The sequence below is a fragment of the Rhizobacter sp. Root1238 genome, from assembly GCF_001425825.1.
Lineage (GTDB): Bacteria > Pseudomonadota > Gammaproteobacteria > Burkholderiales > Burkholderiaceae_C > Rhizobacter.
The window spans coordinates 279,543-336,827 of record NZ_LMDM01000048.1 but is presented as its reverse complement, the minus strand read 5'-3'; the positions used below and the strand labels follow the sequence as shown (position 1 = coordinate 336,827).

At 71.5% G+C, this 57,285-nt stretch carries 45 protein-coding genes; 29 read left to right on the top strand and 16 right to left on the bottom strand.

The genetic code is table 11. The features are described from left to right. Positions 1-85: 85 nt before the first annotated feature. From glgC to ASC98_RS31400, 5 genes are all read left to right on the top strand, one after another. Positions 86-1,354, top strand: a complete 1,269-nt coding sequence (gene glgC, locus ASC98_RS26920; RefSeq protein WP_056808659.1) for a glucose-1-phosphate adenylyltransferase — start codon at positions 86-88, stop codon at positions 1,352-1,354. A gap of 7 nt (positions 1,355-1,361) precedes the next feature. After that, entirely contained in the window at positions 1,362-2,813 is a 1,452-nt protein-coding gene (gene glgA, locus ASC98_RS26915) for a glycogen synthase GlgA (RefSeq protein WP_056808661.1), read from the top strand. A gap of 114 nt (positions 2,814-2,927) precedes the next feature. Then, entirely contained in the window at positions 2,928-3,176 is a 249-nt protein-coding gene (locus ASC98_RS26910; RefSeq protein WP_082542310.1) for a hypothetical protein, read from the top strand. A gap of 107 nt (positions 3,177-3,283) precedes the next feature. Next, the gene (locus ASC98_RS26905) at positions 3,284-4,261 is read left to right on the top strand and encodes an aliphatic sulfonate ABC transporter substrate-binding protein (RefSeq protein WP_056808665.1); all 978 of its coding nucleotides are present in this window, start codon (positions 3,284-3,286) and stop codon (positions 4,259-4,261) included. A gap of 131 nt (positions 4,262-4,392) precedes the next feature. Further along, entirely contained in the window at positions 4,393-5,559 is a 1,167-nt protein-coding gene (locus ASC98_RS31400; protein ID WP_157598262.1) for a hypothetical protein, read from the top strand. A 1-nt stretch (position 5,560) separates the two neighbouring features. On the opposite strand, the gene ASC98_RS26895 is transcribed toward ASC98_RS31400, so the two are convergent. Further along, positions 5,561-6,670: a low specificity L-threonine aldolase gene (locus tag ASC98_RS26895; protein ID WP_056808669.1), complete on the bottom strand. Its 1,110-nt coding sequence runs from the start codon at positions 6,668-6,670 to the stop codon at positions 5,561-5,563. A 68-nt stretch (positions 6,671-6,738) separates the two neighbouring features. Between ASC98_RS26895 and ASC98_RS26890 the strand changes: the two genes are divergently transcribed. Further along, positions 6,739-8,214 (top strand): Fic family protein, encoded by a 1,476-nt coding sequence (locus ASC98_RS26890; protein ID WP_056808671.1) that lies wholly within the window; start codon positions 6,739-6,741, stop codon positions 8,212-8,214. A 193-nt stretch (positions 8,215-8,407) separates the two neighbouring features. Then, positions 8,408-10,249, top strand: a complete 1,842-nt coding sequence (locus ASC98_RS31395; RefSeq protein ID WP_056820586.1) for an RICIN domain-containing protein — start codon at positions 8,408-8,410, stop codon at positions 10,247-10,249. 25 nt (positions 10,250-10,274) lie between these two features. Here the strand turns inward: ASC98_RS31395 and ASC98_RS26880 are convergent, their stop codons facing one another. Continuing rightward, a complete protein-coding gene (locus ASC98_RS26880; RefSeq protein WP_056820583.1) occupies positions 10,275-14,504 on the bottom strand; it encodes a chemotaxis protein CheB in 4,230 nt (1,409 codons plus the stop codon). A gap of 123 nt (positions 14,505-14,627) precedes the next feature. On the opposite strand from ASC98_RS26880, the gene ASC98_RS26875 reads away from it, so the two are divergent. Next, positions 14,628-15,695: a chemotaxis protein CheB gene (locus ASC98_RS26875; protein WP_082542277.1), complete on the top strand. Its 1,068-nt coding sequence runs from the start codon at positions 14,628-14,630 to the stop codon at positions 15,693-15,695. A gap of 12 nt (positions 15,696-15,707) precedes the next feature. Here ASC98_RS26875 and ASC98_RS26870 read toward each other — a convergent pair whose 3' ends face one another. Together ASC98_RS26870 and ASC98_RS26865 are read right to left on the bottom strand one after the other, a co-directional pair. Continuing rightward, positions 15,708-17,075: a sigma-54 dependent transcriptional regulator gene (locus ASC98_RS26870; protein ID WP_056808677.1), complete on the bottom strand. Its 1,368-nt coding sequence runs from the start codon at positions 17,073-17,075 to the stop codon at positions 15,708-15,710. Between the two features lie 28 nt (positions 17,076-17,103). Continuing rightward, positions 17,104-20,088 carry an ATP-binding protein gene (locus tag ASC98_RS26865; protein ID WP_056808679.1) on the bottom strand — a complete coding sequence of 995 codons (2,985 nt, stop codon included), beginning with the start codon at positions 20,086-20,088 and terminating at the stop codon, positions 17,104-17,106. A gap of 210 nt (positions 20,089-20,298) precedes the next feature. Between ASC98_RS26865 and rpoN the strand changes: the two genes are divergently transcribed. The 4 genes from rpoN to ASC98_RS26845 all read left to right on the top strand — a co-directional run bounded on the left by rpoN (position 20,299) and on the right by ASC98_RS26845 (position 27,254). After that, a complete protein-coding gene (gene rpoN / locus ASC98_RS26860; RefSeq protein ID WP_056808681.1) occupies positions 20,299-21,828 on the top strand; it encodes an RNA polymerase factor sigma-54 in 1,530 nt (509 codons plus the stop codon). 12 nt (positions 21,829-21,840) lie between these two features. Further along, entirely contained in the window at positions 21,841-24,630 is a 2,790-nt protein-coding gene (locus ASC98_RS26855; RefSeq protein ID WP_056808682.1) for an ABC transporter transmembrane domain-containing protein, read from the top strand. 72 nt (positions 24,631-24,702) lie between these two features. Then, positions 24,703-25,458, top strand: coding sequence for an SDR family oxidoreductase (locus ASC98_RS26850; RefSeq protein WP_056808683.1), 756 nt, complete (start codon positions 24,703-24,705; stop codon positions 25,456-25,458). Between the two features lie 14 nt (positions 25,459-25,472). Further along, a complete protein-coding gene (locus ASC98_RS26845; RefSeq protein WP_056809203.1) occupies positions 25,473-27,254 on the top strand; it encodes a carbamoyltransferase C-terminal domain-containing protein in 1,782 nt (593 codons plus the stop codon). On the opposite strand, the gene ASC98_RS26840 is transcribed toward ASC98_RS26845, so the two are convergent. The 6 genes from ASC98_RS26840 to ASC98_RS32200 all read right to left on the bottom strand — a co-directional run bounded on the left by ASC98_RS26840 (position 27,197) and on the right by ASC98_RS32200 (position 33,762). Further along, a complete protein-coding gene (locus ASC98_RS26840; protein ID WP_056808684.1) occupies positions 27,197-28,216 on the bottom strand; it encodes a UDP-glucuronic acid decarboxylase family protein in 1,020 nt (339 codons plus the stop codon). The genes ASC98_RS26845 and ASC98_RS26840 overlap by 58 nt on opposite strands. Then, positions 28,213-29,421 carry a glycosyltransferase gene (locus ASC98_RS26835; RefSeq protein ID WP_057480095.1) on the bottom strand — a complete coding sequence of 403 codons (1,209 nt, stop codon included), beginning with the start codon at positions 29,419-29,421 and terminating at the stop codon, positions 28,213-28,215. Before ASC98_RS26835 ends, ASC98_RS26840 begins: the two co-directional genes overlap by 4 nt. A 4-nt stretch (positions 29,422-29,425) precedes the next feature. Next, complete coding sequence (locus ASC98_RS26830; protein ID WP_056808686.1) at positions 29,426-30,355, bottom strand: amidohydrolase family protein; 930 nt, start codon at positions 30,353-30,355, stop codon at positions 29,426-29,428. A gap of 8 nt (positions 30,356-30,363) precedes the next feature. Then, a complete protein-coding gene (locus ASC98_RS26825; RefSeq protein ID WP_056808687.1) occupies positions 30,364-31,539 on the bottom strand; it encodes a glycosyltransferase in 1,176 nt (391 codons plus the stop codon). Then, a complete protein-coding gene (locus ASC98_RS26820; RefSeq protein ID WP_056808688.1) occupies positions 31,527-32,771 on the bottom strand; it encodes a hypothetical protein in 1,245 nt (414 codons plus the stop codon). The genes ASC98_RS26825 and ASC98_RS26820 overlap by 13 nt, the downstream gene beginning before the upstream one ends. Positions 32,772-32,841: 70 nt before the next feature. After that, a complete protein-coding gene (locus ASC98_RS32200) occupies positions 32,842-33,762 on the bottom strand; it encodes a hypothetical protein (RefSeq protein ID WP_056808689.1) in 921 nt (306 codons plus the stop codon). 206 nt (positions 33,763-33,968) lie between these two features. Here ASC98_RS32200 and ASC98_RS26810 point away from each other — a divergent pair, with 206 nt between their 5' ends. Then, positions 33,969-35,279: a glycosyltransferase family 1 protein gene (locus ASC98_RS26810; RefSeq protein ID WP_082542311.1), complete on the top strand. Its 1,311-nt coding sequence runs from the start codon at positions 33,969-33,971 to the stop codon at positions 35,277-35,279. Continuing rightward, on the top strand, positions 35,276-36,658 hold the full coding sequence (locus ASC98_RS26805; protein ID WP_162249352.1) for a UDP-glucose/GDP-mannose dehydrogenase family protein: 1,383 nt from the start codon (positions 35,276-35,278) through the stop codon (positions 36,656-36,658). Before ASC98_RS26810 ends, ASC98_RS26805 begins: the two co-directional genes overlap by 4 nt. Here the strand turns inward: ASC98_RS26805 and ASC98_RS26800 are convergent. Next, entirely contained in the window at positions 36,616-36,876 is a 261-nt protein-coding gene (locus ASC98_RS26800; protein WP_056808690.1) for a DUF378 domain-containing protein, read from the bottom strand. The two genes, ASC98_RS26805 and ASC98_RS26800, sit on opposite strands and share 43 nt — an antisense overlap. A gap of 199 nt (positions 36,877-37,075) precedes the next feature. On the opposite strand from ASC98_RS26800, the gene ASC98_RS26795 reads away from it, so the two are divergent. After that, a complete protein-coding gene (locus tag ASC98_RS26795) occupies positions 37,076-37,669 on the top strand; it encodes an outer membrane beta-barrel protein (protein WP_056808691.1) in 594 nt (197 codons plus the stop codon). 33 nt (positions 37,670-37,702) lie between these two features. On the opposite strand, the gene ASC98_RS26790 is transcribed toward ASC98_RS26795, so the two are convergent. After that, positions 37,703-38,878, bottom strand: coding sequence for a zinc-dependent alcohol dehydrogenase (locus ASC98_RS26790; RefSeq protein ID WP_056808692.1), 1,176 nt, complete (start codon positions 38,876-38,878; stop codon positions 37,703-37,705). Positions 38,879-39,017: 139 nt separating this feature from the next. On the opposite strand from ASC98_RS26790, the gene ASC98_RS26785 reads away from it, so the two are divergent. The 8 genes from ASC98_RS26785 (at position 39,018) to ASC98_RS26750 (ending at position 46,178) form a co-directional block, all read left to right on the top strand. After that, a complete protein-coding gene (locus ASC98_RS26785; protein WP_056808693.1) occupies positions 39,018-39,560 on the top strand; it encodes a hypothetical protein in 543 nt (180 codons plus the stop codon). Beyond that, entirely contained in the window at positions 39,560-40,561 is a 1,002-nt protein-coding gene (locus tag ASC98_RS26780) for a glycosyltransferase family 2 protein (protein ID WP_056808694.1), read from the top strand. Before ASC98_RS26785 ends, ASC98_RS26780 begins: the two co-directional genes overlap by 1 nt. A gap of 7 nt (positions 40,562-40,568) precedes the next feature. Beyond that, a complete protein-coding gene (locus ASC98_RS26775) occupies positions 40,569-41,537 on the top strand; it encodes a glycosyltransferase (RefSeq protein WP_056808695.1) in 969 nt (322 codons plus the stop codon). Positions 41,538-41,549: 12 nt separating this feature from the next. Further along, complete coding sequence (locus ASC98_RS26770) at positions 41,550-42,155, top strand: HAD-IIIA family hydrolase (RefSeq protein ID WP_056808696.1); 606 nt, start codon at positions 41,550-41,552, stop codon at positions 42,153-42,155. Then, entirely contained in the window at positions 42,152-43,303 is a 1,152-nt protein-coding gene (locus ASC98_RS26765; RefSeq protein WP_235581405.1) for a glycosyltransferase family 9 protein, read from the top strand. The genes ASC98_RS26770 and ASC98_RS26765 overlap by 4 nt, the downstream gene beginning before the upstream one ends. Next, positions 43,285-44,382 (top strand): glycosyltransferase family 9 protein, encoded by a 1,098-nt coding sequence (locus ASC98_RS26760; protein ID WP_235581404.1) that lies wholly within the window; start codon positions 43,285-43,287, stop codon positions 44,380-44,382. The genes ASC98_RS26765 and ASC98_RS26760 overlap by 19 nt, the downstream gene beginning before the upstream one ends. Before the next feature lie 117 nt (positions 44,383-44,499). Next, a complete protein-coding gene (locus ASC98_RS26755) occupies positions 44,500-44,802 on the top strand; it encodes a helix-turn-helix domain-containing protein (RefSeq protein WP_056808697.1) in 303 nt (100 codons plus the stop codon). Then, complete coding sequence (locus ASC98_RS26750; protein ID WP_056808698.1) at positions 44,799-46,178, top strand: type II toxin-antitoxin system HipA family toxin; 1,380 nt, start codon at positions 44,799-44,801, stop codon at positions 46,176-46,178. The genes ASC98_RS26755 and ASC98_RS26750 overlap by 4 nt, the downstream gene beginning before the upstream one ends. A 6-nt stretch (positions 46,179-46,184) precedes the next feature. Here ASC98_RS26750 and ASC98_RS26745 read toward each other — a convergent pair whose 3' ends face one another. The 4 genes from ASC98_RS26745 to ASC98_RS26730 form a co-directional block, all read right to left on the bottom strand. Beyond that, complete coding sequence (locus tag ASC98_RS26745; RefSeq protein WP_056808699.1) at positions 46,185-47,552, bottom strand: MATE family efflux transporter; 1,368 nt, start codon at positions 47,550-47,552, stop codon at positions 46,185-46,187. A 394-nt stretch (positions 47,553-47,946) separates the two neighbouring features. Next, complete coding sequence (locus tag ASC98_RS26740) at positions 47,947-49,395, bottom strand: ATP-binding protein (RefSeq protein WP_056808700.1); 1,449 nt, start codon at positions 49,393-49,395, stop codon at positions 47,947-47,949. Then, positions 49,388-50,119, bottom strand: a complete 732-nt coding sequence (locus ASC98_RS26735; protein WP_056820578.1) for a response regulator — start codon at positions 50,117-50,119, stop codon at positions 49,388-49,390. Before ASC98_RS26735 ends, ASC98_RS26740 begins: the two co-directional genes overlap by 8 nt. Positions 50,120-50,129: 10 nt before the next feature. Then, positions 50,130-51,359, bottom strand: coding sequence for an ABC transporter substrate-binding protein (locus ASC98_RS26730; RefSeq protein ID WP_162249353.1), 1,230 nt, complete (start codon positions 51,357-51,359; stop codon positions 50,130-50,132). Positions 51,360-51,665: 306 nt separating this feature from the next. Here ASC98_RS26730 and ASC98_RS26725 point away from each other — a divergent pair, with 306 nt between their 5' ends. The 6 genes from ASC98_RS26725 (at position 51,666) to ASC98_RS26700 (ending at position 57,247) form a co-directional block, all read left to right on the top strand. After that, entirely contained in the window at positions 51,666-52,913 is a 1,248-nt protein-coding gene (locus ASC98_RS26725; RefSeq protein ID WP_056808702.1) for an ABC transporter substrate-binding protein, read from the top strand. A 4-nt stretch (positions 52,914-52,917) separates the two neighbouring features. Beyond that, on the top strand, positions 52,918-53,832 hold the full coding sequence (locus ASC98_RS26720; protein WP_056808703.1) for a carbohydrate ABC transporter permease: 915 nt from the start codon (positions 52,918-52,920) through the stop codon (positions 53,830-53,832). Then, positions 53,829-54,692, top strand: a complete 864-nt coding sequence (locus tag ASC98_RS26715; protein WP_056808704.1) for a carbohydrate ABC transporter permease — start codon at positions 53,829-53,831, stop codon at positions 54,690-54,692. Before ASC98_RS26720 ends, ASC98_RS26715 begins: the two co-directional genes overlap by 4 nt. A 4-nt stretch (positions 54,693-54,696) precedes the next feature. Next, positions 54,697-55,854 (top strand): ABC transporter ATP-binding protein, encoded by a 1,158-nt coding sequence (locus tag ASC98_RS26710; protein ID WP_056808705.1) that lies wholly within the window; start codon positions 54,697-54,699, stop codon positions 55,852-55,854. Positions 55,855-55,964: 110 nt separating this feature from the next. Then, positions 55,965-56,867 carry an SHOCT domain-containing protein gene (locus ASC98_RS26705; protein WP_157598265.1) on the top strand — a complete coding sequence of 301 codons (903 nt, stop codon included), beginning with the start codon at positions 55,965-55,967 and terminating at the stop codon, positions 56,865-56,867. Between the two features lie 119 nt (positions 56,868-56,986). Then, a complete protein-coding gene (locus tag ASC98_RS26700) occupies positions 56,987-57,247 on the top strand; it encodes a hypothetical protein (protein ID WP_082542315.1) in 261 nt (86 codons plus the stop codon). Positions 57,248-57,285 lie beyond the last annotated feature (38 nt).

Genomic DNA, 57,285 nt, shown 5'->3' with positions numbered 1-57,285 from the left:
GGCATGCGCAAGCGCGGGGGCAGTGCTTCAATGCGGTGCGGGCCGTGCACAATCGGTGCGCGCCGCGACCCCTCCTGGAGACATCATGCAACCCATCGATCTTGCGTTGAGCCTCGACCTGCCCAAGCGCGCCGTCGCGCTGGTGCTGGCGGGCGGCCGCGGCAGCCGGCTGAAGAACCTGACCGACCGCCGCGCCAAGCCGGCCGTCTACTTCGGCGGCAAGTTCCGCATCATCGATTTCGCGCTGTCGAACTGCCTGAACTCCGGCATCCGCCGCATCGGCGTGATCACGCAGTACAAGTCGCACAGCCTGTTGCGCCACCTGCAGCGCGGCTGGGCCTTCCTGAAGAGCGAGATGAACGAGTTCGTCGACCTGCTGCCGGCGCAGCAGCGCAACGACGACGAGAGCTGGTACCGCGGCACCGCCGACGCCGTCTACCAGAACCAGGACATCCTCGCGAGCTACGGCGCCGACTACGTGGTGGTGCTGGCCGGCGACCACATCTACAAGATGAACTACGCGCTGATGCTGGCCGACCACGTCGCCAAGGGCCGCGAGTGCACGGTCGGCTGCATCGCGGTGCCGCGCCACGAGGCGGTGGCCTTCGGCGTGATGGCGGTCGATCGCGACAACCACATCACCGAATTCGTCGAGAAGCCGGCCGACCCGCCGCCGATGCCGGGCCGCCCCGACATGGCGCTCGCCAGCATGGGCATCTACATCTTCAATGCGCGCTACCTCTACAAGGAGCTCGAGCGCGACATGAACGACGCCGATTCGAGCCACGACTTCGGCAAGGACATCATCCCGCGCGCGGTGCGCAACGGCCAGGCCTCGGCGCACCCGTTCGAGCTGAGCTGCGTCAGCACGCGCCATGGCGAGGCACCGTACTGGCGCGACGTCGGCACCATCGATGCGTACTGGGATGCCAACATCGACCTGACCGCCACCGACCCGCTGCTGAACCTGTACGACAAGCGCTGGCCGATCTGGACCTACCAGGAGCAGCTGCCCCCGGCCAAGTTCGTGCACAACCAGGACGAGCGCCGCGGCATGGCGGTCGAGTCGCTGGTGTCGGGCGGCTGCATCGTCTCGGGCTCGGTCACGCGCACGGTGCTGTTCTCGAGCGTGCGGGTGCATTCGCATGCGGTCGTCAACTGGTCGGTGCTGCTGCCGGGCGCGCAGATCGGCCGCGGCGCGCGGCTCACGCGGGTGGTGGTCGACCGCGCCTGCGTGATCCCCGACGGCATGGTGATCGGCGAGGATGCCGAACTCGATGCCGAGCGCTTCCACCGTTCCGAGAACGGCATCACCCTCGTCACACGCGACATGCTCGCCAAACTGACCGCTTGATCACTGCATGAAAGTACTCCAGGTCGCTGCTGAAATCTTCCCGCTGGTCAAGACCGGCGGCCTGGCCGACGTGGCCGGCGCGTTGCCGCAGGCGCTCGCGCGCGCCGGGGCCGACGTGCGGCTGGTGCTGCCCGGCCTGCCGGCCATCGCCGACGCGGTGCTGCGGCAGCAGACCGTCTGCGAGATCGGCGCCGCGTTCGGCGCCGCGCGCGTGCGGCTGACGCTCGGCACGATGCCGGTCAGCGGGCTGCCGGTCTACGTGGTCGACGCGCCGTACCTGTACCGGCGCGGCGGCAGCCCGTACCAGGCGCCCGACGGCAACGAATGGCCCGACAACGCGCAGCGTTTCGCGTTGCTTGGGTGGGTCGCGGCCCACATCGCCGCCGGCGAGTTCGATCCCGGCTGGGTGCCCGACGTGCTGCACACCCACGACTGGCATGCCGCGATGGCCTGCGCCTATGCGCACGCCCATGCGCCGACGCGCGCGGCACGCGTCTTCACGGTGCACAACCTGGCCTACCAGGGGCTGTTCCCGGCCGGCGACTTCAACCTGCTCGGGCTGCCGGCGCGCTACATGGCGGCGTCGGGCGTCGAGTACCACAGCCAGCTGTCGTTCATGAAGGCCGGGCTGAAGTTCGCCGACCGCGTGACCACCGTCAGCCCGACCTATGCGCGCGAGATCGCGACGCACGAATACGGCTGCGGGCTCGACGGCGTGATCCGCGGCCGCGGCGGCGATGTCTGCGGCATCCTGAACGGCGTCGACCCGGAGGTCTGGAACCCGGCCACCGATGCCGGCATCGAGAAGCGCTACCAGGCCGACTCGCTGGTCGGCAAGGCGGTCTGCAAGCATGCGCTGCAGACCGAGCTGGGGCTGGAGCGGCGCGCCGATGCACCGCTGTTCGGCGTCGTCAGCCGGCTCACGTCGCAGAAGGGGCTGGACCTGGTGCTGGCGGCGCTGCCGGGCATTCTCCAGCGGGGCGGGCAGTTCGCGCTGCAAGGCAACGGCGACCGCGCGCTCGAAGCCGCGTTCGAGGGCGCCGCCCGCGCCCATCCGGCGCAGGTGGCGGTGCGCACGGTGTACGACGAGGCGCTCGCGCACCGCATCATCGCCGGCAGCGACGCGCTGCTGATGCCGTCGCGCTTCGAGCCCTGCGGGCTGACGCAGCTGTACGCATTGCGCTACGGCACGCTGCCGGTGGTGCGGCGCGTCGGCGGGCTGGTCGACACGGTGGTCGACACCACCGACGAGACGATCCGCACCGACCGCGCGACCGGCTTCTCGTTCGAGCCGGCCAGCTCGATGGCGCTGGAGGTCACCGTCGACCGGCTGCTGCACGCCTACGGCCAGCCGGCGCTGTGGCAGCAGCTGATGCGCCGCGCGATGGCGCAGGAGTTCTCGTGGGACGTGGCCGCCGCGTCGTACATGCGCCTCTACGCGCAATGCCGGGAGAAGTAGGGGCCCGACCCGCCGGCCCCCCCGTTCGGGGGCGCCAATCTTGTCGATGGAAATTGCACGGGAACGGGTTCAAAGTTCGCCCCTTGCGGCAACGGAGCCGGCGTGGAGCAGAGCATGCATTTCCAGGAGCAGACGGTCGGCGACTTCAAGATCTACGCCGGCGCCATCGAAGCGGCGCACGGCGGCTACGTGGCCGCGGTGGTGGTGAAACAGGTGCACGGCAGCGGAGCGCCGTGCGAGGTGTTCCGCGACGAATCGATGTGCGACGGCCGCTGCTGGACCGACCCCGAATCGGCGCTGCACTACGCGATGACGGCCGGGCGCTCGGTGATCCGCGACCGCAGCCGGGTCGAAAGCACCTGAGGCGCCTGAAGAAGGCCGAGGCCGCATAAGGATCTGCGCATTGCGTCGTTGCCGGCGCACGGGGCGGCGCTTAGCGTCGCGGGCTCCGCCACCCCCGAGAGCCTTCGATGCAGTCCCCCGATTTTCCGGACGCCGGTCCGTCCCACCCACGCCGCCGCTTCATCGCGGCCGCCCTGGCGGCGAGCGTCGTGCCGGCCACCCGCGCGGCCGACACCGAGACGCTGCGCATCGGCTTCCAGAAGTCGTCCACGCTGATGATCTTCCTGAAGTCGCGCGGCACGCTGGAGCAGGCGCTGGCGCCGCTGAAGGTCCGCGTCACCTGGCATGAGTTCAGCTCGGGGCTGCCGCTGCTGGAGGCGCTGAACGTCGGCGCGATCGAGCTGAGCGCCGACGTGGCCGATGCGGTGCCGCCGTTCGCGCTGGCGGCCGGCGCGAAGCTCACCTACTGCGCGATCGAGACGCCGTCGCCCCAGGCCCAGGCGATCGTCGTGCCGAAGGATTCGCCGGTCACGAGCGTCGCGCAGCTGAAAGGCCGCAAGCTCGCGTTCGCGAAGGGCGCCGGCGCGCACTACATGTTGCTGGAGGCGCTCGGCCAGGCGGGGCTGTCGATCAACGACATCGAGCCGGCCTACCTGAGCCCGGCCGATGCGCGCGCCGCGTTCGAGAACGGCAGCGTGGCCGCCTGGGTGATCTGGGACCCGTTCCTGGCCGCGGTGCAGCGCCAGTCCGGCGCGCGCATCCTGCTCGACGGCGGTGCGCTGTCGAGCTACCGGCGCTTCTACCTGGCCGGTACGCCGTATGCGCAGCGGCGCCCGGACGTGCTCAATGCGGTGTTCGCCGAACTGCAGCGCGCCGGCGACTGGATCAAGAAGAACCCCGGCCCGGCCGCCGAATGGCACGCGCCGGTGATCGGCCTGGATGCCGCGACGGTGGCCGCGGCCAACCTGCGGCGCAGCTACCGCGTGCAGGCGGTCGACGCCGACGCGCTGGCCGAGCAGCAGCGCATCGCCGACGCCTTCACGCAGGCGAAGGTCCTGCCGCGCCGGGTCGTGATCGCCGAATCGCCGGTGTGGCGACCCTCCTGACGCGCCGGCGAAAGGTGTGACGCCCGGCGTCGGCCTTGCAACGCGATGTGTGCGGATCGTGCCGGATAAGGGCCCGAAACGGACCTGCGCACCGGCGCGCCGCGTGGTCCCCGGCTTGCTTGCCGCGGGGCATGCCTTCTCATCGTCATTCCATCGGAACCTCGGTCGGGCTGTTGAGCCTGTTGATGCTGGCCGCCTGCGGCAGCGGCGGCGACAGCACCGAGGTCAGCCAGAACCCGCCGACCGGCAATGCGCCGAGCCCGGCGCCTGCGCCGTCTCCTGCACCTTCACCGGCGCCATCGCCTGCACCTTCTCCCGCACCGGCTCCCGCACCTGCGCCGTCGCCTGCACCTGCACCCGCACCCGCACCCGCACCCGCACCCGCACCCGCACCCGCACCCGCGAGCGCCACCGCCTTCGGTGCGATCGACACCAGCAACCGGGCCGAGGTGCTCGCGCGTTACCAGGACGGCTTCGTCGCGCTGCGCAAGACCTCCTTCAGCTGGACCGGCAATGTCGCCGGTTGCACGGCCGGCGACACGCCGCTGGCGTACAAGAACGCGGTCGTCAAGCTCGTCAACTACTACCGCGCGATGGCCGGCCTGCCGGGCGACGTGACGCTGTCGCTGGCCAAATCGGCCCAGGCCCAGCAGGCCGCGCTGATGTTCGACGCCAACGGCCAGCTCAGCCACACGCCGCCGACCACTTGGAAGTGCTACACCGCCGACGGCGCCACCGCGGCCGGCAAATCGAACATCGCGCGGGGCACCAACCTCAACAGCGCGAACGCCAGCAGCTCGGGCATCGGCTCGATCCCGCTGTACGTGATGGACGGCGACGTCGCGTCGCTCGGCCACCGGCGCTGGGTCTTCAGCCTGGTGCTCGGCGAGGTCGGCACCGGCGACACGCCGCAGGGCAACGCGCTGTGGGTGCTGGGGAACACGCATGCGGCGCCGAGCGTGCCGAACGGCATGCCGTGGCCGCCGCGCGGCTACGTGCCGTGGGACAGCAGCATCGCCGAGCCGACGATGCGCTGGTCGTTCTCGTACCCCGGTGCCGATTTCTCGGCCGCCACCGTGACGATGACCGACGACGCCGGTACGGCCGTGCCGGTGACCGGCGTGGCCGAGCTCGACAAGGGCTATGCCGAGAACACGGTGGCCTGGTCGATCGGCGGCAGCGGGCAACCCTGGTCGCGCGCGCCGGCCGACACGAAGCTCGGCGTGACGGTGTCGAACGTCAAGATCGGCGGCGTCGCGAAGAGCTTCAGCTACAGCGTGACCTTCATCAAGCCCTGATTCAGGTTCGCAGCGCCGCGGCGAGCTTCGCGAACAACGGAAGCACCGCCGCGTCGTCGGCCTGCAGCAGCCGGTCGCCGACGTAAAGCTCGGTCGCGCTCCAGCCTGGCACCTCGGTCGCCCGCACGTGGCCGAAGAGCCAGCAGCGGTCCTGCGCGGCGAGCGTGTCGCGCGCTTCGAGCACCGCGTCGGGCGGCGCGTCGAAGAACAGGTGCAGCAGGTTGGTCTGCGGCACGCGCGGGTTCACGCGCAGCCCGGGAATGGCATTCAGCCCGGCGGCCAGCGCGACCGCGCGCCGGTACAGCGCCGGCATCAGCGCCAGGCGCTCGTCGAAGCGCATCGCGGCCGACACCAGCATCGGGCTCAGGTGGTAGAGCGTGCCGCCCAGGCGCCGGCGCCACAGCCTGGCCTGCGCGATGAAGTCGTCGCTGCCGGCCAGCATGGCGCCCGAGACGCCGCCGATGCCCTTGTAGAGCGACACGTAGACCGACGCGAAGCCGGCCGCGATCTCGGCCGGGCTGCGCTGGTAGTACGCCGCGCATTCCCACAGCCGCGCGCCGTCGAGGTGCAGCGGCAGCGCGCGCCGTTGCGCCGCGGCGTGCAGTGCGAGCAGCTCGTCCCACGCGGGCAGCTGGCCGCCGGCCTCGCGGATCGGCAGCTCGACGATCGCGCAGGCGAGCGGCTGGCGCACCGCGTCGAGGTCGGACGCGCGCATCGGCCGCAGCCGGTCGCCGACCGGCACCGCGTGGCACTGCAGCAGCGCGCTGAAGGCTTCTTCCTCGTGCAAGGCGAGGTGCGAGGTCGGGTGCAGGCCGAAGCGCGGCAGCCGTGCCGCTTCGGTGTGGATGCGCAGCGCAGCCAGTTGCGCCATCACGCCGCTGGGCATGAAGACCGCCGCCGGCTTGCCGAGCAGCGCGGCGATCTTGCGTTCGAAATCGGCCGCCAGCGCGCCGTTGCCGTAGTGGTCGTGCTCGACGCCGTGGGCCTCGCACCAGGCGGCCATGCGGGCGAACTCCTCGGCCGGCGTCGGCGCGGCGAAGTCGGGGACGACCAGCGTGCAGCTGCGGCGCAGCTGCTGGCGTTGTTCGAGGGTCAGCGGTGTGGAGGGCATGGACGTTTTGTAAAAAAAATGGGCAGAAGTCCCTAGAATCCAAAAAAACTTCGAAGCGGACAAGAAAAATGAGGCCTGTCGGGTACGAGCACCTGCGCCAGTCGCTGTCGCTTGCGGCGCTTCCGCCCGCGAAGCCGGCCTGGCTGAAGCCGGTCACGCGCATCGAACCGGGCGAGACCTTCCTGTCCATTCCTCGCAGTGTTGCACCCGAGACGACGCAGCCGCTGGCGCACCTGCTGTTCGCGCTGAAGCACGAGGGCGTCAACCTGCAGATTCTCGCGCAGGCCCTGCCGCGCGTGGATCCGGCGGCGCTGATGAACCAGCTCAGGCAGTCGCCGAGCGGCGCCTACATCCGCCTGGCCTGTTGCCTGTGGGAGCGCTTCACCGGGCAGATGCTGTCCGACCTGCCGGCGATCGGAGGCCAGACGGTGCCGGTGTTCGATCCGGCGCGCTACCTCACCGGCCCCGAGCGGCGCGATCCCCGCTGGCGGGTTGCCTTCAACGGCCTCGGGTCGCTGCGCTACTGCGCGACCGTCGAGCGCACACCCCGGCTCGACAAGGCGATGGCCTCCGGCGTGCTCGAGCGAACGCGCGAGTTCATCGACTCGCTCGGTGCCGGCATGACCGACCGCGCGCTGCGATGGGCCTACCTGCACGAAACCGAGGATTCGTTCGCGATCGAGCGCGAGGCGCCGAGCGAAGACAAGGCGCGCCGCTTCATCGCGCTGCTGCACCAGGCGCACGACGGCCCCGCGTTGAGCGAGGACCATCTGGTCGAGCTGCAGAACGCGGCCGTGAGCGGCCTGCACGTGAAGGCGGTGCAATTCCGCCGGGAGCAGAACTGGCTGCGCGGCCCGGCGCGCGGTGCCGCCGGCGTGACCTACGTGCCACCGCCGCCCGATCTGGTGCCCGAGATGATGGACGAGTGGATGGCCTTCGCGAACGCTGCGCCGACGCTGATCGATCCGATCGTCGCCGCGGCGATCGTCTCGTTCGGCTTCGTGTTCATCCACCCGTTCATGGACGGCAACGGCCGCTTGTCGCGCTTCCTGTTTCACCAGGCGCTGTGCCGCTCCGGGCGCCTTTCGAAAGGCGCGCTGCTGCCGGTGTCGGTGGCGATGAAGCGGCATGAAGACGACTACCTCGCGGTGCTGCAACGCTATTCGCGGCCGGTGCGCGAGTTCTGGGGCGTGCGCTGGATCGACGAAGGTCAGTACGACCTGCAGTTCCGAGGCGACGAGTCGCTGTACCGCTACTGGGATGCGACGGCCTGCGTCGAGTTCGGCTACCGCATGGCCGAACAGGCACTGGAGGTCGAGCTGCGCCAGGAGACCGAGTTCCTCGCGCGCTACGACGCCATCGTGCGGACGGTCGGCGAGCGCTTCGACCTGCGCGGCAGCGACCTCGCGACGCTGGTGCTGAGCGCGCTGGACAACGGCGGGAAGGTGTCGAATCACCGGCGCAAGCAGTTCCAGAACCGCGTGCCCGAGGGGGTGTTCGATGCGGTCCAGGAAGCGGCCGGCCGCTTCGCTGCGCCGAGCTGAAAGCGTTTCCAGTCTCTGCGCCTGTTTTCGTAACACGGCGCAATCGCCGCGACGCCTCGGGACATCGTCCGCCAGCTGGGAAGGCGCGGCTCCCCTCGACGTCAGCAGGTTTCGGCTTGTTGCAATGACCCGGTCCGCGGTCTCGCCGTGCAACTCCAGAATCCGCCTGCATTCACAGGGGGAGAGCGCTTTCATGACAACGCACAGCACGGCACGCACGGCGGGCCACCGGATTTCATTGCTGCCGCTGGCGATCGCCGCGGCGGCGCTCGTCGCGGCCTGCGGCAGCGGGGATGACGGCGCGTCGCCGGCCAAGGCCGATGCCGCCGCGCAAGGCGCCGACCGCGAAGCCGCCGCCGGCGTCTCCACCGCGACGCTGCCGGTTGGCCGCTACGTGATCGTCAATGCGCTCAGCGGCAAGTGCGTCGACGTCGCCGCGGCCAGCACCGCCGACGGCGGCAACATCCAGCAGGCCACTTGCAACGCGAACATGGCGCAGGCATTCGATGTCTCGCAGCCGTCGGCCGGCGTCTACAAGCTGGTCAACGTCGGCAGCGGCAAGGCGGTCGATGTCGCGTCGGCCGGCACCGCCGACGGCGTCAACGTCCAGCAGTGGACCGACAACGGCACCAACGCGCAGCGCTTCCGCATCGAGCGCGTGCAGGGCAACCGCTACGTGCTGGCCAACGTCAACAGCGGCAAGTGCGTCGACGTTGCCAGCGCGTCGCTGAACGACGGCGCCAACATCCAGCAATGGGGCTGCAACGGCAGCGGCGCGCAGCAGTACCACTTCTACCCGCTGGGCACGGCCGGCCGCGGCACGCTGCCGGTCGGGCAGTACACGATCAGCTCGAATCACTCGCACCTGTGCGTCGACATCCAGGGCGGCAGCACGGCCGCCGGTGCGCCGGCGGTGCAGGCCACCTGCAGCAGCGCGCAGACGCAGAAGTTCGACGTGCTGCCGGAGCAGGGCGGCGCCTACCGCTTCTCGAACGCGCAGACCCACCAGTCGCTCGACATCGCCGGCGTCTCGACCGCCAGCGGCGCGCTGCTGACGCAGTGGACCGACACCGCCGGCGACAACCAGCGCTTCATCGTCAACGCGACGCCCGACGGCTACCAGGTCGTCGCGCGCCACAGCGGCAAGTGCCTGGACGTCGCCGAGTGGAGCACCGCGTCGGGCGGCAAGCTGCAGCAGTGGGACTGCACCGGCACGCAGGCCAACCAGCGCTGGGCCTTCTCGGCCGGCAGCGGCGACACCACCACGCCGAACCAGCCGCCCACGCAGCCGCCGGCCGGCTGGCGCCTGGTCTGGCAGGACGAGTTCAACGGCAGCACGATCGACGGCAACAAGTGGGGCTTCGAGGTCAACGGCGGCGGCGGCGGCAACAACGAACTGCAGTACTACACCGCGCGGCCCGAGAACGCCTCCGTCGCCAACGGCGTGCTGAGCATCAAGGCGCTGAAGGAGCGCTTCTGCTCGACCGACGGCTGCCGCGACTACACGTCGGCGCGGCTGCGCACGCTGAACAAGGGCGACTGGCTGTACGGCCGCATGGAAGCGCGCATCAAGCTGCCGGGCGGGCAGGGCCTGTGGCCGGCGTTCTGGATGCTGCCGTCCGACTCGGTCTACGGCGGCTGGGCGGCCAGCGGCGAGATCGACATCATGGAAGCGGTGAATGCCGGCGCCGCCGGCGGCAACACCGTCTACGGCACGCTGCACTACGGCGGCAGCTGGCCGAACAACACCAACTCGGGCAAGCCCTTCGTGCCGGCGACCAGCATCCTGAACGACTTCCACGTCTACGCGGTCGAGTGGGAAGCGGGCGTCATCCGCCACTATGTCGACGGCACGCTGTACAACACGCAGACGCAGTGGTGGTCGAGCGGCGGCGCGTTCCCGGCGCCGTTCGACAAGCGCTTCCACCTGCTGCTGAACGTCGCGGTCGGCGGCAACTGGCCGGGCGCGCCGAACGGCGCGACGACCTTCCCGCAGCGCATGGACGTCGACTACGTGCGGGTCTACCAGCGCTGACCGGTCGGCGCGGCGCCGGCGCCATTCACTCCGCCGGCCGCCAGCGCGCGATCAGTTCCTTCAGTCGGCCGATGTCGATCGGCTTCACCAGGTGCGCATCGAAGCCGGCCGCCGACGAGGCCTGCCGGTCGGACTCGCCGCCCCAGCCGGTGGACGCGATCAGCAGCATCGTGCGGCCCCAGTCCTCGCCGCGCACGCGCCGCGCCACCTCGAAACCGTCCAGTCCGGGCATCGCGATGTCGAGCAGTGCCACGTCGGGGCGCTGCTCGGTGATCAGCGCCAACGCGTCGGCGCCGTTGGCCGCCGAGGCCACGTCGTGGCCGTCGGTCTGCAGCAGCGTCGCGAGCGACCAGGGAGCGTCCTCGTTGTCGTCGGCGATCACCACGCGCCGCGGCACCGTGACCTCGCCCTCGTCGTAGAGCGGCGAGATGTCCTCGTCGACCGCGATGTCGTCGCCGGTCGGCGCCAGCGGCAACCGCACGGTGAACTCGCTGCCGTGGCCGGGGCCGGCGCTGCGCGCCGTGACCGTGCCGCCGTGCATCTGCACGATGCTGCGCACCAGCGACAGGCCGATGCCCATGCTGTGCGCACTGCGGGTCTGCACCTCGCTCTGCCAGAACATGTCGAACATCGACACCGTCGCCTTCTCGTCGAGGCCGCGGCCGTTGTCGGTGACGGTCAGCACCAGCTCCGTGCCGTCGGTGCGGGCGACCAGTGCGATGCGGCCGCCGTCCTCGGTGTACTTGGCCGCGTTGATCAGCAGGTTCGACAGCACCTGGCTCAGGCGCGACGGGTCTGCGTTCAGCACCACCGGGCGGGCCGGCAGCTCGACCGTCAACGCGTGCCGGCGGTTCTCGATCTCGCTGTGGGCCGTCTCGACCGCCGCGTCGACGATGCCGCGCAACGCGACGCGCCGCTGCGACATCGCGAAGCGCCCGAGCCGCAGCCGCGACAGGTCGAGCAGGTCGTCCAGCAGGTCGCGCATGCTGCCGACCTGCTGGCGCAGGATGCGGATCGCGCGCGATTGCGGGTCGCCGCGCGGCGGCGCAACCGCCAGCGTCTCCGACGCGCCGGCGATCGACGCCAGCGGGTTGCGCAGTTCGTGCGACAGCACCGCGAGGAAGCGGTCCTTCGCGGCATCCGCGGCTTCCAGTTCGAGCCGCGCCTTCTCCTTCTCCTCGAGCGCCTGCAGCAACTCCATGCGGCCCTGCGCCAGTGCGTCGGTGGACGCCCGTTCGGCGGTCTGGTCGCGCAGCACCTTCACCAGGCCGATCGCGTTGCCGGCCTCGTCGTGCATCGGCGTCATCACGCCGCTGGCCCAGAAGCGTTCGCCGTCCTTGCGCTGGTGGGTGCGCTCGTCGCGCGCGCGGCCCTCGCTCAGCGCGGTGGCGGCCTCGTGCTCCGGCGCCCCCGTCGCGCGGTCTTCCTCGGTGAAGATCACGTCGCAGCTCTGGCCGAGGATCTCTTCCTCCGAGAAGCCCAGCAGCCGCTGGGCACCGGCGTTCCACGAGGTCACGCGGCGCTGCAGGTCCATCGAGAAGATGGCGTACTCGACCGCGCTGTCCACCACCAGGCGCAGCCGTTCCTCGGTCGCGCTCAGCGCCGTCTCGCCGCGCTTGCGCTCGGTCACGTCGACCAGCGTCAGCACGATGCCGGCGATGCGGTCGTCCAGCGTGCGGTACGGCAGCATGCGCACCAGGTACCAGTGCTGGCGCGTGTCGTCGACCTCGCGCTCGATCGGGATCAGCCCCTGCAGCACGCGCCGCGCGTCGGTGTCGAGCGTCGGGTAGTTCAGGTGGTTGGTCAGGTGCGCCAGCGGGCGGCCGACGTCGGTCGGGATCAGGTTGAACAGCTCGACGGCCGACGGCGTGTAGCGGGTGATGCGCAGGTCGCGGTCGAGGAACACGGTGGCGATGGCCGTCGCGTCCATCAGGTTCTGCATGTCGCTGTTGGCATGGCCGAGCTCGTCGACCTTGGCCTTCAGCTCGTGGTTGACGGTGGTCAGTTCCTCGTTGATCGACTGCAGTTCCTCGCGGCTGGTCTCGAGCTCCTCGCTGGCCGAGCGCAACTCCTCGTTCATCGCCTGCAGTTCTTCGTTGCTGGCCTTCAGCTCCTCGGTCGAGGCCTCGTACTGCTCGACGGTGTCGCGCAGGTGGGCCTTCAGCCGCACCAGTTCGCGGTCGAGGTGGTGCGACAACGGGTCGGGCTCGACCGGCACCGGCGGGCGCTGCGCCGGCTCGACGATCTCGTCGAGCGGTACCGTGTCGAGCAGCACCAGCATCATGCCGGGGACCACCTGGGTCATCGGCTGCACGCCGATGCGCACCGCGACCTCCACGCCGTCGAGGTCGACCGTCAGCGCCGGCACGGTGCTGCGCTCGTTGCCGAGCGCCGCCTTGTACAGCGCGGCCCGCAGCTCGACGCGCAGTGCCGGGTGGATGGCGCGCAGCAGGTTGCGGCTCGGTTCGCCGCCGGCGAACTGCAACAGCCGACCGGCGCTGTCCGACAGGTGGACGATCTCGTGCTGCGCGTCGATCAGGATCGACGGTGCGGCCAGCATCTCGATCATCTTGAAATGCAGCTCGGCCCACGAGATCGAGCGGCCGTTCGCATCGGCCGGCGGGCGTTCGACGTGCGGTTCGCGCGGGAACGCGCCGCCGGTCGGGATCACCGGGCCGCCGCGCGCCGCGCTCTGCAGCTCCAGCGCCCGGGCGATGGTGCCGGCCCCGCTCGGCACCGGCATGGTTGCGCGCGACACCGGCCGCGGCGCATGGATGCGGTGCTTCTTGTCGAGCGTGAAGAAGTACGGGCTGTCGTCTTCCACCGTCTCCGAGGCACCGAGGAACAGCCGGCCTTCGGGCAGCAGCGCGAAGTGCGCGGTCTCGAACACCCGGTGCTGCGCTTCGCGGTTCAGGTAGATCAGCAGGTTGCGGCACGACATCAGGCTGAGCCGCGAGAACGGCGAATCCTTCAGCAGGTCGTGCGCCGCGAACAGCACCATCTCGCGCAGTTCGCGCCGCACGCGGTAGCCGCGGTGCTCCTTCGTGAAGAAGGTCCGCAGCCGCTCTTCCGACACGTCGGCCGAGATCGACAGCGGGTAGACGCCGTCGCGCGCGACGCGGATCGCCTCTTCGTCGAGGTCGGTCGCGAAGATCTGGATCGCCGGCGGCGAGCTGAGCCTGCGGGCCTGCTCGGCCAGCAGGATCGCGATCGAGTAGGCCTCTTCGCCGGTCGCGCAGGCCGCCACCCAGACGCGCACCGAGTCGTTCGGCGTCTTGTGCTGGAACAGGTGCGGGATGTGCATCTCCAGCGCCGTGAAGCAGTCGGCGTCGCGGAAGAAGTTGGTGACGCTGATCAGCAGGTCCTGCAGCAGCGCGCCGGCTTCGCCGGGCAGCGTGCGCAGGCAGCGCATGTAGTCCGCCAGTTCGTGCACGCCATTGACCATCATTCGCCGCGCGATGCGGCGCAGGATGGTCGCGCGCTTGTAGTTCGAGAAATCGCGGCCGGTGCGGGTGCGCAGAAAGCTCAGCACGTCGCGCAGCTCGGCCTCGCCGTTCAGGTTCGGCGCGTTCGGCAAGGCCGCCTCGCCCTGTTCGGGCGGCAGGTGCAGCTGCGATGCGAGCCGGGCGTAGTCGAGCACCCGTTGCGCGATGTCGGCGACCGGCAGCACCCAGTCGACCATGCCGGTCGCGATCGCCGCGAGCGGCATGCCCGGGTGCTCGGCTTCGTCGGGGTCCTGCGCGATGGCCAGCCCGCCGCGCTCCTTGATGCGCTTGATGCCGATCGCGCCGTCGCTGTCGGCGCCCGACAGCACCACTGCGACCGCCTGCGGGCCGTGCGTGTCGGCCAGCGTGCGGAAGAACAGGTCGACCGCGATCGACCCGCTGCGCTCCACCGGCAGCTTGCCCGGCTGCAGCGTCTCGTCGACCATGCGCAGTGCGTTGCGCGGCGCGATCACGTAGACGGTGTCGGCCTCGATCTGCACCGTCTCGCGCACCTGCACCACGCGCAGCGAGGTGTGGCGCTGCAGCAGCTCGGCCAGCGTGCTCTCGTGCTCGGGCGACAGGTGCAGGATCACGACGAACGCGGCGCCCGGGTTGGGCGGCACGGTGCGGAAGAACGCCGTCAGCGCCGGAATGCCGCCGGCCGAACCGCCCAGGCCGATCACCGGCAACCGGTCGTCTCCCGGCGCAATGCCGTCCGAGAGTTCCGTGCCCGCTTCCTCTTCGGCGTGGTCCGGCCCGAGGTCTTGCATGTGATGTCCCTTGTGCTGCATCCGCGACTCGACGCGAATCGATGATGCTACGTCAGCCGGACGTCAAAACGACCGGTGGCGACCCGCAAAAAGAGGAGGAGCGCCGTTTGCCCCGGCTCCGGCATGACGCCACCCTCCCGCATCGTGTTGATCGGCGCTTCGGCGGGTGGGGTCGCCGCGCTGACCGAACTGACCGCCGGGCTGCCGAAGGACTTTCCGGCCGCGGTGCTGGTGGTGCTGCACATCGGCGTGCACCGCAGCACCCTGGCGGAGCTGCTGTCGCTGCGCTGCCCGCTCGACGTGGCCTTCGGCCGGCACGGCGAGGCGCCGCGGGCCGGCACGGTCCGGGTGGCGCCGTCGGACGAGCACATGGTGCTGGTCGGCGGACGCATCGAGTTGACCCGCAGTGCGAAGGAGAACCACACGCGGCCGGCGATCGACCCGCTGTTCAGGTCGGCGGCCCTCGAATTCGGCCCGGCGGCGATCGGCGTGGTGCTGACCGGCACGCTGGACGACGGCACGGCCGGGCTGCAGGCCATCAAGGCGATGGGCGGCACCGCCGTCGTGCAGGACCCGGCCGATGCGGTCGAACCCGGCATGCCGGCCAGCGCGCTGCGCCATGTGCCGGTGGACCACTGCGTGCCGCTGGCGGCGATGGCGCCGCTGCTGACGGCGCTGGCCGGCGCGCCGGTCAATGTTGCCGCTGCGTTGACCGGGAATGGCACGAACCACGGCAGGACGAAGGAGTACGCCGCGATGTCGCCCACCCAGCAACGCCTCGTGCATGAGCAGGCGCTCATGCTGGGCACCGGCAATTTCACCGAGCACCTGCGGGCGGTCGGGCAGCCGTCGATGTTCACCTGCCCGGAGTGCCATGGCGGGCTGTGGGAGCTGCGCGACGTCGTGCCGCGGCGCCTGCGCTGCCACACCGGCCACGCGTTCACCGAACGCAGCCTGCAGCTGGCCTTGTCGGAAAGCGTCGACGAAGCCCTGTGGGCGGCGCTGCGTGCATTGCAGGAGAAGGAGGCGCTGCTCGCGCAGGGCGCGAACGAACAACGCGGAAGCGACCCGGCCGAGAGCGCGCGGCTGGCCAGCGCTGCGTTGAGCGCCCAACGCCAGGCCGCCACGCTGCGCAAGCTGCTGCAGCAGCCGGCGCGGCCGCCCCCGGCGCCCCCGCCGCCGCCGGAATGAGCGGCGCCGGCCTCACTTGTCCTTCGGCCCCTCGGCGCCGTATTCCTTCAACCGGTTGTACAGCGTCTTCAGGCTGACCCCCAGCACCGCCGCCGCGCGTTCCTTGTGGTGCTTGAAGTGCCGCACCGTCTCGAGGATCAGCTGGCGCTCGGCCTCGGCCAGCGAGGTGCCGAGCGGGATGCACAGGTGGTTGTCGTCGCGCACCGTCGCCGCACCGGCCGGCACGGCGTCCACCGGCAGCCATTCGTCGGTGATGGTCGCGCCGTCGGCCATCACGTAGCTGCGCTGCACCACGTTGCGCAGCTCGCGCACGTTGCCCGGCCAGCCGTACTGCGCCAGCTTGCGCAGCGCCGCCGCGCTGAAGCGCCGCGTCTCGCCCTCCTGCGCGCTGATGGTCGCGGCGAAATGCTCGGCCAGCAGCGCGATGTCGGCGCCGCGCTCGCGCAGCGGCGGCAGCGCCAGCGGGAACACGTTCAGCCGGTAGTACAGGTCCTCGCGCAGCCGGCCGCTCTTCACCGCCTGCTCGGGCTGGCGGTTGGTGGCCGCGACGATGCGCACGTCGGCATCCTGCAGCGTGCTGGAACCGACGCGCAGGAAGGTGCCGGTCTCCAGCACCCGCAGCAGCTTCACCTGCAGCTCCAGCGGCATCTCGGTGATCTCGTCGAGGAACAGCGTGCCGGCATGCGCCCGCTCGAAGAAGCCCAGGTGCTGGCGCTCGGCGCCGGTGAAGCTGCCCTTTTCGTGGCCGAAGATCTCGCTTTCCATCAGTTGCGGCGAGATCGCGCCGCAGTTGATCGCGAGGAAGGGCGCGTGGCGGCGCCGGCTCAGGTCGTGCAGCGTGCGCGCGACCAGTTCCTTGCCGGTGCCGCTCTCGCCGGTGATCAGCACGCTGACCGAGGTGCCGGTGACGCGCGAGATCTGCTCGTAGACCCGCTGCATCGGCTCCGAACGCCCCCACAGCAGCCCGAAGCGGCCGCTGCGCTGCCATTCGTTCGACACGCCGGCCAGCTCGGCGCTCAGCGCGGCCGGCGGCATCGCCCGCGACAGCACGCCTTCGAGCTGGCGGGCGCTGACCGGCTTCACCAGGTAGTCGGCGGCGCCGAGCCGCAACGCCTGGATCGAGGTCTCCAGCGTCGCGTGGCCGGTGATCAGCACCACCTGGGCGCTGGCGATCGCCGACGGCGGCTCGAACAGCGCCAGGCCCTGGCCGTCGGGCAGCTGCAGGTCGAGCAGCACCAGCTCGGGCGGGGCCATCGCCAGCTGGCGGCGTGCCTCGCGCAGCGTGTGGGCCACGCCGACGGTGAAGCCGGCCTTCTCGACCAGCGCCGCCATCATGTGGGCGGCATCGGCATCGTCTTCGACGATCAACACTCGGCTCATTCGTTGCGTCCCTTTCTGGAGTTTCGCGTCAGGTTTCGCTCAGCTGCCGGCGCAGCTGCTCGCCATGCACCGGCTTCACGAGGTGGGCGTCGAAGCCCGCCTTCAGCGAGCGCCGCACGTCGTCCTCGCGACCATAGCCGGTCAGCGCGACCATGCGGCCCGGGTAGCCCCTCGCCCGCGCATGGCGGGCGATCTGCAGGCCGTCGAGCGTCGGCAGGCCGATGTCGACGATGACGAGGTCGGGCCGCTGGGCCAGCAGCGCGGCCAGCCCGGCGCCGCCGTCGCTTTCCGACAGCACCTCGTGGCCGTCGACGCTCAGCAGGTTGCTGAGCGCGGCCAGCGCGTCGGGGTTGTCCTCGATCACCAGCACGCGGCGCGCAGCGACCGGCGGGCGCCACGCGGGTGCGCCGGAGGGCGGCGCCGGCACGCCGCGCAGCCGCACCTCGAAGCAGCTGCCGTCGGCGCCGGTGTCGACGCCGATCGTGCCGCCATGCAGCTCGACCAGGCGCTTGGCCACCGTCAGCCCGAGGCCGAGCCCGCCGTCGCGCCGGTCGCTGCGGCGCTCGCCCTGCGCGAACAGGTCGAAGATGCGCGGCAGCAGTTCGGGCGCGATGCCGGGGCCGTTGTCGCAGACCCGCAGCACCGCCTCGCCGCTGTCGCTCGCCAGCCCGATCCGCACCGTGGTGCCGCGCGGCGTGTAGGTCAGCGCGTTGGCGACCAGTTGCGAGACCACCTGCTCGATGCGCACCGGGTCGACCTCGGCCCAGGCGTCGTCCAGCGCCAGTTCGAACCGGTGGCCGCTGGCGGCCGCAGCGGCCTGCAGCGGCGCCAGCGCCGATTGCACCAGCGGCGCCAGCTCGCAGACCTGCCGCACCAGCGTCATCTGGCCGGACATCAGCCGGGTGGTGTCCAGCATCTCGGCCATCAGCCGCGTCAGGTGGCGGGTCTGGCGCCCGATGATCTCGCAGGCGCTCGCGACCAGCGCCGGCGCCGGCCGGCCGGCCAGCACTTCGGCCGCCGACGAGATCGCGCCGAGCGGGTTGCGCAGTTCGTGGCCCAGCATCGCGAGCAGCTCGTCCTTCGCCCGGCTGACCGCCTCGGCCTTCTCGCGCGCCTGCTGCTCGTGCGCCATCAGCGCGACGTTGGCCTGCTCGACGCGGCGCCGGTCGCTGACGTCGATGCTGACGCCCAGCAGGTGGCAGGCGCGGCCGTCGTCGGCGTAGCTGATCGCGACGCGGGTCGAGATCCAGCGCTCGCGGCCGTCCGGCAGCGTGACGCGGTATTCCAGGTTCTCGCTCGCGCGGCGTGCCGCGAAGGCCCGCAGCAGCAGCAGCTCCATCCCGTGCCGGTCGTCGTCGTGCACCAGGGCCAGCATCTCGGCCAGCGCGCTGGCGGACACCGTGCCGTCGCGGCCGAGCAGCCGGGCCTGGCCGGGCGTCCAGGTCAGCAGGTCCTGCGCCACGTGGTACTCGAAGAAGCCGATCTCGCCGACCTCCTGCGCCAGCACCACCAGCCGCTGGCTCTCGCGCAGGCGCCCGTTGGCCTGAAGCAGCTCGTGCTCGGTGCGCACCTGTTCGCTGATGTCGACCAGCGCGCCGATCGCACCGCGCGGGCGGCCGTCGTCGTCGCGTAGCGGCATCGCACTCGCGATCACGCGCTGGCGCGGCCGGTCGCGCAGCTGCACCTCCAGCTCGGCCGTCTCGACCGGCTCGCCGGTGCGCGCCGCGACGCACAGCGGCCAGTCGCAGCGCGCCAGCGGCTGGCCGTCGCGCAGCATCTGCCAGCCGTTGTCGTCGGACTGCCCGGCCCGCGGGGCCGGGCCGAACAGCCGGTCCATCGCGGCGTTGTGCGTGACGAGCCGGCAGTCGACATCGTGCGCGAACGCCAGCCCGACCGGCGTGCAGGTGAACAGCGTCTCGAACTCCTCGGCGCGCCGCTCCAGCTCGGCGCGCGCGGCGTCGTCGCGCTCGCGCGCCTCGCGCATCGCCCGGCCGAGCGCCTCGATCTCGCGCACCTGCGGGCCGGGCGCCGGGTCGACGTCGAGCCCGGCGGCCAGCCGCTGCAGCGGGCGCGTGATGCGCCGCGCCATCAGCAGCGCGATCGACCAGCCGAGCAGCAGGCAGGCCGCGACCGTCGCGAGCGCGGTGCCGACCGCGGCACGCTGCGCCTGCTCCAACGGGATCGCTGCGTTCGACACCATCACGCGCCAGCCGCTGCCGGCGACCTGCCGCTGCGCGACGTAGGCCTCGCCGATCTCCTGCTGCGGCAGCCGCACGACCTCGGGCTCGATGTCGCCGCGGCACATCGGGCGGGCGACGAAGCGCTCCGGCGCCTCGCTGCGGGCGATGGCCCGGCCCTGGCCGTCGCACAGCGTGCTGATGCCGGCGTCCAGCGGCACCGCATGCACGAGCAGCGACTGCCAGGTGCGCACCGGGATCCAGACGCCGAGCACCTGGCGCGGTGCATCGTGCGCCGACGGGTCCGGCCGCATCGCCGGCAGCGGCACCATCACCGCGGTGGCGTACTGCCGGCTGACCGGATCGGTGACGAGGTCGGAGACGACCGCGCCGAGCCCGGGGCCGACGCGCTGCAGGTCCGGAATGCGCAGCCGCCCGTGCCGGCCGGGCGACGCGGTGTCCAGCCGCAGCGTGCCGTCGGCGTCGGCGATGAAGGCGCCTTGCCACGCGGCGCGCAGCTGGCCGGCCGCGGCCAGCCCGCGCTCGAAGGCGACCAGGTCGCGGTTGCGCAGGCTGTCGGACAGCGCGAGGATGTTCAGCGCGTCGATCGACGATTCGAGTTCGCGCTCGACCGCCTTCGACAGCGCGGTCGACGCCGCCGCGAGCCGCGCCTGCCGCCGCGCCTCGTCGCTGCGCAGCTCGTCGAGGATCTGCCACGACATCAGCGCGGCGATCGGCACCGCCGCCAGCAGCAGCACCAGCAGCAGCATGCTGCGCAGCGACAGCCGCAGCGTGTCGAGGCGGCGGCGCAGGGCCGGCACGGGCAGCAGCGTCATCGCGGCGGCCCGTCCGGTTGCGGCACGCCGATTGCAGCAAAAAGTGCTGGAAGCGGAAACCGGCGTGCGGGTGTCGCGGCGGCGGCGGCGACGGCCGAAGCCGCCTTCCCCGCAGGCAGCGCAACAAAAACAGTCTCGATTCCGGTGGGCGGCATGGGCCTTGCCTTTTCAGTGCATCTGAAACTCACACGAGACCGGAGGCTGCGTCCCATGTCTGCGTTGATATTGCGTGCCGACCAGCGGCAGCATCAAGCTCTTTCACCCCGTCTCCAGCAAGCGGTGCGCCTGCTGCAGCTGTCGTCGATGGAGTTTGCGCAGGAAGTGCGCCAGGCGCTCGACAGCAACCCCTTCCTCGAAACGGCCGAGGACGATGGCCCGGCCTTGTCGGATGAGGTGCCGCTGTCGGCGGCGTTGCCGTCGCCGGCCGTCGGCGACGTGCTCGCGGCGGGCGACCGCGATGCCGCGGAAGGCATCGATCCGGACGGCGGCCTGCCCGCCGTCGGCGGGCCGGATGCGGCCGAGGAGCACGACGACTGGCACCTGTCGGGCAGCGCCGGCGCCAGCGGCGATTCCCCACGTCCCGAGGATGGTGAATCGTCGCCGATGAACCGCGTCGCCGCGCCGACCTCGCTGGCCGATGTGCTGCACGGCCAGTTGAACGTGCTGCCGCTGCCGCCGCGCGACCTGGTGCTGGCCAAGGCCATCGTCGATTCGCTCGACGACGACGGCTACCTGCGGCTCGACGACCTGGACGAACTGGTCGCGGTGACCGCGCTCGACCCGCCGGCCTCGCCGGACGAGCTGCAGATCGCGCTGCGCCGCGTGCAGTCGCTCGAACCGGCCGGCGTCGGTGCGCGCAACGTGGTCGAGTGCCTGTCGCTGCAGCTCGACGGCATTGCCTGCCCGCAGCAGCGCGCGCTGGCGCGGCTCATCATCAGCGAGCGGCTCGACGCGCTGGCCGGCAAGGACGTGGTGTCGCTCGCGCGCCTCCTCGACCGGCCGCTGCCGCTGGTGGCCGACACCTGTGCCGCGATCCGCCGGCTCGATCCGCGGCCCGGCTGGCGGCTCGGCCATGCCGACATCCGCTACGTGACGCCGGACGTCATCGTGCGGCGCGGCCAGTCGCGCTGGCTGGTGCTGCTGAATCCCGCGGTGGTGCCGCGCGTGCGGCTGCACCGGGTGTATGCCGAGCTGTTCTCGCGCCAGCGCGACGAATCGCACCCGCAGATGGCCGAGCAGCTGCGCGAGGCGCGCTGGACGCTGCGCAACGTCGAGCAGCGCTTCGCGACCATCCTCGGCGTCGCGCAGGCGATCGTGAAGCGCCAGCACCTGTTCTTCGACTACGGCCCGGCCGCGATGAAGCCGCTCGGGCTGCGCGAGATCGCCGACGAGGTCGGGGTGCACGAGTCGACCGTGTCGCGGGTGACGAGCAACAAGTACATGGCGACGCCGAGCGGCGTGTTCGAGCTGAAGTACTTCTTCTCGCGTGCGATGACGGCCGGCGACGGCGGGCAGGCCTACTCCGGCACGGCGGTGCGCGGGCTGATCAAGGAGATGCTGGAGCACGAGGAAGCGGGGCAGCGGCTGTCGGATGCCGAGATCACCCGGCGGCTCGCGCGGCAGGGGCTGGTGGTCGCGCGGCGCACCGTCACGAAGTACCGGCACCAGCTGCGGGTCGACTCGGTCGGGCGGCGGCGCGCCGACGAGATGGAGGCGGCGCGCGACGGCGCGGCCGCCTGAGCGGCCGCGGCGATGGCGGCCAGCTTCGACCGGCGCCGCGTGTTTGCCGGCCTGTGGGCGGCGGCCTGGCAGTACCGCGGCCGCGCGGCGCTGGCGCTCGGGCTGCTGGTCCTCGCGAAGGCCGCCGGCGTCGTGGTGCCGCTGGTGCTGAAGGCGATCGTCGACCAGTTCAGCCGGCCGGACGGGCTGGCCGAACCGGCGAGCACGCCGGTGGCCGCGGCCGCGGCGTCGGCCGCCGCGTCGGCGGGCCTGCCGGCCACCGGCCCGCCGATGGTGCTGGTGGTGCCGGTCTTCCTGCTGCTCGGCTATGCGCTGCTGCGCTTCCTCGGCACGCTGTTCACCGAGCTGCGCGACCTGGTGTTCGCGCCGGTCACGCAGCGCACCGTCACCGCGGTGTCCGAGCGCAGCTTCGCGCACCTGATGTCGCTGAGCCCGCGCTTCCATGTGCAGCGCAACACCGGGCAGCTGATCCGCGAGGTCGAGCGCGGCACCAGCGGCGTCGGCTTCCTGCTCGGCGCCGGGCTGTTCACCGTGGTGCCGACGCTGGCCGAGTTCGTCGCGGTGCTGGGCGTGCTGGCCTTCAACTACAGCGGGTGGTTCACGCTGATCATCGTCGCGACCTTCGTCGTCTACGCGGCGCTGACCACGCTGCTGACGCAGCAGCGCGAGCTGCGCCAGCGCCGCGTCAACGAGATGGATTCGCGCGCCAGCGGCCGGCTGGTCGACAGCCTGCTGAACTACGAGACCGTCAAGAGCCATGCGCGCGAAGGCTACGAGCGCGAGCGCTATGCCGCGATCTGCGCGCAGTGGGTGGCCGGCACCATCACCAACCAGCGCACGCTGTCGGCGCTGCACATCGGGCAGAGCGCGGTGATCGCCGCCGGCGTCGCCGCGGTGATGCTGCTGGCCGGCCAGCAGACGGTGCGCGGGCTGATGACGGTCGGCGACCTGGTGCTGCTGAACGCCTACGTGATCCAGGTCTGCCTGCCGCTGAACGCGCTCGGCTTCGTGTTCCGCGAGGCGAGCGATGCGCTGGTCAACACCGAGAAGCTGTTCGCGCTGCTCGACGAGAAGCCCGACATCGAGGACCGCATCGGCAGCAGCGCGCTGCAGCTGCGCGGCGGGGCGATCAGCTTCGAGCATGTCGACTTCTCGTACGAGGCCGGCCGCCAGGTGCTGAGCGACGTCAACCTGGTGCTGCCGGCCGGCAGCACGGTGGCGGTGGTCGGCGGCAGCGGCTCCGGCAAGTCGACGCTCGCGCGGCTGCTGCTGCGGCTGTACGAGGTGAACGGCGGGCGGATCTCGATCGACGGCCAGGACCTGCGCGCGCTGACGCTCCGGTCGCTGCGCGAGGCGATCGGCGTGGTGCCGCAGGACACCGTGCTGTTCAACGACACCATTGCCTACAACATCGCCTACGGCCGGCAGGGCGCCGGCATCGCCGAGGTGGTCGAGGCGGCCAAGGCGGCGCAGGTGCACGAGTTCATCCTGTCGCTGCCGCAGCAGTACGACACCGTGGTCGGCGAGCGCGGCATGAAGCTGTCGGGCGGCGAGAAGCAGCGCATCGCGATCGCGCGCGCCTTCCTGAAGAACCCGCCGATCATGATCTTCGACGAGGCGACGTCGGCGCTCGACACGCGGGCCGAGCGGGCGATCCAGGGCGAGCTCGACCGCATCGCGCAGGGCCGCACCACGCTGGTCATCGCGCACCGGCTGTCGACCGTCGTGAATGCCGACGAGATCGTCGTGCTCGACAAGGGCCGCATCGTCGAGCGCGGCCGCCACGACGCGCTGCTGGCGCGCGACGGGCTGTATGCGCAGCTGTGGAACCTGCAGCGCCAGCAGCAGGAGTTCGAACGGCTCGAACGGCAGATGGCGCGCCAGCCGGTCAACCTGGTGGCGCTGGTGGCGAACGCGATCGACGGGCTGCGCACCGCCATCGATGCGCGCCAGGTGCGGCTCTACACCGACATCGACATCGACAACGCCAGCATCACCGGCGACCCGAGCACGCTGGCCCAGGTGCTGCGCGAGCTCGGCATGTGGGCGGTGCAGGCGACGCCGCCCGGCGGGCGCATCGAGCTGAAGCTGGAGCGGCGCGAAGGCAGTGCCTGCCTGAGCGTGACCGACGGCCGCCATGCGGTCGGCCACGGGCTGCCGGCCGCCGCCAACGACGAATTGCCGCTGCCGCACGGCACCGACACGCCGCTCGACCCGATGCAGCTGCGCTCGACCATCGAGCGCCAGGGCGGCAGCTTCTCGATCGACCCGCCGGGCGCGCTGAACGGCATGCGCTACCGGGTCGAGCTGCCGCTGCGCGCGATCGTCGCCGATGCGGTGCCGACGCAGCCGGTGGTGCCGCTGGCGCCGCAGCCGCTGGCCGGGCTGCGGGTGATGGTGATCGACGACAGCGCCGATGCGCGCGAGTCGCTCGGCATGGTGCTGGAGGTGGAGGGCGCCGACGTGCTGCTGTTCGACAGCGGCAGCGCGGTGCTCGACTGGCTGGGGCGCCACCCGGCCAGCCTGTGGCCGGCCGCGATGGTCTGCGACATCGTGCTCGGCGACGAGGACGGCTATGCGGTGATGCGCAGCGTGCGCCACCTCGAGGACCAGCGCCGCGTGCCGCTGGAGCAGCGCATGCCCGCGATCGCGCTGACCGGCCTCGCGCAGCCCGACGACCGGGTGCGCGCGCTGATGGCCGGCTTCCAGGTGCACCTGGTGAAGCCGGTCGAGCCGCGCGAGCTGGTGGTGGCGCTGTACACGCTGGCCGGCCGGGGCGGGCCGGCGCAGGCCGCGGCGTAGGACGCCCGCCGGGTCGGCAGCAGCGGCACGCCATGTGCCCCGTCGGGGCAGCGGCATTTTCAAGGAGAGCCCATGACGTCTTCCGTTTCCATCCCTTCGTTGCACGGCCAGGTGGTCGTGATCACCGGCGGTTCGCGCGGCCTCGGGGCGGCCATCGCCCAGGTGCTGGGCGAGGCCGGCATGCGGCCGGTCATCGCCGACCTGGCGATCGAACGCGCGCAGGACCGCGTCGCGGTGCTGGCCGATGCCGGCATCGAGGCGGTCGCGATGCCGCTGGACGTCGGCGACGACGCGCAGGTGCACGCGATGCTGTCGCAGGTGCGCGAGCGCTTCGGCCGGCTCGACGCGGTGATCAACAACGCCGCGATCGACATCACCGTGCCGATCGCCGAACTGGCCGCCGACGACTGGGAGCGCGTGCTGCGCACCAACCTGACCGGCCCGTTCCTGGTCGCCAAGCATGCGGCGGCCATCATGGGCCCGAAGACCGCGAGCGGCGGCGGCGGGCACATCGTCAACATCGCGTCGACCGCCTCGAAGCGGGCGTGGCCGAACGCCGCCGCGTACCACGCGACCAAGTGGGGGTTGCTCGGGCTGTCGCATGCGCTGCATGCCGAGCTGCGGCCGCAGGGCATCAAGGTGTCGGCGGTGGTGGCCGGCGGCATGCGCACGCCGTTCCTGCTGGACCGCTTCCCGGACATCGACCCCGGCGTGCTGCAGGACCCGCTGAACGTCGCCAACGCGGTGCGCTTCGTGCTGAGCCAGCCGGACGAGACGGTGGTGCCGGAAGTGACCGTGCTGCCGATGCGCGAAACCTCGTGGCCGTGAACGGAGGCGCACCGATGATCACGCTCGGCCTGAATGCCGCCTTCCACGACTCCGCCGCCGCGCTGGTGGTCGACGGCATCGTCGTCGCCGCCGCCGAAGAGGAACGCTTCACCCGCATCAAGCACGGCAAGCGGCCGGTGCCGTTCTCGGCCTGGGAGCTGCCGTACCACGCGATCGACTTCTGCCTGCGCCAGTCCGGCGTCACGCTGCGCGACGTCGACCACGTGGCCTACAGCTACGACCCGGAGCATTTCCTCGGCGACCGTCCCGCCGACCGGTTGACGCTGCCGATGCAGCCGTCGCTGGCGCCAAGCGGCGAGTGGGAGAACCCCTGGGACCCGCTGTTCGCCGCGTACATCGTCAACGCGCCGCGCCAGCTCGCCGACGGCGCGCCGCACCACCTGCGCCGGCGGCTCGCCGGCGTGCGCGCCGACGACGCGCCGTACCGCTGGCACTTCGTCAACCACCATGTGTGCCACCAGGCGAGCGCGTTCCTCGCGGCGCCGTTCGCGCGCTGCGCGGTGATGACGCTGGACGGCCGCGGCGAGCATGCGACCACCACTTACGGCCGCCACCGCGACAGCCGCTACGAGCCGCTCGGCGAGGTGCTGATGCCGAGCTCGCTCGGCATGCTCTACGAGCAGGTCACCACGCACCTGGGCTTCCTGCATTCGAGCGACGAGTACAAGGTGATGGCGCTGGCCGCGCTCGGCACGCCGCGCTACGCCGGCGCGCTGCGCGAGCATGTGCACATCGGCCGCAACGGCGTCTATGCGGTGGCGCCGATCGACCTGCACGCGCTGGTCGGCCCGAAGCGCGAAGCCGGCAGCGAGCTCGCCGAGCGCGACCTCGACCTCGCCGCGTCGCTGCAGGACGTGCTCGAAGACACCGTGCTCGCGCTGGCCGGCTGGCTGCGCGAGGCGAGCGGCGAGCGGCAGCTGGCGATGGCCGGCGGCGTCGCGCTGAACTGCGTGATGAACACGCGGCTGCGCGACAGCGGCATCTTCGATTCGGTGTGGGTGCAGCCGGCCGCCGGCGATGCCGGCACCGCGCTCGGCGCCGCGCTGTGGACCGATGCGCGCGAGCGCCGCGGGCTGGCGCCGGAGCAGTCCGACGACCCCGCACTGCAACAGATCAACACGATGGCGCCGCGGCGCTGGCAGATGGACCACGTCTACCTCGGCCCGGGCTACGAGGACGACGAGATCGAGGCGCTGCTGACCTGGGCCAAGCTGCCGTACCGTCGCAGCGACGCGCTGGCCGAGGAGGTGGCGCGGCTGCTGGCCGACAACCGCATCGTCGGCTGGTTCCAGGGGCGCATGGAGTTCGGCCCGCGCTCGCTCGGGGCGCGTTCGATCCTCGCGTCGCCGATCACGCCGCAGATGCAGGCGCGGCTGAACGAGCTGAAGGACCGCGAGGATTTCCGGCCGGTCGCTCCGGCCATTCCGGTCGAGGACCTGCCGCAGTGGTTCGCGCCCGCCGAGGCGAACGGCGGGCGTTCGCCGTTCATGCTGTTCACCTACGACGTGCTGCCGCGCCAGCGCGACCGCATCCCGTCGGCCTGCCACACCGACCGCACCGCGCGCGTGCAGACGGTGGACCGCGACACCAACCCGCGCTTCCATGCGCTGCTGAAGGCCTTCGGCGAGCTGACCGGCGTGCCGGTGCTGGTCAACACCTCGTTCAACGTGCGCGGCGAGCCGATCGTCTGCACGCCGCGCGCGGCGATCGAGGCCTTCTACAGCACCTCGCTCGATGCGTTGGCCATCGGGTCGTTCATCGTCGAGAAGGGCTGAACGCCGTCGAGGTCGGGCAGGCGCCGGAAGTAGCCGATCGTCTCGCGCAGCCCGTCCTCCAGCGACACCTGCGGCGACCACAGCAGGTGGTGGCGGGCGCGGGCGATGTCGGGCCGGCGCCGCTTCGGGTCGTCGGGCGGCAGCGGCCGCCGCTCGATCGCCGAGCGGCTGCCGGTCAGCCGCAGCACCTGCTCGGCCAGTTCCAGCACGCTGTACTCGACCGGGTTGCCGAGGTTGATCGGCCCCTCGATCGCGCTGTCCATCATGCGCAGCAGGCCTTCGACGGTGTCGTCGACGTAGCAGAAGCTGCGCGTCTGGCGGCCGTCGCCATACACCGTCAGCGGCTCGCCGCGCAGCGCCTGCACGACGAAGTTGCTGACCACGCGCCCGTCGCCCGGCCGCAGCCGGGGCCCGTAGCTGTTGAACAGCCGCACGATGCGCACCTCGGTGCCGTGCTCGCGGTGCCAGGCCATGCACATCGTCTCGGCGACGCGCTTGCCTTCGTCGTAGCACGCGCGCGGGCCGAGCGGGTTGACGTGGCCGCGGTAGGTCTCGGCCTGCGGGTGTTCCTCGGGGTCGCCGTAGACCTCGCTGGTCGAGGCCTGCAGCAGGCGCGCGCCATGGCGCCGCGCGGCCTCCAGCGCATGCCACAGGCCGAGCGTGCTGGTCAGCGTGGTCTGCACCGGGTGCTGCTGGTAGTACGCCGGGCTGGCCGGGCACGCGAGGTTGTAGATGCGGCGCAGCGGCGGCAGGTCGGCGGGCCACGGCTGCGTGACGTCGTGCTGCCGCAGGCTGAAGCGGTCGCGCTGCGGCGAGTCCGCCAGGTGCGCCAGGTGCGACGCATGGCCGGTCGAGAAATCGTCCAGCACCAGCACCGATTCGCCGCGCGCCAGCAGGCGGTCGCACAGGTGGCTGCCGAGGAAGCCGGCACCGCCGGTCACGAGGGCGAGCGGCGCGGTCATGGCGCCACCTTCGCGGCGAGCGCGTGGCGCAGGCCCGGGCCGCGCGCGCCCGAGCCGAGCTGCGCGAGCAGCGCGGCGGTGCGCTGCACGCTGTCGGCCAGCCCGAAGCGGGCCACGACGCGCTCGCGGGCCCGCGCGCCCATGCGGGCCGCGAGGCCGGGCGTCTGGAACAGCTGCGCCAGGTGGTACGCCACGCCCTCGGCGTCGCGCGGCCCGGTCAACCAGCCGGTGCTGCCGCTCTCGACCAGGTCCGGCACGCCGCCGACCTGGCTCGCGACCACCGGCAGCCCGCAGGCCATCGCCTCCATCAGCGCGAGCGGCATCCCTTCGGACTGCGAGGTGTTGACGACGGCGTCGAGCTGGTGCCAGACCGCCGGCATGTCGTCGCGCACGCCGGCCAGCAGCACCGCATCGCCGAGGCCGTGGCGCTCGATCGCCTGCTGCACCGACGGGCGCAGCGGCCCGTCGCCGACCAGCGCGAAGCGGGCCCGCGGCAGCGTCGTGCGCAGCAGCAACGCGGCGCGCAGGAACACCTCGGGGCCTTTCTCGGGCGAGAGCCTGCCGACGAAGCCGATCAGCGGGTCGCCATCGGCGAGCGCGAAATGCCGGCGCAGGTCGCCGTCGGCGTCGTGCCGGCCGTCGCGCGGGCGGAATGCCTGCGTGTCGACACCGTTCGGGATGCAGCTGAGCTGCGCCGCGTCCACGCCGACGCCGAGCGCATGCAGGTAGCTGTGCCGGCACACGACGCTCAGGTGCGAACCGACGAGCCGGTGCAGCTCCAGGTCCATCGGCGTCGCATGGCGGCCGTGCACCGTCGCGACGACCGGCTTGCCGCACATCTTGCCGACCAGCGCCGCCAGCAGGTGGGCGTTCGGCATGTGGGCGTGCAGCACGTCGATCGACGCGGCCCGCACGAACGCGCTGGTCGTCAGGATCGACCCCCACGACGGGTCCTCCGGCATCGCCGCGGTCAGCACGTCGATGTCGAGCGCGCGCAGCCGTTCGGTGAAGCGGCTTTCGCACGGGCACAGCGCGGTGACGCTGAACTGCTCGCGCGGCAGCTGCTCGATCAGCCGCAGCACGCAGTTCTCCATGCCGCCGACGATCGCGTTGCCGATGACTTCGAGCACGCGGGTGGGGCCGCCGGCGGGTGGTGGGGTCGACAGCGAGGACGAGACGGAATGGAGGTTGGCAGACGTGCCCATGGTGTCAGCAGCAAAGAGGCGCCATCGGGCGCGAGCCGCCCAGCCAGCCGGCGCCATGGCCGGCTGCGCGGGACGGGGAAGGGGAAGAAGGGGAAGGGGGCGCCGCGTCCGGACCGAGCCGGGGTTCGACCTCGATCCCGAGCCAGGCCGCCGCGGTGCCGGACCAGATCTGCGCGCGCGCGACCGGGTCGACGCCGAGCTCGTCGAGCAGGTCCTGCACCCAGCCGCGCCGCGTCGCGATCTCGTGGCCGGGGCAGGGCAGGAAGCAGTCGCTGCCGAACTGCAGCGCGCCGGCCCCCAGCACCTCGAGCGCGCGCTGCAGCACCTCGCGCCGGTACGGCGGCGGCGGGCCGAACGAGATGTCGAAGCGGAACTGCGCGCGCTCCGGCGGCACGCCGTGGATGCGGTCGATCAGCCCGACCGCGATGGCCTCGTCGGTCCACGGCCAGCCGAGGTGGGCGAGCGCGACCCGCGTGCCGGGGTGGTCGCGCATCACCTCGAAGAAGGCCGGCCGGCAGAAGCGGCCGGAGCGGCCGTCGATGAAGATGCCGCTGTGGAACAGCACCGGCAGCTGCAGCTCGGCGGCCACCGCGAACACCGGCTGCACCTGTGCGTCGTACGGGTACCAGCCGGTCGGCACCATCTTGACGCCGCGCAGCCCGAGCGTCTCGACCGCATGGCGCAGGTCCTGCGCGGCGTCGGGCGAGCGCGGGTCCACCACCGCGAAGCCGACCAGCCGGCCGGCATGGCGGCGCACCAGCTGCGACAGGTGGGCGTTGGCGCGCCGCAGCGAGGCGGCGTCGTCGAGCGAGTAGCCGTCGCCGAGGAAGGGCGCGAGCAGCACGCCGACGTCGATGCGCGCATCGTCGAGCGAGCGCAGCACGTCGCTGGTGGTCTCCCGGCCGGTGCAGTGGAGGTGGGCGTCGATCAGCATCGGGCGCCCTAGGCGGCGCGGCGGCCGGCGGGCAGCCGGTGCACCGCCGGCACGCGCACCGGTTCCGCTCCGGCCTCGCGTGCCGCGAGTTCGGTGGACAGCAGCTGCAGCACCTTCGCCGCGCTGCGGTCCCACGAGGTCTGCGCGACGCGCTGGCGCATCGCGTCGATGCGGGCCGCGCGCTGCGCCGGCGTCTCGGCCAGCGCCGCTTCGCAGGCGGTCAGGAACTCGTCCGGCGTCGCGGCGATGCGCACCAGGTCGCCGTACAGCGCGACCACGTCGTGCACCGGCGTGCTGACCACCGGCTTTTCGCCGGCCATGTACTCGAGCGTCTTGGTCGGGCTGATGAAGCGCGTCGATTCGTTCATCGCGAACGGCATCAGGCAGACGTCCCAGCCGGCCATCAGCAGCGGCAGGCGTTCGTAGGGCTGCATCCCGAGCCACTGGATGTTGGCGGCGCGCGGCAGCGCGGCCGGGTCGATCTTGACGACCGGGCCGGCCATCACGAACTGCCAGTCGGGCCGCGCGTCGGCCAGCGCGGCCAGCATCGCGTGGTCGAAGCGCTCGTCGATCACGCCGAAGAAGCCGAGCCGCGGGCGTTGCGGGTCGGCTCGTTCCAGGCCGGCCGCTGCGCGAGGCAGGTGGCGCGGAGAAAAATGTGCGGCATCGACCGAGCTGGGCAGGCAGTGCACGTTCGGGTGCAATGCGCGCTTCGCGTCGTACAGCCGCGGCCCGCCGGTCAGCACCAGCCGGGCCTGCCGCAGCAGCGCGGTCTCGCGCTGGCGCAGCTGGCGCGGTGCGTCCTTGAAGGCGGTCAGCTCGTCCATGCAGTCGTACACGACGACGCGCGGCTTCAGGTCGCTGAGCAGCGGCAGCGCCATCGGCGTGTAGAACCAGACCACGTCCTCGGTGATGCGGTGACGGGCGAGGTGGTCCGCCAGCAGCGGCTTCAGCAGCGGCAGCTGGTCGTCGTGGAAGCCGGTCGCGTCGATCGGCGTGTGCGGCACCACCACGTCGATGTTCGGCCCGGCCTGGCGCACCGTCAGCCGCGGCGTGCCGGCTTCGTGCAGCGGCTCCTCGATGAAGACGACGTGGAACTGCTTCGCGAGCCGCGACAGCAGGTGCTGCGGCCGCTGGTGGACGAAGTTCCAGCGCAGGTGCGAGAAGACGATCAGGTGGTGCATGGGACGACTCCGTTGGCTCGGGATTCGGGGAGGGGTTCGGGAACGGGCGGCGCGATCGGCAGCGGCGGCGCCCCGGGCAGGCGCGCCTGCCACTGGGTCAGCACGGCCGCGTAGTCGGGCACCAGCCGGCGATGGCGCGGCAGCGGGGTGTCGTGGTCCACGTCCCACAGCCCGCTGTGGTGCCAGTGCGCGGGATCGCCCCAGTCGTGGCGGTCGACCAGCGGGTACAGGCACAGGCCTTCGACCGGGATGCCGGCGGCGCGTGCGTTCGCGACCTCGCTGGCGACCTCGTCGAGCCAGCGGGCGCGGCCGACGCCGATGTGGCTGGTCTCGGCGACGATCAGCGGACGGCGGTAGCGTTCCCACGCGGCCTGCAGCAGCGCGCCGAACGGGCGGCGGCGCGGGTCGCCTTCATGCCAGCGCAGCCGCCGCTCGGTGCCGGCTTCCCACTGGCCGCTGTGGTAGTGGTTGACGCCGACCAGGTCGAGCGCGCCAGTGTGGCCGCCGAGCTGCGGTTCGAGCCGGCCGGCGATCAGGTCCCAGACCTGCCACTGGTAGCCGGCGATGCGCTCGGCGAGGTCGGCCAGGTCGGGCCGCTCGTGCGGTGCGACCACGTGCACCAGCGGTTCGACATGCAGGAAGCGCGCACGCGGGTCAACGGCGCGCACGGCGTCCATGCCGGCCAGCACCGCGCGCACCAGGCGCCGCTTGACGTCGTAGCCGCTCGCCTCGGTGTGTTCGCCGAGGCCCTGCGGATCGCCGACGTACGGGTGGATCAGGTTGGTGTGCGACGCGGCCCAGGCCACGTAGCCGATCTCGTTGATCAGGTTGTAGACCGGGGGCTCGTCGTGCAGCGGCGCGAGCGCGCGGGCGGCGGCTGCGGCAAAAGATGCAAAACGCTCGACCAGGCCGTCGTCGAACAGGCTCACGTCGGGCGGCGTGCCGTAGTGCATGAAGGTCCACACCACCTGCAGGCCATGGCGCCGCGCGGCGGTGGCGACCTGCACCGCACGCGCGAGCTCGTGCCGGTGCGGTGCCGGTTCGGACAGGCGCCAGCCGATGCTTTCGCGCACCGTCAGCAGGCCGTGCTCGCGCGCCCGCAGGTAGTCGCCGTTGAGCAACTCGAGGTGGGCCGTCGCGGCCGCCATGTCGAGCGGCTCGCCGGCGCCGTTCACGTGGTCGGCGCCTTCGAAGCCGCCGATCCAGAACGAGCGCAGCACGGAAGCGGTCATCGTGGCTCCTTCAGGAGGTCTGCAGAAAAACGCCCCGGCGGGCGGGGCGTCTGCCTTGCGGCGAGGGGTGTCACTTGCTCTTGCTGCCGCTCAGGCTGCTGCCGCTGGTGCTGCTGCTCGACGGGCTGCTGTCGCTCGACGACGAGGTGCTGCCGCTGCCGCTGGTGCTGCTGCTGCCGGTGCCACCCGAGCTGCTGCTGCCGCTCGTTCCACTGCCGCCGCCGCTGCCGCCACTGCGGCTGCTGCGCCAGGTGTTGAACTCGTCCGAGAACTTCTTGAAGCGGTCCTGCCGCCAGCTGCGGTAGTCGTTGTCGAGGTTGCTCAGCTGCTCGGTGCGCCACTGGTGGTAGTCGGGATCGAACTGCTCATGCCCCGACGAACCTTGGCTGCCCTGGCTGCCGCCGTAGCCGCCATAGCCGCCCTGGCTGCCCTGGCCGAAACTGCTGCTCTGGTTGCCTTGGCCGCTGCCGAATTCGTTGCGGCCGTAGCTGCCCTGGCCCCCCTGGCCGCCGTAGCTGCCGTAGCCGCCCTGGCCCCCTTGGCTGCCATAGCTCCCTTGGCTGCCTTGGCTGCCGAAACTGCCTTGTCCACCGCCGAAGTTGCCTTGGCCACCGCCGTACCCGCCATAGCCGCCCTGGTTGCCGCCCTGGCTGCCGAAGCCGCCACGCTCGTAGCTGCTGCCTTGTTGGCCGCCGAAGCCGCCCTGGCTGCCTTCGTAGCCGCCCTGGCCGCCTTGCTGCCCGCCGCCGCCGAAGCTGCGCGCTTCCTGGTTGCGGCTGCCGCCGAAGTTGCCGCCGTAGCCGCCGGATTCACCGCCATAGCCGCCCGACTGCTGCCCGCCGCGGCCACCCGACTGCTCGTACTGGTTGTCGCGGTGGAAGTCGCCGTAGTTGCTGCCGGCCTCGCTGCGCTGGCCGCCCGAGGCACCGCGGTTGTCGTCTCCATACCCGTAGCCGCCGTCGCGACGGCCTTGCTGGTCACGCTGATTCATGTGGGTGTCCTTTCAAGAGCTCCATGAATGGTTCGGTCCGGCGTGTCCGGCCCGTACCGCTTCTTGGCAAGCGCCGTTCCGTCGGATGGCGTCGCGCTCTGCTTGAACCCGGTTGAAGTGCGCGGTGCCGGCGCGGGGCAGCGGAACACCGCTTGCTGAAGCCGCCACAACACCTCGGCCAACCGGAGTACGCCATGAACGATTCGATGCGCATCGCGCTGATCAGTGAACACGCCTCGCCGCTGGCCACGCTGGGAGGCGTGGATTCAGGCGGCCAGAACATCTACGTCAGCCACGTCGCGCAGTGCCTGGCGCGCGCCGGCCACCATGTCGACGTGCTGACGCGGCGCGACGACGCGGCGCTGCCGCGCGTCGTCGACCTGCGGCCCGGCGTGCGCGTGGTCCACATCGATGCCGGCCCGCCGAGCTTCGTGCCGAAGGAGCAGCTGCTGCGCCACATGCCCGACTTCGCGCGCGCCGCCGAGCAGCTGTTCCGGCACAGCGTGCCGTACGACGTGGTGCATGCCAATTTCTTCATGTCCGGCCTGGTCGCCCTGCGGCTGAAGGAGACGCTCGGCGTGCCGTTCGCGATGACCTTCCATGCACTCGGCCTGGTGCGGCGCGAGCATCAGAAGGAGGCCGATGCCTTCCCGCCGCAGCGCATCGAGATCGAATGCGAACTGGTGCGGCGCGCCGATGCGGTGATCGCCGAATGCCCGCAGGACCGCGCCGACCTGGCGCGGCTGTACGACGCCGACCCGCGCCGGCTGTCGATGGTGCCGTGCGGCTTCGACCCCGCGGAGTTCGCGCCGCAGGACCGTGCGCTGTCGCGCGCGCGCCTGGGCCTGCAGCCGGACGAGTTCATCGTGCTGCAGCTCGGCCGCATGGTGCCGCGCAAGGGTGTCGACAACGTGATCCGCGCGCTGGCGCAGCTGCCGGCGGGGATCCCGGCGCGGCTGCTGGTGGTGGGCGGCGAGTCGCGCGAGCCGGACGAGATGCGGACGCCGGAGATCGGCCGGCTGCGCCGGCTGGCGCGCGAGCTGGGCGTGCTGCAGCGCGTGAGCTTCCTCGGCCACCGCACGCGCGCCGAGCTGCGCGATTGCTACACCGCGGCCGACGTGTTCGTCAGCACGCCGTGGTACGAGCCGTTCGGCATCACGCCGCTGGAGGCGATGGCCTGCGGCACGCCGGTGGTCGGCAGCGCGGTCGGCGGCATCCGCTATTCGGTGCGCGACGGCGTGACCGGCTTCCTGGTGCCGCCGCACGACCCGCAGGCGCTCGCCGCGCGGCTCGCGCAGCTGCACGGCAACCCGGCGCTGGCGCGTGCGCTCGGCCGCGCCGGCATTCGCCGCACGCGCTCGATGTTCACCTGGGAACGCGTGACCGACCAGCTGCTCGAGGTGTACCGCGCGGTCCGCAGCGCGAACCTGCCGGCCGAAGCGGCCTGGCCCAGCCTGCACCTCGTGGGCGGCGCCGGCGGCCGTGCCGCGGTGGGCGGCGCGAGAGCAGCCTCGTGAACCGCGGCCCGCGTCTGCGCATCGCGGTGGTCGGTGCCGGCTACGTCGGCCTCGTCAGCGCGGCCTGCCTGGCCGAGCTCGGCCACGCGGTGACGACGGTGGACACCGATGCCGCGCGCATCGGCGCGCTGGCGGCCGGCGGCATGCCGTTCTTCGAGCCGGGCCTGCAAGGCCTGGTGGCGGCGCACCGGACGACCGGGCGGCTGCGCTTCACGCAGCGGCTGGACGATGCCGTGCGGCGCGCGGACCTGGTGTTCATCGCGGTCGGCACGCCGACCGGCAGCGACGGGGCGAGCGACCTGCGGGCGGTCGAGGCGGCGGTGTTCGCTGCCGCGGCCGCGGTGCAGGGGCCGGTCGCGATGGTGCTGAAGTCGACCGTGCCGGTCGGCACGCACGAGCGGCTGCGCCGCGCGCTGGCCGAGCGGTCACCGGCGCCCGTCGTGCTGCTCAACAACCCGGAGTTCCTGCGCGAGGGCACCGCGATCGGCGACTTCCTGCGGCCGGACCGCATCGTCGTTGGGGCCGACGACGAGCAGGACGCCGCGCTGCTGCTGAGCGTCTATGCGCCGCTGGTCGACGCCGGCGCGCAGCTGCTGTGCATGAGCCCGCGCAGCGCCGAACTGTGCAAGTACGCGGCCAACGGCATGCTGGCCGCGCGCATCAGCTTCATGAACGAGATGGCGCAGATCGCCGATGCGACCGGTGCCGACATCGACGAGGTGCGTGCCGGCGTCGGCAGCGACCGGCGCATCGGCGCCGACTTCCTGCGCGCCGGCATCGGCTACGGCGGCTCGTGTTTCCCGAAGGACGTGCGGGCGCTGTCGCACCTGGCGCGCCAGCACGGCCTGGAGGCCCGCATGCTCGATGCCGTGGCCGCCACCAACGAGCGCCACAAGCGGCTGCTGTTCGACAAGATGGCCCACCACTACCGCGGCGAGGCCGGCCTGCGCCGCAAGCGCATCGCGCTGTGGGGGCTGGCGTTCAAGCCCGGCACCGACGACCTGCGCGAGGCGCCGAGCCTGGCGCTGCTGCAGCAGCTCGAGGCGGCCGGGGCCGAGGTGGCGGCCTACGACCCGGTGGCGGTGCCGGTGGCGCGGCGCCTGCTCGGCGAGCGCCCGGGCCGGCGCTGGTGCCACAGTGCCACCGACGCGCTGCAGGGCGCCGATGCGCTGGCGGTGGCGACCGAGTGGCAGGAGTTCATCGGCAGCGACCCGGCCGCGGTGCGCGCCGCGCTGGCCGACGGCGTGGTGTTCGACGGGCGCAACTGCCTGCCGTGCGACGACTGGCGCGGGCGCGGCCTGCTGGTGATCCAGATCGGCCGGCCCGCGCGGAGCACTCAGGTCTTCCGGGCGCACTTGACGGCGAGCACGATGCCGTAGAGGGCGGCGAGGCCGACCAGCACGTAGACCGCCCGCGACAGCGTGCTCATCGGGCCGAACAAGGTGGCCACGAGGTCGACGCCGAACAGGCCGACGAGGCCCCAGTTGACGCCGCCGACGATCATCAGCACCAGCGCGACCCAGTCGAGTCCGTTCAGCGTGGTGCCGGTGCTGCGGTAGTCGGCGACGGGCGAGGCGGTGGTTTGGGACAAGGGCATGACGGTTCTCCTGTGAAGGTGAAGGGAAGGGCCTGCACCAGGAGCAGCCGGCATGCCGCACTTCTCCCGGCCGGTGCGCAACGCGGTCGCGATGCCGACCGCCGGTGAAACTTGCCGCAATCGACGCTGCCGGCCGGCCCGCCGTCGTTCGGTACGCCGCTTGCCGGGGAGGGGCACCACTTTCTCGATGGAGGCAGCCATGACCCACCTTTCCTTCCGCGGTCCCGTCCGCACCGCCGCCGCGCTGGCGTGCCTGGCCCTGGCGCTGGGCGCGCAGGCGCAGGGTTCGCGCAGCGGCGGTTCGATGATCCCGTACACCACCAGCAGCTACATCGGCCTGAACGTCGGCAGTTCGGACTACCACGCCGGCTGCGCGCCGGGGCTGAGCTGCGACGACACCGAGACCGCCGCGAAGATCTTCGTCGGCGGCATGTTCAACGACGTGGTCGGGCTGGAACTCGGCTACGTGCACCTCGGCGAGGTCGACCGCAACGGCGGCGTGGTGCGCGCGCACGGCGTCAACATCAGCCTGGTCGGCCAGCTGCCGATGAGCAGCCCGCTGCTGCTGACCGGCCGGGTCGGCACGATCTACGGCCGCACGAAGAACGAGTCGGTGAATCCGGCGTACGCCGGCACCGGCACCGCATGGAAGCCGGCCTGGGGCGTCGGCGTCGGCTACCGCTTCAACCCGCAGTGGGCGGTGGTGCTGGACTGGGACCAGTACCGCTTCGATTTCCCGACCGGCAGCGACCGCGTCGATTCGCTGACGCTGGGCGTGCGGGCGAGTTTCTGAGCCGCGCACCGGCCCCGCGAGGGGCCGGCGGCGTCAGCTGACGGACGGCCGCAGCACCACCTTGCGGCACTGCTCGCGCTTGGCCTCGAAGATCTCGTAGCCGCGCGCCGCGTCGTCGAGCGACAGGCGGTGCGAGATGATGACCGCCGGGTTCAGCTGGCCGTTCGAGATGCGGTCCAGCAGGTGCGGCATGAAATGCTGGGTGTGGGTCTGGCCGCTGGCGAAGTGCAGGCCCTTCTCGAACGCATCGCCGAACAGGAAGCCGTGGATGAAGCCGGCATAGACGCCGGGCACGCTGACGGTGCCGCCGCGCCGCGTCGCGGCGATCGCCTGGCGCAGCGCCGCGCCGCTCGAGCCTTCGAGCTTGACGGTGGTGAGCACCGTCTCCAGCGCGCTGCCCTTGGCTTCGAAGCCGACCGCGTCGATCGATGCATCGACGCCGCGGTTCGCGGTGCGCTCGACGATCAGCGCGGCCGGGTCTTCGACCTCGTCGAAGTTGATCGGCTCGACGCCATAGGTCTCGGCCGCGAAGGCGAGCCGGTAGGCATGGTGGTCGACCATGAAGATGCGCTCGGCGCCCAGCATGCGGGCCGATGCCGCCGCCATCAGACCGACCGGGCCGGCGCCGAAGATCGCGAGCGTCGAGCCGGGGCCGGTGCGCGCATTGACCACCGCCTGGAAACCGGTCGGCAGGATGTCGGACAGGAACAGCACCTGCTCGTCCGGCAGCGTCGAATCGGGGATCACGATCGGCCCGACGTTGGCCTTCGGCACCCGCACGAACTCCGCCTGTCCGCCGGCATAGCCGCCGTACAGGTGGCTGTAGCCGAACATGCCGGCGCCGGGCCGGGTGCTCTTCTTGTTGAGGATCGCACCGCGCCCGGGGTTGGTCGTCTCGCAGGCCGAGAACAGCGAGCGGCTGCAGAAGAAGCAGTCGCCGCACGAGATCGTGAACGGCACCACCACCCGGTCGCCGCGGCGCAGACGCGTGACGGCCGGCCCGACATCCTCGACGATGCCCATGAACTCGTGGCCGAGGATGTCGCCGTCCTCCATGCCGGGGATCTTGCCGCGGTAGATGTGCAGGTCCGAGCCGCAGATCGCGGTCGCGGTGACGCGCAGCAGGATGTCGTCCGGGTCGACGATCGCCGGATCCGGGACGTTCTCGACGCGCACGTTCCTCGCGCCTTGGTAGGTGAGAGCTTTCATGGGGTCTCCGTCGGGCACCGATGGGCGCCGTTGCGCGGCTCACGCGGCAATCGGCATTCCGCGCCTTCGACCGCGCGTGCGGCGGCGGCACACCGCTTGCCGTGAAGCGGACATCGCCAACGCTTCCGGAAAGCCGTCCATGCCGCCTGTCGCCAGCCCGTCCCTTGCCGCTCCCGTGGTCGGCAGCCATTTCGCGAACGCCGCCGCCGCCTGCCTCGCGATCGAGCAGGCGCTGCCGGCGATCGTGCAGGCGATGCGCAACCCGCAGGTGTGCGGCAGCGGCTTCCTCTACGTGGTGGTGATGGACCCCGGCATCCTGCCCGGCGAGTGCCGCTTCGACGACGCGATCCTGGTCGAACACGCGATCGGCGATCGCACGCAGTGGGATGCCGATTACGCCGCGTTCGCCCGCGCGAAGGCGGCCTTGTGCTGGCGCCACGGGCAGGACGGCCAGCGACTGCAGTACGGCATGGCGCACCGGCTGCGCGAAGGCGACAGCCTGCTGAGCGGCGCGGTGTGCCTGGACGGCATCACGGTGGGCGTCAGCGGCGCCGAGGCCTGGTGGGACGAGGCCTTCGCGACCACCATCGCGGCCAACCTGCGGGCGATCTCGCGCGGCGCGCATGCGCAGGCGCTGAAGGACCGCCGCCTGGTGGCCGGCGCCCCGACGGGCGCGCACTGATGGCCGCCGTGCACGCGCCGCTGCGGCCGCGGCTGTCGGTCGTGATCCCGACCTACCGGCGCGTGCCGCTGCTGACGCGCTGCCTGCGGGCGGTGCTCGACCAGGACATCGACGACGGCAGCTTCGAGGTGATCGTGGTCGACGACGGCCACGACGACGCGACGCGCGCGTGTGTCGCCGCGCTGGCAGGGCAGGCGCCGCGCCGGGTGCCGGTGCACTACATCCGGCCGCCGCACGGCCGCGGCCCGGCGGTGGCACGCAACGCCGGCTGGCAGGCTGCGCGCGGCGAGATCGTCGCGTTCACCGACGACGACACCGTGCCCGAGCGCGACTGGCTGTCGCACGGCGAGCGGGCGATGCGCGGCCGGCCGGCGCCCGCCGCCGTCGCCGGCGCGGTGCGCGTGCCGATGCCGCTGCGCGTGACCGATCACGCCCGCATGACCGAGGGCCTGGCGCGGGCCGAGTTCGTCACCGCGAACGCGTTCGTGCGGCGCTCGGCGTTGCAGAAAGTAGGGGGCTTCGACGAGCGCTTCGCGCGTGCGTGGCGCGAGGATTCGGACCTGCAGTTCCGGCTGATGGACGAGGCCGGCCCGGTGCTGCGCTGCCCGCAGGCGGTGGTCACGCACCCGGTGCGCGAGGTCGGCTGGGGCGTCAGCCTCGGCCAGCAGCGCAACACCTTCTTCGACGCCTTGCTCTACAAGAAGCACCCGCTGCGCTACCGCGAACGCATCCGGCGCGTGCCGCCGTGGCACTACTACCTGATCGTGCTGGCGGCGCTGGCGGCGCCGCTGCTGGCCTGGCGCGAACAGCGCACGCTCGCCGCGGTGGCCGGCGCGCTCGCGCTGCTGGGGGTGCTGTGGGTGGCCGCGCGGCGGCTGGCCGGCACCAGCCGCGCGCCGGCGCACGTGCTGGAGATGCTGGCGACCTCGGCGCTGATCCCGTTCCTGTCGGTGTACTGGCGGCTGCGCGGTGCGCTGCATTTCCGCACTTTTTTCCTGTGAGGCACCGATGACAGCGCCCACCGTCCGCACCGACCGACCGCTGCGCATCCTGACCTGGCATGTGCACGGCAACTACCTGTATTACCTGACGCAGGTGCCGCACGACTTCTACCTCGTCACCGACGCGGCCCGTTCGACGCACCGCAGCGGCCGCAGCGGCACGCTGCCGTGGGGCGCGAACGTGCACGAGGCGCCGGTCGAGCAGGTCCGCGACATGCCCTTCGACGCGATCCTGTTCCAGTCGCGCCGTGCGTGGGACGAGGAGCAGCACGAGCTGCTCAGCCCGGCGCAGCGCCGGCTGCCACGCCTCTACCTGGAGCACGACCCGCCGCAGCAGCACCCGACCGACACGCGGCACTGGGTCGCCGACCCGAACGTGATGCTGGTGCATGTGACGCCGTTCAACGCGCTGATGTGGGACAACGGCAGCACGCCGCACCGCGTGATCGAGCACGGCGTGCTGCCGCTGCGCGAGGTGCCGTACACCGGCGGGCTGGCGCGCGGCATCGTGGTCGTCAACGACATCGACCGGCGCGGCCGGCGGCTCGGCCACGACGTGTACCGGCAGGTGGCGCAGCACGTGCCGCTGTCGCTGGTCGGCATGGGCTCGCAGCGCTGCGGCGGGCTCGGCGAGGTGGCCAACAGTGCGCTGCCGGCGACGATGGCGGCGCACCGCTTCTTCTTCAACCCGATCCGCTACACCAGCCTGGGGCTCGCGGTGATCGAGGCGATGATGATCGGCGTGCCGGTGGTCGCGCTGGCCACCACCGAGCTGGTGAGCGTGCTGCGCGATGGCGAGAACGGCGTGATCGACACCCGCATCGACCGGCTGATCTTCCGGATGCACGAACTGCTGGCCGACCCGGGCGAAGCGCGGCGGCTCGGCGCGGCCGGGCGCGAGACCGCACGGCAGCGCTTCGGCATCGAGCGCTTCGTCGCCGATTGGGTGGATGCGCTGCGCTGCGTGACGTCATGACAGGAGTTCGCCATGGCTGATGCGCAACGCGCGGTGTTCATCGACAAGGACGGCACGCTGGTCGAGGACGTGCCGTGGAACGTCGACCCGGCGCTGCTGCGCTTCACGCCGAATGCGATCGACGGGCTGCGGCTGCTGGCCGCGCACGGCTGGCGGCTGATCGTCGTGACGAACCAGCCGGGCATCGCGCTCGGGCGCTTCGACGCGGCGGCGCTCGAACGGCTGGAGCAGGCGCTGTGCGCACGCCTGGCGGAGCACGGCGTCGTGCTCGACGGCTTCTTCGCCTGCCCGCATGCGCCGGCGACGTCCGCGGACGCACCGGGCTGCGACTGCCGCAAGCCGCAGCCGGGCTTGCTGCGGCAGGCGCAGCGCCGGCACGGCATCCACCTGTCCGCCTCGTGGATGGTCGGGGACATCCTCGACGACGTCGAGGCCGGCGCCCGCGCCGGTTGCCGCACGGTGCTGCTGGACGTCGGCAACGAGACGGTGTGGCGGGCGTCGCCGTGGCGCGAGCCGACCTGCGTCGCCGCCGACCTGCTGGACGCGGCGCGGCAGATCGTCGCGCTGTCGCCGGCCTGCCGTGCCGCGGCGCCGGCCACCGTGGCGGGCGCGTTGTGACGGCCCCGGGCTGGCGCGACGCGCGCAAGGTGCTCGCGGTGCGCCTGGACAACCTCGGCGACGTGCTGATGACCACGCCGGCGCTGACCGCCATCCGCCGGTCGGCGCCCGGCATGCACCTGACGCTGCTCGGCTCGCGCGCCGGCGCGGCGCTGCGGCCCTACGTGCCGGCGATCGACGAGGTCATCGTCTACGACGCGCCGTGGATGAAAGGCGGAGCGCCGGCAGCGGGCGCGCTGTCGGACCGCCGGCTGCTCGCGACGCTGGCGCGCGGCGGCTTCGACGCCGCGGTGATCTTCACGGTGTGCACGCAGAGTGCGCTGCCGGCAGCGCTGATGTGCCGGCTCGCCGGCATCCCGCTGCGGCTGGCGCATTGCCGCGAGAACCCGTACGAGCTGCTGAGCGACTGGGTGCCCGACACCGAGGTCTGCCGCACCGGCATGCGCCACGAAGTGCAGCGCCAGCTCGACCTGGTGCACAGCGTCGGCTTCCACGAGCGGGAGCGCGAACGGGGGCTGGTGTTCCACGAGCGGCCGGGCGATGCGCAGGCCATGCGACGCAAGCTGCTGCAGGCCGGCGGCGACCCGGACCGGCCCTACCTCGTGGTGCATCCCGGTGCCAGTGCGCCGTCGCGCCGCTACCCGGCCGAGCGCTTCGGGCAGGCGGTGACGGCGATCGTCGCGCAGACCGGCTGCCAGGTGGTGCTGACCGGCTCGGCCGACGAGCGGCCGCTGCTGGCGCTGGTCGAGAGCGGGCTCGCTGCGCCGCTGCGCGCATCGGCGGTGTCGCTGGCCGGTGCGCTGAACCTCGGCGAGCTGTCGGCGCTGATCGCGCAGTCGCAGGTGCTGCTGTGCAACAACAGCGGGCCGGCCCATCTGGCGGCGGCGGTCGGTGCGCCGGTGGTGGTGCTGTACGCGCTGACGAATCCGCAGCACACGCCGTGGCAGGCGCAGTCGCGCGTGCTGAACCACGAGGTGCCGTGCCGCGACTGCCTGAAGAGCAGCTGCCCGCAGCTGCACCACGACTGCCTGCGCAAGGTGCCACCCGAGCGCGTGGCCGAGGCCGCCTGCGAGCTGATGCGCGACGGCCGGCCGCTGCCGCGCGCGGCAGCGGCTGCGGCACAGGCGCCGTGGACGGTCGTGCAGTGAGCGCGGCGATGCGGCTGAACCTGCACGCCATCGCGCCGCGGCGCATCGGCGTGTTCAGGGCCCTGGTGCTCGGCGACCTGATGTGCGCGGTGCCGGCGTGGCGCGCGCTGAAGACGGCCTGCCCCGACAGCGAACTGACCTTGATCGGGCTGCCGTGGGCGCGCGAGTTCGCGCAGCGTTGCCGCTGGATCGACGACTTCATCGAGTTCCCGGGCTACCCGGGCCTGCCGGAGCGAACCCCCGACCTGTCGGCGCTGCCGGGCTTTCTGCAAACCATGCAGCAACGCCGCTTCGACCTGCTGCTGCAGATGCACGGCAGCGGACGCATCGTGAACCCGCTGCTGGCGGCCTGTGGCGCGCAGCACCTGGCGGGCTTCGTCGAACGGGGCGCCTACTGCGCCGAGCCGTTGCTGCACGCGGCGTGGCCGACCGCCGGCCACGAGATCGAGCGCCTGCTGAGCCTGGTCGACCACCTGGACGTGGCGCGTTGCGGCAGCGCGCTGGAGTTCCCGTTGTGCGACGGCGACCGCCAGGCCTTGCGCGAGGCCTGGCCCGGTGTCGACGACGCGGGCTCGTTCGTCTGCGTGCATGCGGGGGCGCAGCTGCCGTCTCGGCGCTGGATGCCGGAACGTTTCGCGCTGGTCGCCGACGGCCTGGCGCGCCAGGGGCACCGGATCGTGCTGACCGGCACCGCCGGCGAGGCGTCGCTGGTCGACGACGTCGCGGCCGCGATGACGCGGCCGGCGATCAACCTGGTCGGCCGGACCACGCTGTGGACGCTGGGCGCGCTGCTGGAGCGGGCGCACCTTCTGGTGTGCAACGACACCGGCGTGTCGCACTTGGCGGCCGCGTTGGGCGTGCGCAGCATCGTCGTCAGCGCGGGTGCCGACGTGGCGCGCTGGGCGCCGCAGGATGCGAGCCGGCACCAGGTGCACTGGGCCGACGCGCCGTGCCGGCCCTGCGACCATGCGACGTGCCCGGTCGGCCACCCGTGCGCGCGGGCCGTGACGGCGCAGCAGGTGCTGCAGTCGGCGTTGACGGCAGTGACGGACGCCGCGGGTGGGAGCTTGACCGCCTGAGCATCGAAAGTGGCACTAAAGTAGTTTATTGTATAAAAATGGCAATTGATTGCCATTTTCCTTGACACCAGAATGGCATCAAAGTACCTTCAAAGGGTATTGAACTACTTTGATGCCATGAAATCCACCGATGAAGTCGCTGCCGTTCTTCGCCAGGCGCTGGCCGCTTCGCCGTGGACGCAGGCCGCGTTGCGCACCCAGGCGGGGCTGTCGCAGCGCACGCTGACCAACGTGCTCGGCGGCCGGCAGGATTTCAAGCTCAGCACCTTGCTGGCGCTGGCCGACCGGCTCGGGCTGGAGCTGCTGCTGGTGCCGAAGGGCGCCGCCGCCGCGGTCGATGCCGGGCAGACCGATGCGCCGCAGGTCAGGTCGCGGGTCGCCGCGGCGCTGCAGGCGGTGCAGGCACCGGCGCGCGAATGAACGTCAAGGCGCTGGGCATCCACTGCGGCGAAGGGCTGCGCATCGGCGTGCTGTTCCGCTACGAACTGGCGGCCGACGCGGTCGTCACGCGCTTCGTCGCCGACGAAGGCTTCATCCAGTCGGCGCCGCAGCCCACCGTGTCGGCGGCGTGGTGGGCCGATTCGCCGGTGCAGCAGCAGGCCTTGTGGCGCGACGTGCGCTCGGTCGACTTCAACGGCCGGCACTCCAGCCGCAACGGCTGGCTGCTGCCGGCGTTCTTCCAGAACCTGCTGCCCGAGGGCGTGTTCCGCGACCGCGTGGCCGAGCTGCGCGGCTGCGACCCGCGCGACCATTTCGAGATGCTCGCCGCCTGCGGTCGCGACCTGCCGGGGGCTCTGTACGCGCTGCCGGTGGCGCTGTCGCGCGACGAGCTGGCGCGCTACGTCACGCAGCAGCACGACGCACTGGAGATGTCGGTGACGGCCGATCCGCTGGACGACGGCGTGTCGCTGTCGGGCGTGCAGCCGAAGGTCGGCGCGATGCGCGACGGCGACCGCTATGTCGCCCGCACCAAGGACCACGACACCCACATCATCGCGAAGCTGCCGGTGGTGGCGCAGCCGCTGCTGCCGGAGGTGGAGCACCTGTCGCTGCGGCTGGCCGCGGCGGCCGGCGTCGAGGTCTGCGAGGCGTGGCTGGAGCCGCTGGAGAAGCTGGCGATGCGGCACGGCTACGACCTGGGCGATGCCGATGCGCGCACGCAGTTCCTCGCGGTGCGCCGCTACGACCGCAGCGACACCGGCCGCGTGCATTGCGAGGATTTCGCGCAGGTGCTGGGCGTGATGCCGGAGGACAAGTACGGCACCGGCGGCGAGGCCGGCCCGCGCACCGGCCTCGACGTGGCCGCGGTGCTGATGGGCTTCGACAGCCTGGGCGAGCCGGCGGTGCACGAGCTGCTGCGGCGGCTGGTCGTCAACGAGATGCTCGGCAACCCGGACATGCACCTGAAGAACATCGGGCTGGTCTACCCGGATGGCGTGCACCCGCGGCTGGGCCCCGCCTACGACATCGTCGCGTACGCGGCCTACAGCGGCCACCAGGGCCATGCGCTGGCGCTGCTGCCGGCGGCGCTGGCCCCGCCCGCCGGCAAGGCCCGGCCGCGGCCGCGCCAGCAGTTGTCGCCGGCGCTGGTGCGGGCCTTCTGCGCGGCGCTGCGCATCCCGGAGAAGCCGGCCGCGACGGCCATCCGCCTCGCGGTGCGGGCGGCCTGCACGCAGTGGCCGGCGATGATCGCGGCGTCGTCGCTGACGGCGATGCAGAAGTCGCGGCTGCTGGCGCATTTCCATGCGCATCCGCTGGTGGCCTCGGTCGCGAAGCGCCTGCCCGCGACCCCCTGACCGGGGCTACACCAGCCGCTGGATCTTCGCGTGGCGCCACACCAGCCGGTAGAACGCCGACTGCAGCACCAGCATCGAGACGAACGTGATCGGGTACGACCACCAGACGCCTTCGAGGCCGATGTGCCGTGACAGCCCGTAGGCGGCCGGCACCTCGATCGCGACGATGCAGAAGATCGAGATCGACATCGGCACCAGCACGGTGCCCGACGCGCGCATCACGCCGCTGACGACCGACGCGCAGCCGAACACGACGCTGCTCCACAGCATGATGTGCAGCAGGCTCTGCGCGAGCTCGATGACCGGCTGGCTGGTGATGAACAGCGCCATCAGGTGGCGCGAGAACAGGTAGCCGATGACGACCAGCGTGCCGGTGATCGCGAGGTTGAGGATGACGCCGGTGCGGGTGATCGCCCCGAGCTTGTCGGTGCGGCCGGCGCCGATGGCCTGGGCGCCGAGGATCGACGCGGTGATCGCGATCGACAGCGCCGGGAACTGCACGTAGTTGACGACCTGGTTGACGGCGCCGTAGGCCGCGGTGGCGTCCGAGCCGAAGCCGTTGACGAGCGCGAGCAGCGCGATCTCGGCCAGCGAAATGACGACCATCTGGATGCCGGTGGGCATGCCGATCTTCAGCACCAGCTTCAGCAGCTGCGGCTGGATGCGCAGCGCGCGCAGCAGCTCCAGGTCAGGCGACAGCGGGTGCTTGGCGCGGCGCAGGTGCACGCCGAGGTAGAGCAGGGCGGCGATGAACGACACGATGGACGCGGCGGCAGCACTGGTGACGCCGAGCTGCGGCAGGCCGCCCCAGCCGCGGATGAAGGCGGGCGTCATCACGCACGAGACGATGGTCGACAGCAGCAAGGCGTAGAGCGGCGTGACGGTATCGCCGACGCCGCGCAGCAGCTGCGTGATCAGGATGAACACCATCAGCCCGGGCATCGCGAGCATCATCAGCCGGGCGTAGCCGATGGCATCGTCGACCACGTCGGCGGGCGTGCCGAGGGCATGCAGCAGGTGCTCGGTGAACACGCCGCCGAACACCGCGATCACGAGGCCGACACCGAAGCCGAGCGTGATGGCCGTGCCGGCGATGGCCTTGACCTTGTGCGTCTCCTTCGCGCCCCAGGCCTGGCCGATCAGCACCGAACCGCCGGCGCCGATGCCGATCACCAGCGTGATGAAGAAGAACACGATCGGGAAGACGGCGGCGGTGGCGGCGAGGGCTCTTGTTCCGAGCATCTGGCCGACGAAGACGGCGTTGAAGGTGCCCGACAGGCCCTGCAGCACGTTGCCGACGATCATCGGGCCGAGGAAGGCGAGGAAGATGCGCCAGAGGGGACGCGTGTCGGTGGCGATCGATGGACGGGTCATGGGGTCGGGATGATGCCAGTGTTTGTGCTGGTCGCGTGCGTGGGACGGCAGGGGGACTCCGGCTGGGGCTCATGCCGGGGCGGTCGGCGCGGGGCGCCGACTCCACGAGAAGCGCAGTGCCCGAGGGCGCATCGCCAAACTCCCGCCGCTCACTTCGTTCGCTGTGGTCAAACAGTGGCGATGAGTCAGTCCACGAAGCGCGCTGGCGCGCGCCGCCCTCGGTCACCGCACTTCTCGTCGCCCCGGAAATCGCCCCAGCCGGAGTCCCCCTGCCGCCCCACGCACGAACCGAGTGTGTTCGTCGGTCGGCTGAACCCACCGTCCGTTCGGGCTGAGCTTGTCGAAGCCGGCTTCCAACGCGCGCATCAAAAGAACGAAGCGCAAGAAAACAGGCTCAAGCCGGCAAGCTCAACGCCGCCACCAGCCCGCCATCCGGATGATTGCGCAGCCGCACATCTCCGCCGTGCTCGCGCGCAATGCGACGCGCGATCGACAAGCCCAGCCCCGATCCGTCGGCATGCATCTGGCGCCCGTGCTCCAGCCGCACATACGGCTCGAAGATCTCCTCCAGCGAATCCTCCGGCAACCCCGGCCCATGGTCGCGGACCAGCACCGAGCACTTGCCGTCCCCCAGCTCGGCACCGACCTCGAGCTCGCGCCCGTAGCGCAGCCCGTTGTCGATCAGGTTGCCCAACGCACGCTTCAGCGCCAGCGGCCGCCCGGTCACCGCGATCGGCGGCAGCGACACCGTGATCTTCGCGCCCGACGCGAGCGCCGCCGAGGTCAGCCGCTCGACCAGCCGGTCCAGCCGCACCTCGGCCAGGTTCTCGTGCACGTCGCTGTCCTTCACGCTCTGCAACGCGCCCTTGACCATCATGTCCAGCTCGTCCAGGTCTTCATGGAAATCGGCCCGCACCGCATCGTCGTCCAGCAGCTCGGTGCGCAGCTTCAATCGCATGATCGGCGTCTTCAGGTCGTGCGAGATGCTGCCGAACAGCCGCTCGCGGTCCTCGACGAAACGCTGGATGCGCGCCTGCATCTCGTTGAAGGCCCTCGCGGTGCGCTGCAGCTCCACCGTGCCGGTCTCGGGCACGGGGTTCGGGTGCATCGCGTTGCCGAACTCGCTCGCCGCCTGCGCCAGCCGCGACAACGGCCGCGTCAGGCTGCGTGCCACCAGCAGCACCAGCAGCAGCACCGTCACCAGCGTCGCGCCCTGCAGCAGCAGCCGGTCGCTGCTCAACGGGTTCGCGTTGTCGAGGAAATACGGGTCCGGCAAGGTCGTCGCGAGCAACAGCCAGCCGCCCGCCTCGATCTCGGCCTGGATCACCAGCAGCGGCGCCGGCCGCGGCCGCAGCAGCAGCGAGGCCTCGACCCAGCTCTCGGGCAGCTCGCGCAAGGTGCGGCCGTCGTCGGCCACCACCAGCGTGTCCGGCCACGCGAACGCGGCCTCGAACGACGTGGTGTCGCCCACCTGCGCCAGCAGCCGCTCGCGCACGCCGCGCACCACCGTCTCCGACAGCCTCGACGGCGCGAACGCACCGGTCGGCACGCGCGCATGGTTCACGTTGACGAAGAAGCGCGTGCCGCCCATCGTGCGCAGCTGCTCGATCAGCAGCGGCCGGTACTGCGGCGGCAGGTCGCGGAAGAAGCGGATCGCGCCGGCCGCGCTCTGCGCCGTCTGCTGCGCGGCATCGCGCGCGTCGCGCAGCGCATTCGCGCGCAGCTGCCAGGCCCAGATCGCGGTGCCCAGCAGCTGGCTCAGCAGCACGCCGGCCACCATCACCAGCATGATCCGGCCGCGCAGCGTGCGCGGCAGCAGCCGCTGCAGCGAGACCCTAGTCATGCGACGCCAGCACCTCGACCGAGAACACGTAGCCGCTGCTGCGCACCGTCTTGATCAGCGCCGGCTGCTTGCCGTCGTCGCCCAGCCGCTGGCGCAGCCGGCTCACCTGCACGTCGAGCGAGCGGTCGGCCGGGCCGAGGTCGCGGCCGCGCGTCTGCTCCATCAGCCGCGCCCGCTCCATCACCTCGCCGGCATGCTCGGCCAGCAGCCGCAGCAGGTCGAAGTCCATCGCGGTCAACGCCAGCGCCTGGCCGTCCGGCCCGGTCACGGTGCGCTCCAGCCGGTCGAGCCGGAAGCCGGCGAAGCGCAGGTAGCGGGCCGCCGCTCCGCCTTCGGCCTGGCCGGCGCGGCGGTGGATGGCCTTGATGCGCGCCAGCAGCTCGCGCGGGTTGTAGGGCTTGCCGATGTAGTCGTCGGCCCCGAGCTCCAGCCCGACGATGCGCTCGGTGTCGTCGGCGCTCGCGGTCAGCATGATGATCGGCAGCGTCGGCGCCCGCTGCCGCACCATCTGGCACAGCGCGAAGCCGTCGGTGTCGGGCAGCATCACGTCGAGGATCACCAGGCTCAACTCGTCGCGGTAGCGCTCGAAGCCGCTGCGGAAACTGGCCCCGTCGGCCGCGAGCTGCACCACGTACTGGTGCTTCTCCAGGTACAGCTTCAGCAGTTGCCGGGTCTTCTGGTCGTCGTCGACGGCGAGGATGGTGCGCTTGCGGGCGAGGTTCATGGCACTCGATTCACTGGGAAGGTGTCGCCCGCGCCGCGCTGCGGATCAGCGCCGCCAGGCGCTCCTGCGCCCGCGCGGGCGTGACGGCCGGGTCCTTGACGAAGCGGTGCAGCGCATCGGCCAGCGCGTCCTTGGTGGCCTCGTCGGCCGCCATGCGGTGCGCGATGCTCGGCAGCAGCGGACTGTCGGCGCGCTTCAGCGTCTGCCACGAGTCGCGCGCGCACTCGTCCAGCTGCGTGGGGTCGATGTCGTCGCGCACCGGCACCGAGCCCTTGGCCTGGTTGTAGGCGAGCTGCGCCGCCGGCGACACCACGACCTCGGCCATGCGTTCCTGCTCGGCCTCGCGCTTCTTCGTGCCGACCAGCATCGCCAGCGTGTCGATGCTGTACAGGTGCATGCCGGCGGTGCCGGGCACCGGCGCGCAGCCGTAGTCGCGGCCGGGCTGCGCGCCCCAGGCCGTCAGCTCGCCGCCGGTCCAGTCGCCCATGATCAACATGCCGGCGTCGCCGGTGAACAGCTGGCGCGCCGACGCGGTCCAGCGCTGCTCGATCACCGTTTCGCCGTTCAATCGCCGCAGCCAGCGCAGCCGCTCGAGGGCCTTCGCGACACGCGGGTCCTGCCAGGCCTGCCAGCGCTGCGTGGCAGCGAGCTCCGCGTACAGCACCGGCCCGCCTTCGGACAGCAGCAGCGTCTCGAACACGGTGGCGATCTGCCACGGCTCGTCGCTCCATGCGAACGGCGCGATGCCGGCGCGGCGCAGCGCCGCCGCCGCCTGCTCGACATCGCCCCAGGTCTTCGGCGCGCCGAGCTTCAGCTGCGCCCACACCCGCTGGTTGAAGAACAGCGTGTTGATGCGGTGCACGCCGAGCGGCGCCGCGACGATGCGACCGCGGTGCGTGATCACGCGCTGCACCAGGGGGAACAGCGACTGGCTCCAGCGGTTGCGCTGCGCCACCTCGTCGAGCGGCAGCACCAGCCCGAGGTCGGACCAGTCGGCCAGCGTGCGGCCGATCACCTGCGCGGCGTCCGGCGGGTCGCGCGCCAGCACGCGGCTGTTCAGCACCTTCATCGCGCCGCCGCCGCCGCCGCCGGGGATCGCGGCGTCGCGCCAGGCGATGCCGCGCCTGTCGAGCTGCAGCACCAGCTGGTCGACTGCGCGGCGCTCGCCGGCTGAGGTCCACCAGTGCAGCACGTCGAGCGTCTGCGCCTGCGCGCCGAGCGCGGTGCAGCCCAGCAGCAAGCTCAGGGCAAACCCGCGCAGCGCGCCTGTCGAATGCCGACGAATTGCAATGTTGTGTAAGGCGAGGGTCGCGGCACGGTCCTTCGCGGCCCCTGCGCAGGCGCGCAGGGCAGCGTAAGGAACAGTGAGCGCGCGATGTCGCCTCATGGTGGGAAATCCCTGCAATGACAAGCACTTGGCCGCGTGCGGCGGGGCCGGGCGCGGACCCTCGGGCAGGCCTCGTGTCACACGGCGGCCGATGGTACCTTGCGCCCCGCTTGACCTTTCGACCTGCACGACACGCTCATCCACCGAAGGAGACCGCTCATGAAACGCACTGCCCGAACTGCATTCGCCTGCACGGCACTGGCCCTGGCCGCGAGCGCCCAGGCCGGCTCGCTCGTCATCGAAAGCTGGCGCACCGACGACAAGGCGCTGTGGGACGAGGTGCTGCTGCCGGCCTTCATGAAATCGCACCCCGGCATCACGGTGAAGTACTCGCCGACCGCGCCGCCGGAATACAACTCGGTGCTGAGCGCGCGGCTGTCGGCCGGCAGCGCCGGCGACCTGATCACCTGCCGCCCGTTCGACGTCGCGCTCGACCTGTACAAGAAGGGCCGCCTCGCGAAGCTCGACGGCGAACCGGGCCTTGCGAACTTCCCCGATTCGGCCAAGGTCGCGTGGCAGACCGACGACGGCAAGGACACCTACTGCATGCCGATGGCGTCGGTGATCCACGGCTTCTTCTACAACAAGAAGATCTTCGCGGATGCCGGCGTCACGCCGCCTGCCACCGAGGCGGAGTTCTTCGCGGTGCTCGACAAGATCAAGGGCCAGGGCAAGGTCGCGCCGATCGCGCTCGGCACCGCCGACCAGTGGGAGACCAGCCAGATCGTCTTCACCGGGATCGGCCCGAACTACTGGAAGGGCGAAGAAGGCCGCCGCGCACTGATCGCCGGCAAGAAGAAGTTCACCGACCCGGAGTTCGTCGACGTGTGGGCGACGATGGCCAGGTGGGCCGCCTACCTGCCCAAGGGCTACCAGGCCGAGACCTATGGCGATTCGCAGAACCTGTTCGCTTCGGGCAAGGCCGCGATCTACCCGACCGGCTCGTGGGACATCGCGTACTTCGAGAAGGAGCCCGGCTTCGAGTTCGGCGCCTTCCCGCCGCCGGTGCGCAAGGCCGGCGACGCCTGCTACATCTCGGACCACACCGACATCGGCATGGGCATCAACAAGGCCGGCAAGAACCAGGCCGACGCGAAGGTGTTCCTGACCTGGCTGGCGTCGAAGGAGTTCGCCGAGCTGTACACCAACAAGGCGACCGGCTTCTTCTCGCTGGCGAAGCACAGCGTCGACGTGAAGGACCCGGTGGCGCGGCAGATGATCGGCTGGCGCGCGCAGTGCAAGTCGACCATCCGGTTGAACGCGCAGGTGATGAGTCGCGGCGAGCCGAGCATGGAGAACGAGCTGTGGACGGTGAACTCGCAGGTCATCAACGGCAAGCTCGCGCCGAAGGATGCGGCGCAGCGCATCCAGAGCGGCTTCGCCAAGTGGTACGCCCCGCAGAAGTGATCTGATGAGACGTCGCTTCCCCTGGCACGTGCTGGTGTTCCTCGCACCGGCCGTGCTGGTCTACACCGCGTTCAGCGCCTGGCCGCTGGTCGACACGCTGCGGCTCAGCGCGTACGGCACCGGGCCCGACGGCGCGGTGTCGTTCGTCGGGCTGCAGAACTTCCGCACGCTGCTGCTCGATCCGCAGTGGTTCGAGAGTTTCCGCAACGCGATGGTGAACAACGTCGAGTTCTTCGTCATCCACTCGCTGGTGCAGAACCCGGTGGCGCTGGTGCTGGCGGCGCTGCTGTCGCTGCGCGGCGTGCGCGGCGCGGCGGCCTACCGCACGGTGCTGTTCCTGCCGACGCTGCTGTCGGTGGTGATCATCGGCTTCAGCTGGCAGCTGATCCTGTCGCCGCTGTGGGGCGTCAGCGAGAAGCTGCTCGGCTTCGTCGGCCTGCAGCACTGGTTCGAGCCCTGGCTCGGCATGGAAGAAAGTGCGCTGCCGACGCTGACGCTGATGTCGGTGTGGCAGTTCGTCGGCATCCCGATGATGCTGATCTACGCGGCGCTGATCGCGATTCCCGACGACATCGTCGAGGCGGCCACCGTCGAGGGCGCGGGGCCGTGGCGCATCTTCTGGGCGATCCGGCTGCCGCTGATCCTGCCGACGCTCGGGCTGGTCAACATCCTGACCTTCGTCGGCAACTTCAATGCCTTCGACCTGATCTACGCGGTGAAGGGCGCGTCGGCCGGCCCCAACTTCTCGACCGACCTGCTCGGCACCTTGTTCTACCGCACCTTCTTCGGCTACCAGTCGCAGCCGGGCAGCGCGACGATGGGCGCGGCGCTGGCCACCTTGATGTTCCTGGTGATCCTGGCCGGCGTGTCGGTGTACCTGTTCTTCGTGCAGCGGCGACTGCGGAGGTATGCGCTGTGACGGCCGTGCCGACGCCCGCCCGCCGGGTCGAGCCGTCGCGCCTCGCGCGCTCGGTGTTCGTGCACCTGACGCTGGCCGGCTACTCGCTGCTGGTGCTGTTCCCGATCGTGATCGTGCTGATCAACTCGTTCAAGACGCGGCGCGCGATCTTCGACGACCCGCTCGGGCTGCCGACCGCCGCGACGCTGAGCGTCGTCGGCTACGGCAAGGTGCTGGGCAATGCGGCCATCGGCAGCATGTTCGCCAACAGCGTGATCGTCACCGGCTGCTCGCTGCTGCTGATCCTGCTGTTCGGCGCCATGGCCGCGTGGGCGCTGACGGAATACAAGTTCCCCGGCAACCGGCTGCTCGCGCTGTTCCTCGCGTTCGGGATCATGGTGCCGATCCGGCTCGGCTCGGTCTCGATCCTGCAGACCATGGTCGCGCTGGACCTCGTCAACACGCTGACCGCGCTGGTGCTGGTGTACGTCGCGCAGGGGCTGCCGCTGGCGATCCTGATCCTGTCGGAGTTCATCCGCCAGGTGCCGGGCGAGCTGAAGGATGCGGCACGCTGCGACGGCGTCAGCGAGTACGTGATCTTCCTGCGCGTCGTGCTGCCGCTGGTGCGGCCGGCGGTCGCGACGGTGGGCGTGTTCACGATGGTGCCGATCTGGAACGACCTGTGGTTCCCGCTGATCCTCGCGCCGTCGGAAGGCACGCAGACGCTGACGCTCGGCGTGCAGCAGTTCATCGGGCAGTTCGCGACCGACTGGAACGCGGTGCTGGCGGCCTTGTCGCTCGCGGTGCTGCCGGTGCTCGTCGTCTACGCGCTGCTCTCCCGGCAGCTGATCCGCGGCATCACCGCGGGCGCAGTGAAATGAATCCATGACCCAAGTCACGCTGACCAACGTCTCGAAATCCTATGGCGACACCGTCGTGCTGCAGGGCGTCGACCTGCAGATCGCCGACGGCGAATTCGTCGTGCTGGTGGGCCCGAGCGGCTGCGGCAAGACCACGCTGCTGCGCATGATGTGCGGGCTGGAAGAGATCACCGGCGGCGAGCTCGCGATCGACGGCCAGGTCGTCAACCACCTGCCGCCGGCGCAGCGCGGCATCGCGATGGTGTTCCAGAGCTACGCGCTGTACCCGCACATGAGCGTGTTCGACAACATGGCCTTCGGGCTGAAGCTGCACGGCGCCGACCGGGCGGAGCGCAAGCGGCGCATCGAGGCATCGGCCAAGGCGCTGCACATCGACCACCTGCTGCAGCGGCTGCCGCGCGAGCTGTCGGGCGGCCAGCGCCAGCGGGTGGCGATCGGCCGCGCGATCGTGCGCGACCCGAAGCTCTTCCTGTTCGACGAGCCGCTGTCGAACCTGGACGCGTCGCTGCGCGTGAAGACGCGCGTCGAGCTGGCGCGGCTGCACCGCGAGCTGAAGGCGACGATGGTCTACGTGACGCACGACCAGGTCGAGGCGATGACGCTGGGCGACAAGATCGTCGTGATGCACGAAGGCCGGGTGCAGCAGGCCGGCACGCCGGTCGAGCTGTACGAGCAGCCGGCGAACCGCTTCGTCGCGACCTTCATCGGCTCGCCGTCGATCAACCTGCTGCCGGCCACCGTGTCGGCCAGCGGCGATGACGGCCTGGTGCTGGCGCTGGCCCGCGGAGCGCAGGCGAAGGCGCGGGTCGACGCGCAGGGGCTGCGCATCGGGCAGGCGGTGGAGATCGGGATCCGGCCGGAGCATTTCACCGCCGTCGCGCCGAATGCGATGGCCGGCGCCGCGCGGCACGGCGACGGCGTCTTCTTCGAAGGCGACGTGGTGCTGGTCGAGCAGCTCGGCGAGTCGCACCTGGTCTACATGCGCACCGACGGCGGCGAGGAAATGGTGATGCGCGGCAGCGCGCTGACCCGCGCCCGGCCGGGGGACCGGGCGGCCTGGTGCGCGCCGGCGCAGGCGCTGCACGTGTTCGATGCGGACGGGCGGGCGCACCGGCGGCTGCAGTCGCTGGAATCCCTGGGACAGACGCGGACAAACGCGTAGGCGCGGGATCCTGTTGCAAAACTACAATGCGACCCGCGCCGCCGGCGTTGCCCCTCGGCAACGCACCGGCAACGCGCCGATTTCCCTCGCATTCCAAGGACCGACCTACCGTGAAACGAGCATCTCTCTGGCTGAAGCTGGGTGTCGTGTCAGCCATCGTCGCAAGCAACCTGGAATCGGCACAGGCGGCCGGCCTGTTCGATTCGGTGCTGGGCGCCCAGGCCGACACGGCCAGTGCGCAGGCCAAGCGGCGCCTGTGGCGCATCCGCGAGTTCACCACCGTGCAGCTGCTGGCGCGCGAGGCCGGCGCCCCGGAGAACCAGCACCCGGTGCGGCTGAATGTCGACGCGCTGCGGCTGGCGCTGGGCCAGTTCAAGGCGATCGATTCGCGCGGCAAGCCGCAGGCGCTGTTCGACGCCGACGAACTGGCCGAGATCAGCGAGCCGATCGCCCAGGCCTTCGCGAACGCCGAGCCCGGCGATGACGTGCTGCTGGTGTCGAGCGCGCGGCGCGAGGGATTCCTGGCGCCGCCCACGGCCGTCACCGCGCGGCTGTTCATCGAAGGCGGCAACCTGAACTTCATCGCCCACGACAGCGCCTTCGACTTCGTGCACATCGTGCGCTCGACCAGCATGTCGCCGAACTTCATCTCCGGCTCGCGCGCCAAGGCGTCGGACGTGAAGCTGGCCAGTGCCGGTGCAGGCAACCGCCGCAGCGACTGGCTCACGGTGCCGCTGACCACGGCCACCACCGCGCCGGTGGCACCGCCACCGCCGCCGCTGGTGCTGGCCGCGCCGCCGGCGGCGGCCACCACCTTCGCGACGCCGCCGGCCGCGCCGCCGGTGGTCGCGGCACCGGTGCCGGCACCGGCCGCGCCGATCGTCCAGCCGGCCGATGCGAAGGCCGACGAGATCGAACGCCGCCTGACCGCGCTGAAGCAGCTGCGCGACAAGGGCCTGATCACCGACGACGAGTACAAGCAGAAGCGCAAGGACATCCTGCAGGCGCTGTGATCCGGCGCGCCGATCCGACACGGCCCCCCGAAGAGGGCATCAATCGGGTGGATGGATTCGCCGCATCGCATCGAACATAGTCTCGCCTCGCGGCAGCGGTTGCCGGCGTGGAGCGCGAGATGCAGTTCGATCAGCAGTTCAACGAGGGTGATTTCAGGATCTACGTGGCGGCCTCGGACACCGGCCGCGGCCGCGGCTACACGGCCGCCGTCGTCGTGAGCCGGGTGCGCGGCGCGATGAACACGCCCTGCGAGGTGTACCGCGACACCTGCCTGGCCGGCGGCCACCGCTGGATCTCGCGCAATGCGGCGCTGTCGTATGCCGCGTCGGTGGGTCGGGAGATCGCGCACACCGAGCCGTCGCGGCTGGCGCACTGCTGAAGAACCCGGACCCCCCAAAGAGACGCCCAAAGAAAAAG

Coding starts and splice junctions, on each gene's coding strand:
- ASC98_RS26840 (WP_056808684.1), bottom strand. CDS start 28,216: ATGACCGCGCCGCTCGCCCTCGTGACCGGCGGTGCCGGCTTCCTCGGC.
- ASC98_RS26725 (WP_056808702.1), top strand. CDS start 51,666: ATGAAACGCACTGCCCGAACTGCATTCGCCTGCACGGCACTGGCCCTG.
- ASC98_RS26800 (WP_056808690.1), bottom strand. CDS start 36,876: ATGCCCTTGTCCCAAACCACCGCCTCGCCCGTCGCCGACTACCGCAGC.
- ASC98_RS31400 (WP_157598262.1), top strand. CDS start 4,393: ATGCCTTCTCATCGTCATTCCATCGGAACCTCGGTCGGGCTGTTGAGC.
- ASC98_RS31395 (WP_056820586.1), top strand. CDS start 8,408: ATGACAACGCACAGCACGGCACGCACGGCGGGCCACCGGATTTCATTG.
- ASC98_RS26745 (WP_056808699.1), bottom strand. CDS start 47,552: ATGACCCGTCCATCGATCGCCACCGACACGCGTCCCCTCTGGCGCATC.
- ASC98_RS26750 (WP_056808698.1), top strand. CDS start 44,799: ATGAACGTCAAGGCGCTGGGCATCCACTGCGGCGAAGGGCTGCGCATC.
- ASC98_RS26865 (WP_056808679.1), bottom strand. CDS start 20,088: ATGACGCTGCTGCCCGTGCCGGCCCTGCGCCGCCGCCTCGACACGCTG.
- ASC98_RS26710 (WP_056808705.1), top strand. CDS start 54,697: ATGACCCAAGTCACGCTGACCAACGTCTCGAAATCCTATGGCGACACC.
- ASC98_RS26775 (WP_056808695.1), top strand. CDS start 40,569: ATGACAGCGCCCACCGTCCGCACCGACCGACCGCTGCGCATCCTGACC.
- ASC98_RS26825 (WP_056808687.1), bottom strand. CDS start 31,539: ATGCACCACCTGATCGTCTTCTCGCACCTGCGCTGGAACTTCGTCCAC.
- ASC98_RS26880 (WP_056820583.1), bottom strand. CDS start 14,504: ATGCAAGACCTCGGGCCGGACCACGCCGAAGAGGAAGCGGGCACGGAA.
- ASC98_RS26870 (WP_056808677.1), bottom strand. CDS start 17,075: ATGAGCCGAGTGTTGATCGTCGAAGACGATGCCGATGCCGCCCACATG.
- ASC98_RS26830 (WP_056808686.1), bottom strand. CDS start 30,355: ATGCTGATCGACGCCCACCTCCACTGCACCGGCCGGGAGACCACCAGC.
- ASC98_RS26790 (WP_056808692.1), bottom strand. CDS start 38,878: ATGAAAGCTCTCACCTACCAAGGCGCGAGGAACGTGCGCGTCGAGAAC.
- ASC98_RS26845 (WP_056809203.1), top strand. CDS start 25,473: ATGATCACGCTCGGCCTGAATGCCGCCTTCCACGACTCCGCCGCCGCG.
- ASC98_RS26910 (WP_082542310.1), top strand. CDS start 2,928: ATGCATTTCCAGGAGCAGACGGTCGGCGACTTCAAGATCTACGCCGGC.
- rpoN (WP_056808681.1), top strand. CDS start 20,299: ATGTCTGCGTTGATATTGCGTGCCGACCAGCGGCAGCATCAAGCTCTT.
- ASC98_RS26875 (WP_082542277.1), top strand. CDS start 14,628: ATGACGCCACCCTCCCGCATCGTGTTGATCGGCGCTTCGGCGGGTGGG.
- ASC98_RS26850 (WP_056808683.1), top strand. CDS start 24,703: ATGACGTCTTCCGTTTCCATCCCTTCGTTGCACGGCCAGGTGGTCGTG.
- ASC98_RS26895 (WP_056808669.1), bottom strand. CDS start 6,670: ATGCCCTCCACACCGCTGACCCTCGAACAACGCCAGCAGCTGCGCCGC.
- ASC98_RS32200 (WP_056808689.1), bottom strand. CDS start 33,762: ATGAATCAGCGTGACCAGCAAGGCCGTCGCGACGGCGGCTACGGGTAT.
- ASC98_RS26700 (WP_082542315.1), top strand. CDS start 56,987: ATGCAGTTCGATCAGCAGTTCAACGAGGGTGATTTCAGGATCTACGTG.
- ASC98_RS26780 (WP_056808694.1), top strand. CDS start 39,560: ATGGCCGCCGTGCACGCGCCGCTGCGGCCGCGGCTGTCGGTCGTGATC.
- ASC98_RS26795 (WP_056808691.1), top strand. CDS start 37,076: ATGACCCACCTTTCCTTCCGCGGTCCCGTCCGCACCGCCGCCGCGCTG.
- ASC98_RS26740 (WP_056808700.1), bottom strand. CDS start 49,395: ATGACTAGGGTCTCGCTGCAGCGGCTGCTGCCGCGCACGCTGCGCGGC.
- ASC98_RS26755 (WP_056808697.1), top strand. CDS start 44,500: ATGAAATCCACCGATGAAGTCGCTGCCGTTCTTCGCCAGGCGCTGGCC.
- glgA (WP_056808661.1), top strand. CDS start 1,362: ATGAAAGTACTCCAGGTCGCTGCTGAAATCTTCCCGCTGGTCAAGACC.
- ASC98_RS26905 (WP_056808665.1), top strand. CDS start 3,284: ATGCAGTCCCCCGATTTTCCGGACGCCGGTCCGTCCCACCCACGCCGC.
- ASC98_RS26770 (WP_056808696.1), top strand. CDS start 41,550: ATGGCTGATGCGCAACGCGCGGTGTTCATCGACAAGGACGGCACGCTG.
- ASC98_RS26890 (WP_056808671.1), top strand. CDS start 6,739: ATGAGGCCTGTCGGGTACGAGCACCTGCGCCAGTCGCTGTCGCTTGCG.
- ASC98_RS26820 (WP_056808688.1), bottom strand. CDS start 32,771: ATGACCGCTTCCGTGCTGCGCTCGTTCTGGATCGGCGGCTTCGAAGGC.
- ASC98_RS26735 (WP_056820578.1), bottom strand. CDS start 50,119: ATGAACCTCGCCCGCAAGCGCACCATCCTCGCCGTCGACGACGACCAG.
- ASC98_RS26720 (WP_056808703.1), top strand. CDS start 52,918: ATGAGACGTCGCTTCCCCTGGCACGTGCTGGTGTTCCTCGCACCGGCC.
- ASC98_RS26855 (WP_056808682.1), top strand. CDS start 21,841: ATGGCGGCCAGCTTCGACCGGCGCCGCGTGTTTGCCGGCCTGTGGGCG.
- ASC98_RS26835 (WP_057480095.1), bottom strand. CDS start 29,421: ATGGGCACGTCTGCCAACCTCCATTCCGTCTCGTCCTCGCTGTCGACC.
- glgC (WP_056808659.1), top strand. CDS start 86: ATGCAACCCATCGATCTTGCGTTGAGCCTCGACCTGCCCAAGCGCGCC.
- ASC98_RS26810 (WP_082542311.1), top strand. CDS start 33,969: ATGCGCATCGCGCTGATCAGTGAACACGCCTCGCCGCTGGCCACGCTG.
- ASC98_RS26785 (WP_056808693.1), top strand. CDS start 39,018: ATGCCGCCTGTCGCCAGCCCGTCCCTTGCCGCTCCCGTGGTCGGCAGC.